Annotated in this window: 55 protein-coding genes and 1 pseudogene (2 of these 56 only partly in view); 22 read left to right on the plus strand and 34 right to left on the minus strand. The window is 64.6% G+C overall.

Going from position 1 to position 56,858, the window contains the following annotated elements:
• Positions 1-36, minus strand: the start of a protein-coding gene (gene lptF, locus ABCV34_RS08290) for an LPS export ABC transporter permease LptF (RefSeq protein WP_345795758.1). 1,086 nt of this gene lie to the left of the window's left edge; only the first 36 of its 1,122 coding nucleotides appear in the window; its start codon is at positions 34-36; the stop codon falls past the left edge of the window.
• A 61-nt stretch (positions 37-97) separates the two neighbouring features.
• Between lptF and ABCV34_RS08295 the strand changes: the two genes are divergently transcribed.
• From ABCV34_RS08295 to ABCV34_RS08305, 3 genes are all read left to right on the plus strand, one after another.
• Entirely contained in the window at positions 98-1,600 is a 1,503-nt protein-coding gene (locus ABCV34_RS08295) for a leucyl aminopeptidase (protein WP_345795759.1), read from the plus strand.
• A 1-nt stretch (position 1,601) separates the two neighbouring features.
• Entirely contained in the window at positions 1,602-2,045 is a 444-nt protein-coding gene (locus ABCV34_RS08300; protein ID WP_345795761.1) for a DNA polymerase III subunit chi, read from the plus strand.
• Positions 2,046-2,155: 110 nt separating this feature from the next.
• Entirely contained in the window at positions 2,156-2,857 is a 702-nt protein-coding gene (locus ABCV34_RS08305) for a Bax inhibitor-1 family protein (protein WP_345795762.1), read from the plus strand.
• An 8-nt stretch (positions 2,858-2,865) separates the two neighbouring features.
• On the opposite strand, the gene rarD is transcribed toward ABCV34_RS08305, so the two are convergent.
• The 18 genes and pseudogenes from rarD to ABCV34_RS08395 form a co-directional block, all read right to left on the minus strand.
• A complete protein-coding gene (gene rarD / locus ABCV34_RS08310) occupies positions 2,866-3,777 on the minus strand; it encodes an EamA family transporter RarD (RefSeq protein ID WP_345795763.1) in 912 nt (303 codons plus the stop codon).
• A gap of 21 nt (positions 3,778-3,798) precedes the next feature.
• Complete coding sequence (gene recO, locus ABCV34_RS08315) at positions 3,799-4,389, minus strand: DNA repair protein RecO (RefSeq protein WP_345795764.1); 591 nt, start codon at positions 4,387-4,389, stop codon at positions 3,799-3,801.
• Complete coding sequence (era, locus tag ABCV34_RS08320; protein WP_345795765.1) at positions 4,382-5,269, minus strand: GTPase Era; 888 nt, start codon at positions 5,267-5,269, stop codon at positions 4,382-4,384. The genes recO and era overlap by 8 nt, the downstream gene beginning before the upstream one ends.
• Positions 5,266-6,021 (minus strand): ribonuclease III, encoded by a 756-nt coding sequence (gene rnc, locus ABCV34_RS08325; protein WP_345798738.1) that lies wholly within the window; start codon positions 6,019-6,021, stop codon positions 5,266-5,268. The genes era and rnc overlap by 4 nt, the downstream gene beginning before the upstream one ends.
• Positions 6,021-6,908: a signal peptidase I gene (lepB, locus tag ABCV34_RS08330; RefSeq protein ID WP_345795766.1), complete on the minus strand. Its 888-nt coding sequence runs from the start codon at positions 6,906-6,908 to the stop codon at positions 6,021-6,023. Before lepB ends, rnc begins: the two co-directional genes overlap by 1 nt.
• Positions 6,909-6,917: 9 nt before the next feature.
• Entirely contained in the window at positions 6,918-8,711 is a 1,794-nt protein-coding gene (lepA, locus tag ABCV34_RS08335) for a translation elongation factor 4 (protein WP_345795767.1), read from the minus strand.
• Positions 8,712-8,845: 134 nt separating this feature from the next.
• Complete coding sequence (locus ABCV34_RS08340; RefSeq protein WP_345798739.1) at positions 8,846-10,291, minus strand: DegQ family serine endoprotease; 1,446 nt, start codon at positions 10,289-10,291, stop codon at positions 8,846-8,848.
• A 70-nt stretch (positions 10,292-10,361) separates the two neighbouring features.
• Positions 10,362-11,348 (minus strand): MucB/RseB C-terminal domain-containing protein, encoded by a 987-nt coding sequence (locus ABCV34_RS08345; protein WP_345795768.1) that lies wholly within the window; start codon positions 11,346-11,348, stop codon positions 10,362-10,364.
• A 20-nt stretch (positions 11,349-11,368) separates the two neighbouring features.
• A complete protein-coding gene (locus tag ABCV34_RS08350) occupies positions 11,369-11,875 on the minus strand; it encodes a sigma-E factor negative regulatory protein (RefSeq protein WP_345795769.1) in 507 nt (168 codons plus the stop codon).
• A 9-nt stretch (positions 11,876-11,884) separates the two neighbouring features.
• The gene (gene rpoE / locus ABCV34_RS08355) at positions 11,885-12,484 is read right to left on the minus strand and encodes an RNA polymerase sigma factor RpoE (protein ID WP_345795770.1); all 600 of its coding nucleotides are present in this window, start codon (positions 12,482-12,484) and stop codon (positions 11,885-11,887) included.
• A gap of 10 nt (positions 12,485-12,494) precedes the next feature.
• Positions 12,495-13,724, minus strand: a complete 1,230-nt coding sequence (gene fabF, locus ABCV34_RS08360) for a beta-ketoacyl-ACP synthase II (protein WP_345795771.1) — start codon at positions 13,722-13,724, stop codon at positions 12,495-12,497.
• Positions 13,725-13,863: 139 nt separating this feature from the next.
• Positions 13,864-14,103: an acyl carrier protein gene (gene acpP, locus ABCV34_RS08365; RefSeq protein ID WP_043680887.1), complete on the minus strand. Its 240-nt coding sequence runs from the start codon at positions 14,101-14,103 to the stop codon at positions 13,864-13,866.
• A 190-nt stretch (positions 14,104-14,293) separates the two neighbouring features.
• Positions 14,294-15,034, minus strand: coding sequence for a 3-oxoacyl-ACP reductase FabG (gene fabG, locus ABCV34_RS08370; RefSeq protein WP_345795772.1), 741 nt, complete (start codon positions 15,032-15,034; stop codon positions 14,294-14,296).
• Between the two features lies 1 nt (position 15,035).
• Positions 15,036-15,968, minus strand: a complete 933-nt coding sequence (fabD, locus tag ABCV34_RS08375; RefSeq protein WP_345795773.1) for an ACP S-malonyltransferase — start codon at positions 15,966-15,968, stop codon at positions 15,036-15,038.
• An 11-nt stretch (positions 15,969-15,979) separates the two neighbouring features.
• Positions 15,980-16,954: a beta-ketoacyl-ACP synthase III gene (locus tag ABCV34_RS08380; protein WP_345795774.1), complete on the minus strand. Its 975-nt coding sequence runs from the start codon at positions 16,952-16,954 to the stop codon at positions 15,980-15,982.
• A 98-nt stretch (positions 16,955-17,052) separates the two neighbouring features.
• Positions 17,053-18,033 (minus strand): annotated as a pseudogene (plsX, locus tag ABCV34_RS08385) (phosphate acyltransferase PlsX); the annotation flags it as partial.
• Positions 18,034-18,061: 28 nt separating this feature from the next.
• Positions 18,062-18,244, minus strand: a complete 183-nt coding sequence (rpmF, locus tag ABCV34_RS08390) for a 50S ribosomal protein L32 (RefSeq protein ID WP_066455527.1) — start codon at positions 18,242-18,244, stop codon at positions 18,062-18,064.
• Between the two features lie 63 nt (positions 18,245-18,307).
• On the minus strand, positions 18,308-18,814 hold the full coding sequence (locus tag ABCV34_RS08395) for a YceD family protein (RefSeq protein ID WP_345795775.1): 507 nt from the start codon (positions 18,812-18,814) through the stop codon (positions 18,308-18,310).
• Positions 18,815-18,964: 150 nt separating this feature from the next.
• Between ABCV34_RS08395 and ABCV34_RS08400 the strand changes: the two genes are divergently transcribed.
• Positions 18,965-19,549 carry a Maf family nucleotide pyrophosphatase gene (locus ABCV34_RS08400; RefSeq protein ID WP_345795776.1) on the plus strand — a complete coding sequence of 195 codons (585 nt, stop codon included), beginning with the start codon at positions 18,965-18,967 and terminating at the stop codon, positions 19,547-19,549.
• On the plus strand, positions 19,549-20,259 hold the full coding sequence (locus tag ABCV34_RS08405) for an SAM-dependent methyltransferase (protein WP_345798740.1): 711 nt from the start codon (positions 19,549-19,551) through the stop codon (positions 20,257-20,259). Before ABCV34_RS08400 ends, ABCV34_RS08405 begins: the two co-directional genes overlap by 1 nt.
• 8 nt (positions 20,260-20,267) lie before the next feature.
• Here ABCV34_RS08405 and ABCV34_RS08410 read toward each other — a convergent pair whose 3' ends face one another.
• Both ABCV34_RS08410 and ABCV34_RS08415 read right to left on the minus strand, forming a co-directional pair.
• The gene (locus tag ABCV34_RS08410; protein WP_345795777.1) at positions 20,268-20,957 is read right to left on the minus strand and encodes an HAD-IA family hydrolase; all 690 of its coding nucleotides are present in this window, start codon (positions 20,955-20,957) and stop codon (positions 20,268-20,270) included.
• A gap of 34 nt (positions 20,958-20,991) precedes the next feature.
• On the minus strand, positions 20,992-21,951 hold the full coding sequence (locus tag ABCV34_RS08415; protein ID WP_345795778.1) for an RluA family pseudouridine synthase: 960 nt from the start codon (positions 21,949-21,951) through the stop codon (positions 20,992-20,994).
• 479 nt (positions 21,952-22,430) lie between these two features.
• On the opposite strand from ABCV34_RS08415, the gene ABCV34_RS08420 reads away from it, so the two are divergent.
• On the plus strand, positions 22,431-25,304 hold the full coding sequence (locus ABCV34_RS08420; protein WP_345795779.1) for an Rne/Rng family ribonuclease: 2,874 nt from the start codon (positions 22,431-22,433) through the stop codon (positions 25,302-25,304).
• A 177-nt stretch (positions 25,305-25,481) separates the two neighbouring features.
• Here ABCV34_RS08420 and accD read toward each other — a convergent pair whose 3' ends face one another.
• The 4 genes from accD to ABCV34_RS08440 form a co-directional block, all read right to left on the minus strand.
• Positions 25,482-26,363 (minus strand): acetyl-CoA carboxylase, carboxyltransferase subunit beta, encoded by an 882-nt coding sequence (gene accD / locus ABCV34_RS08425; RefSeq protein ID WP_345795780.1) that lies wholly within the window; start codon positions 26,361-26,363, stop codon positions 25,482-25,484.
• Positions 26,364-26,365: 2 nt separating this feature from the next.
• The gene (trpA, locus tag ABCV34_RS08430; protein ID WP_345795781.1) at positions 26,366-27,193 is read right to left on the minus strand and encodes a tryptophan synthase subunit alpha; all 828 of its coding nucleotides are present in this window, start codon (positions 27,191-27,193) and stop codon (positions 26,366-26,368) included.
• A gap of 10 nt (positions 27,194-27,203) precedes the next feature.
• On the minus strand, positions 27,204-28,403 hold the full coding sequence (gene trpB / locus ABCV34_RS08435; RefSeq protein WP_345795782.1) for a tryptophan synthase subunit beta: 1,200 nt from the start codon (positions 28,401-28,403) through the stop codon (positions 27,204-27,206).
• Between the two features lie 142 nt (positions 28,404-28,545).
• Positions 28,546-30,744 (minus strand): bifunctional (p)ppGpp synthetase/guanosine-3',5'-bis(diphosphate) 3'-pyrophosphohydrolase, encoded by a 2,199-nt coding sequence (locus tag ABCV34_RS08440; RefSeq protein ID WP_345795783.1) that lies wholly within the window; start codon positions 30,742-30,744, stop codon positions 28,546-28,548.
• Positions 30,745-30,815: 71 nt separating this feature from the next.
• Between ABCV34_RS08440 and ABCV34_RS08445 the strand changes: the two genes are divergently transcribed.
• The 10 genes from ABCV34_RS08445 to ABCV34_RS08490 all read left to right on the plus strand — a co-directional run bounded on the left by ABCV34_RS08445 (position 30,816) and on the right by ABCV34_RS08490 (position 39,514).
• A complete protein-coding gene (locus ABCV34_RS08445; protein ID WP_345795784.1) occupies positions 30,816-31,319 on the plus strand; it encodes an NAD(P)H-dependent oxidoreductase in 504 nt (167 codons plus the stop codon).
• Between the two features lie 107 nt (positions 31,320-31,426).
• Positions 31,427-31,753 carry a ferredoxin FdxA gene (gene fdxA / locus ABCV34_RS08450; protein ID WP_345795785.1) on the plus strand — a complete coding sequence of 109 codons (327 nt, stop codon included), beginning with the start codon at positions 31,427-31,429 and terminating at the stop codon, positions 31,751-31,753.
• Between the two features lie 240 nt (positions 31,754-31,993).
• Positions 31,994-33,211 (plus strand): polyhydroxyalkanoate depolymerase, encoded by a 1,218-nt coding sequence (phaZ, locus tag ABCV34_RS08455; RefSeq protein ID WP_345795786.1) that lies wholly within the window; start codon positions 31,994-31,996, stop codon positions 33,209-33,211.
• Between the two features lie 48 nt (positions 33,212-33,259).
• Entirely contained in the window at positions 33,260-33,871 is a 612-nt protein-coding gene (locus tag ABCV34_RS08460) for an RnfABCDGE type electron transport complex subunit B (RefSeq protein ID WP_345795787.1), read from the plus strand.
• A complete protein-coding gene (nth, locus tag ABCV34_RS08465; RefSeq protein ID WP_345795788.1) occupies positions 33,868-34,509 on the plus strand; it encodes an endonuclease III in 642 nt (213 codons plus the stop codon). The genes ABCV34_RS08460 and nth overlap by 4 nt, the downstream gene beginning before the upstream one ends.
• A gap of 203 nt (positions 34,510-34,712) precedes the next feature.
• Entirely contained in the window at positions 34,713-35,495 is a 783-nt protein-coding gene (locus tag ABCV34_RS08470) for an ABC transporter ATP-binding protein (protein ID WP_345795789.1), read from the plus strand.
• Positions 35,496-35,562: 67 nt separating this feature from the next.
• The gene (locus tag ABCV34_RS08475; RefSeq protein ID WP_345795790.1) at positions 35,563-36,276 is read left to right on the plus strand and encodes an ABC transporter ATP-binding protein; all 714 of its coding nucleotides are present in this window, start codon (positions 35,563-35,565) and stop codon (positions 36,274-36,276) included.
• A 64-nt stretch (positions 36,277-36,340) separates the two neighbouring features.
• Positions 36,341-37,552 (plus strand): ABC transporter substrate-binding protein, encoded by a 1,212-nt coding sequence (locus ABCV34_RS08480; RefSeq protein ID WP_345795791.1) that lies wholly within the window; start codon positions 36,341-36,343, stop codon positions 37,550-37,552.
• A gap of 91 nt (positions 37,553-37,643) precedes the next feature.
• A complete protein-coding gene (locus tag ABCV34_RS08485) occupies positions 37,644-38,531 on the plus strand; it encodes a branched-chain amino acid ABC transporter permease (protein WP_345795792.1) in 888 nt (295 codons plus the stop codon).
• Positions 38,528-39,514 (plus strand): branched-chain amino acid ABC transporter permease, encoded by a 987-nt coding sequence (locus ABCV34_RS08490; protein ID WP_345795793.1) that lies wholly within the window; start codon positions 38,528-38,530, stop codon positions 39,512-39,514. Before ABCV34_RS08485 ends, ABCV34_RS08490 begins: the two co-directional genes overlap by 4 nt.
• A gap of 133 nt (positions 39,515-39,647) precedes the next feature.
• Here the strand turns inward: ABCV34_RS08490 and ABCV34_RS08495 are convergent, their stop codons facing one another.
• From ABCV34_RS08495 to ABCV34_RS08515, 5 genes are all read right to left on the minus strand, one after another.
• On the minus strand, positions 39,648-40,850 hold the full coding sequence (locus ABCV34_RS08495; RefSeq protein ID WP_345795794.1) for an ABC transporter substrate-binding protein: 1,203 nt from the start codon (positions 40,848-40,850) through the stop codon (positions 39,648-39,650).
• A gap of 197 nt (positions 40,851-41,047) precedes the next feature.
• The gene (locus ABCV34_RS08500) at positions 41,048-41,809 is read right to left on the minus strand and encodes an ABC transporter ATP-binding protein (RefSeq protein WP_345795795.1); all 762 of its coding nucleotides are present in this window, start codon (positions 41,807-41,809) and stop codon (positions 41,048-41,050) included.
• Entirely contained in the window at positions 41,806-43,641 is a 1,836-nt protein-coding gene (locus ABCV34_RS08505) for a branched-chain amino acid ABC transporter ATP-binding protein/permease (protein WP_345795796.1), read from the minus strand. Before ABCV34_RS08505 ends, ABCV34_RS08500 begins: the two co-directional genes overlap by 4 nt.
• Before the next feature lies 1 nt (position 43,642).
• Positions 43,643-44,680: a branched-chain amino acid ABC transporter permease gene (locus ABCV34_RS08510; RefSeq protein ID WP_345795797.1), complete on the minus strand. Its 1,038-nt coding sequence runs from the start codon at positions 44,678-44,680 to the stop codon at positions 43,643-43,645.
• 67 nt (positions 44,681-44,747) lie between these two features.
• Positions 44,748-45,917: an ABC transporter substrate-binding protein gene (locus ABCV34_RS08515; protein WP_345795798.1), complete on the minus strand. Its 1,170-nt coding sequence runs from the start codon at positions 45,915-45,917 to the stop codon at positions 44,748-44,750.
• 343 nt (positions 45,918-46,260) lie between these two features.
• On the opposite strand from ABCV34_RS08515, the gene msrB reads away from it, so the two are divergent.
• The 4 genes from msrB to ABCV34_RS08535 are packed head-to-tail and all read left to right on the plus strand — an operon-like array spanning position 46,261 to position 48,339.
• Entirely contained in the window at positions 46,261-46,656 is a 396-nt protein-coding gene (msrB, locus tag ABCV34_RS08520; RefSeq protein ID WP_345795799.1) for a peptide-methionine (R)-S-oxide reductase MsrB, read from the plus strand.
• Complete coding sequence (locus ABCV34_RS08525) at positions 46,653-47,243, plus strand: septation protein A (protein WP_345795800.1); 591 nt, start codon at positions 46,653-46,655, stop codon at positions 47,241-47,243. Before msrB ends, ABCV34_RS08525 begins: the two co-directional genes overlap by 4 nt.
• A complete protein-coding gene (locus ABCV34_RS08530) occupies positions 47,240-47,548 on the plus strand; it encodes a BolA family protein (protein WP_345795801.1) in 309 nt (102 codons plus the stop codon). Before ABCV34_RS08525 ends, ABCV34_RS08530 begins: the two co-directional genes overlap by 4 nt.
• Positions 47,545-48,339 carry a peptidylprolyl isomerase gene (locus ABCV34_RS08535; RefSeq protein ID WP_345795802.1) on the plus strand — a complete coding sequence of 265 codons (795 nt, stop codon included), beginning with the start codon at positions 47,545-47,547 and terminating at the stop codon, positions 48,337-48,339. The genes ABCV34_RS08530 and ABCV34_RS08535 overlap by 4 nt, the downstream gene beginning before the upstream one ends.
• A gap of 59 nt (positions 48,340-48,398) precedes the next feature.
• On the opposite strand, the gene ABCV34_RS08540 is transcribed toward ABCV34_RS08535, so the two are convergent.
• Positions 48,399-49,319, minus strand: coding sequence for a LysR substrate-binding domain-containing protein (locus tag ABCV34_RS08540; RefSeq protein ID WP_345795803.1), 921 nt, complete (start codon positions 49,317-49,319; stop codon positions 48,399-48,401).
• A gap of 105 nt (positions 49,320-49,424) precedes the next feature.
• On the opposite strand from ABCV34_RS08540, the gene ABCV34_RS08545 reads away from it, so the two are divergent.
• Both ABCV34_RS08545 and ABCV34_RS08550 read left to right on the plus strand, forming a co-directional pair.
• Complete coding sequence (locus ABCV34_RS08545; protein WP_345795804.1) at positions 49,425-49,880, plus strand: cupin domain-containing protein; 456 nt, start codon at positions 49,425-49,427, stop codon at positions 49,878-49,880.
• Positions 49,877-50,341, plus strand: coding sequence for a carboxymuconolactone decarboxylase family protein (locus ABCV34_RS08550; protein ID WP_345795805.1), 465 nt, complete (start codon positions 49,877-49,879; stop codon positions 50,339-50,341). Before ABCV34_RS08545 ends, ABCV34_RS08550 begins: the two co-directional genes overlap by 4 nt.
• Before the next feature lie 76 nt (positions 50,342-50,417).
• Here ABCV34_RS08550 and ligA read toward each other — a convergent pair whose 3' ends face one another.
• The 3 genes in view from ligA to smc are tightly spaced (at most 12 nt apart) and all read right to left on the minus strand, a layout consistent with a single transcriptional unit that may run on beyond the window.
• On the minus strand, positions 50,418-52,526 hold the full coding sequence (gene ligA / locus ABCV34_RS08555; RefSeq protein ID WP_345795806.1) for an NAD-dependent DNA ligase LigA: 2,109 nt from the start codon (positions 52,524-52,526) through the stop codon (positions 50,418-50,420).
• On the minus strand, positions 52,523-53,521 hold the full coding sequence (locus ABCV34_RS08560; RefSeq protein WP_345795807.1) for a cell division protein ZipA C-terminal FtsZ-binding domain-containing protein: 999 nt from the start codon (positions 53,519-53,521) through the stop codon (positions 52,523-52,525). Before ABCV34_RS08560 ends, ligA begins: the two co-directional genes overlap by 4 nt.
• Positions 53,522-53,533: 12 nt before the next feature.
• Positions 53,534-56,858: the 3' portion of a chromosome segregation protein SMC gene (smc, locus tag ABCV34_RS08565; protein WP_345795808.1), read on the minus strand. It continues 209 nt past the right edge of the window; only the last 3,325 of its 3,534 coding nucleotides appear in the window; its start codon lies beyond the right edge, outside the window; the stop codon is at positions 53,534-53,536.

Genomic DNA, 56,858 nt, shown 5'->3' on the forward strand with positions numbered 1-56,858 from the left:
GATCTCGGAAAAGACGGCGCGCTTGAACAATGACATGGGAAAATGCGGAATAATGGACCGTCTGCCCCAGGCTGGTACCGCACCCAAGGAAAAACGAATGGAATTTAGCACAACGACGACCGCCGTCCTGCATACCCTGAAAACTCAGGCCCTGGCGGTCGGCGTCTTTCAGGACGGCATCCTGAGCCCGGCGGCCGATGCCCTGGACCAGGCATCGGGCGGTGCCCTGCGCTCGGTCATCCAGTCGGAATTCGACGCAGCCCCCGGCAATTGCCTGACCCTGCATGCCCCCGCCGGCATCGCTGCCAGCCGGGTCATTCTACTCGGACTGGGCGCGCAGGACAGCCTCACATCGGCGATTCTGGCGCGCGCGCACGAAGCCCTGGCGGCCTATTGCGTGCGCGCCGGCGTCAGCACCGCCGTCTCGACGCTATGCGCCCTGGAATGCGCGGATGCCGACCTGACCGACCGTGCCCGCACGACAGCCCGTCTGGTCAGTGCCGCCATCTACCGTTACGACCAGACCTTCAGCAAGGCCAAGCCAGCCGTCAAACTGCGCAGCTTCGCGCTGCATCTGTCCCGTGCCCAGGTCGCCAAGGCCAGGACGGGCCTCGACCAAGGCGCCGCCATCGGCGCGGGCATGAATCTCGCCCGACTGCTGGGCGATCTGCCGCCCAACGTCTGCACCCCGACCTATCTGGGCAAGACAGCCAAGAGCCTGGCCAAGCAGTTCAAGACGCTGAAGGCCGAAGTCCTGGATCAGAAGAAGATCGAAGCGCTGAACATGGGGTCATTCCTGTCGGTGGCACGCGGCTCGGCCGAACCGCCCGCCTTCATCGTCCTGCGCCACACCCCCAGCCAGGCGGCCGCGCGCAAGGCAGCCCCCATCGTGCTGGTCGGCAAGGGCATTACCTTCGACGCCGGCGGCATTTCCCTGAAGCCCGGGCCGGGCATGGATGAAATGAAGTTCGACATGTGCGGCGCCGCCAGCGTGCTGGGCACGATGCGCACCGTCGCCGAACTCGACTTGCCGCGCGAAATTATCGGCATTGTGCCCAGCTGCGAGAATCTCCCCAGCGGCACCGCCAACAAACCGGGCGACATCGTCACCAGCATGTCGGGCCAGACCATCGAAATCCTGAACACGGACGCGGAAGGTCGCCTGATCCTGTGCGATGCACTGACCTACGCGGAACGCTTCAAACCGGCCGCCGTGATCGACGTCGCCACGCTGACCGGCGCCTGCGTCATCGCGCTGGGCCACGTCAACAGCGGGCTGTTCACCCGGGACGACACCCTCGCGGCCGATCTGCTGGCCGCGAGCCGGCAGGCCCAGGACCCGGCCTGGCGCATGCCCCTGGACGAGGCCTACCAGGATTTGCTCAAATCGAACTTCGCCGACATGGCCAATATCGGCGGCCGGCCGGCGGGTTCCGTCACCGCGGCCTGCTTCCTGTCCCGCTTCACCGGCAAATATCCCTGGGCGCACCTGGACATCGCCGGAACCGCCTGGCTGGAAGGCAAACAGAAGAGCGCCACCGGCCGCCCCGTCCCGCTGCTGGCGCAGTATCTGCTGGGACAATGCCTGGCGGAACACTGACATGTCCCGGGTGGATTTCGCCTACGGGGCCACGCACCGTCTGCGAGCAGCCTGCCGCACGGCGGCGCGCCACGTGCGAGCGGGGCACCGCCTGCTGGTCTATTGCACCGATCCGCGGCGGCTGCGGCGCTTCGACGGCCTGCTGTGGGACTTCGATCCGGTCAGCTTCATCCCGCATGCGTTGGTCGACGACCCGCTGGCCGACCAGGCGGACGTGGTGCTGATCCCGGATACCACCGCCCTGGCCGCCATCACCTCGACCGGCTGGCTGCTCAATCTGGATCTGGATTGCCCCCCTGGGGCGGAGCGCTTCGAGCGCATCCTGGAGATCGTATCAGGGCACGACGCCGATCTGCAGGCCGCGCGCACCCGCTGGGCAGCTTATCAGCAGGCCGGGCACGAAGTCCGGGGGCATCGGCTGACGCCGGGAACCCTGAAGCCCTGAACCGGTCCAACAGGTGTCGCGATGGACGATATCGTTCAGCTTATTGTAAGATTGTAGTATCCACGATCCCGCATTCACGGGTCGATTCGATAAAAGGCAGGAAAAATACCATGTCCGATTTTCGCCAAACACTACCCCGGTCCGGCACCTACGACGTGTCGGCCGTCGCACGCAACCGCGTGCTGCGCAACACCTACTGGCTGCTGGCCCTGTCCCTGATCCCCACCGTGCTGGGGGCGGCCGTCGGCCTGCATTCCGGCATCAACAGCATCATGGCGACCAGCCCCGGCGTCAGCACCGTGGTGTTCCTGGTCGGCGCCTTTGGCCTCATGTTCATGATCGAACGCAACAAGAACTCCTCGCTGGGTGTCGCCCTGCTGCTGGGTTTCACGTTCTTCATGGGCATCATGCTGTCGCGCATGCTGGGCTTCGTGCTAGGCATGGGCAACGGCACCCAGCTCATCATGCTGGCCTTCGGTGGCACTGCCGCCGTCTTTGGTACGATGGCGACCGTCGCCACGACCACGAAACGCGATTTCACCCACCTGCAGAAATTTCTGTTCGTGGGCGTGGTGCTGCTGCTGGTCGCCATGGTGGCGAACATCTTTCTGCAGATCCCGGCCCTGATGCTGACCCTGTCGGTGCTGGCCATCGGCATCTTTTCCGCCTTTCTGCTGGTCGACCTACAGCGCGTGGTTCAGGGTGGCGAAACCAACTACGTCACAGCCACGCTGGCGGTCTATCTGGATCTGTACAACATCTTCACCAATCTGCTGATGCTGCTGGGCATCTTGGGCGGCAACCGGGACTAGTGCCCCGTTCAGGCCCGCTCGCCGGGCCGCGACGCCGGATGGCGGGCCTCGGCCCGCCATTTTTGCAGGCCTTCGAAAGCCACCAGCGCGACCGCCAGCCAGATGGGGCCGTACGTCAGCCACTGCGCCGGGGTGACCGGCTCTCCCATCAACAGGAAGGCAACCCAGAACAACAGCACCGGCTCGGCATAGCTCAGCAGCCCGAACAGGGTCATGGGCAGTTGCCGGGCAGCCGCCAGATACATCGACAAGGAAACAGCGCTCAGCAGTCCCAGCAACGGCACCTGCAGCAGCAGGCGCGGATGCGCCATAAAAATGCGCGCGGCCTCGGTGGCCTGCGACTGCAGGATCAGGATCGCGGCCGGCAGCAGAAACAGCATATCGAACCACAGGCTGCTCAGGGCATCGACCCGCAGACGCCGGCGCAGCATGAAATACGGCGGGTAGCCCAGCGCCACCAGCAGCGTCGCCCACGACACCGTGCCCAGGCGCCACCATTCGTGCCCTACCCCGAGCAGTGCGAAACCCACCGCCCAGGACTGCCAGCGGCTGAGGCGTTCGCCATAAAGCACCCGGCCCGCCAGCACCATCACCAGCGGCAACAGGAAATAGCCCATCGAAACATCCAGCGCATAGCCATGCAGGGGAGCCCAGACGAACAGCCACAGCTGCACGCCCAGCAACGCGGAACACAGCAACATGGCGGCAAGGAACCGGCCATGCATGAATCGCCGCGTGGTTTCACGCAGATTGCCCCAGCCTCGCGCCCGCTGCACAACCAGCGCCATCATCGGCAGACCCATCAGGATCCGCCACGCGAAGACGATGTCGCCGTCAAACGGCTGCATCAGCGTCGCATAGAAGTACATGGCGGCAAACAGCGCCGAGGATGCGACAGACAGGACGATGCCTTGCTTCATGAGGGCCGGCGCGAGAAAGGTTCAGTACCGCTGCAGATCCAGCAGGACCTGACGGGTGCGCAGCGGGGTGTCCAGCAGCTGGTCCAGGCGTTCCCGCAACGCCTGTCTGAGGGCGGGTTCGGCTGCCGCGTCATCGAAATCGGGCGGTGGAACATCCAGCCCGTAACCCGCCTGCTCCAGCAACAGCCACTCGAAGCGGCGCAAAGCGGGCGCATGCGAACGGGCCTGCGGATCCACCAGCGCGTCCAACGCCCTTTCATAGGCATCGTAAACCCCTGGATGCGGGTCCTCCCGGGGCATCAGGCGCAGGATCAGTTCGTTCAGGTACCAGGCGGACATCATGGCGCGGCCAGTCAGCAGGCGTACGGGACCGGATTCCGCCCGCACGAGGGTATGGATTTCCGCCGCTCCCGACCAGGACAGCCAAAGCGGCTGGAAGGCAACAAGGACCGGGCGCAGAACCGAATAGGGCCGTTTTGCGCCCTTGGCCACCAGGGCCACGCTGCCCTGGTCGCGCGCGAAACACTGGACGATCAGGGATGTTTCCCGCCACGGGCTGGCGTGCAGGACGTAGGCGCGCGCATCCTGGATGCGCTGGCCCCGTCTACTCATACCCCAGTTCCCGGAGGGTGGCTTCGCGCGCCGACCAGCCCTTGCGGACCTTGATGTAGACGTCCAGGAAAACAGGTTTTTCCAGCAGCTTCACCATGTCCTGGCGCGCCTCGGTGGCGATCCGTTTCATGTGCTGGCCCCCCGCTCCCAGGAGGATGGGGCGATGGCTCTCGCGTTCGATGACGATGCAGGCGGCGATCCGCACACCGGCTTCGTTTTCTTCCCATTGCTCGATGACGACTGTGCAGCCATAGGGCAGCTCGTCGCCGACCAGACGGAAGATCTTTTCCCGGATCAGCTCGGACACCAGGAAGCGCACCGGGCGATCGGTCAGGGACTCCGCCTCAAAGAGGTGTTCGCCTTCGGGCAAATATTGGGCGATTTCCCCGATCAGGACATCGAGCTGCGTCCCGCGCGCGGCGCTGACCGGCACCACGGCCGCATAGGAAAATTCCTGCGTCAGACGTGTCACGTAGGCGAACAGGGCGTTTTTGTCCTTCAGCGTGTCGATCTTGTTGACCACCAGGACGACGGGGCGCTGCGTCGGCAGCAGCGGCACCACGGCGGCGTCGCCCGCCGACCATTTCCCGGCCTCGACGACGTGGACCACCACGTCGACCTCCGCCAGCGCCTGGGTGACGACCCGGTTCATCATGCGGTTCATGGCGCCGCCATGCCGCGTCTGAAAGCCGGGCGTATCGACGAAGACGAACTGGTCCGCATCGCGGGTCAGGACGCCGTGGATGCGATGACGGGTGGTCTGCGCCTTGCGCGAAACGATGGAGAGTTTGGCGCCGATCAGGGCGTTGCTGAGCGTCGACTTGCCGACGTTCGGCCGCCCCACGAGGGCTACGAAACCGCAACGGCTGGGTGTGCTCATTTTTTCTCCTGGGGGACTGCGACGGGCAGCGACAACTGGGCTGGCTTATGGTGACGCCGCGACGAGCGGCGCGCCGGACCCAGCGCCTCGATGGCCGCGATGACCTGTCGGGCCGCGGCCTGCTCGGCGGCCCGCCGGCTGCTGCCGGAAGCCTGGATGCGGATGTCGAGCTGCGCGGCCTCGCAGAGCACGTCGAAGGTCTGATCATGCGCGGCACCGTGGGTGGAGACGACTTCGTAGCGTGGCAGGCCCAGCCCCCGCCCCTGCATGATTTCCTGCAGCAGAGTTTTTGGATCCTTGCCGAAGGTGCGCACGTCGATCTGGGACAGGATCGGGCGATAGAGACGCTCGATCACGCGGCTGACCTGCGGATAACCACCATCCAGATACAGGGCGCCGAAGATGGCCTCCAGCGCGTCGGCCAGGATCGACGGCCGGCGGAATCCGCCGCTCTTGAGTTCGCCCTCGCCCAACCGCAGATAGGTGGACAGGGATAGTTTCTGGGCGATGTCGGCCAGGGCGGCCTGCTTGACCAGGTTGGCCCGCACACGCGACAAGTCGCCTTCGTCCATCTCGGCGTGCTCGGTGAACAGCAGCGTGGAGACGACGAAATTCAGCACCGAATCACCCAGGAATTCCAGCCGTTCGTTGTGCGGCATGCCGTGGCTGCGATGCGTCAGCGCCTGCTCCAGCAGGTGCTGATCCTGGTAATGGTAATCCAGGGCGGCTTGTAGCGTATCGAGCCCGGCCATCATTCAAACCCGCCGATCCGGCTGGGCGAACTGAAATTCATCCAGATGAAGAAAGCCCGCCCGACGATGTTGCGATCCGGCACGAAGCCCCAGTAGCGGCTGTCCAGGCTGTTGTCACGGTTGTCGCCCATCATGAAGTAGTGATTGGCCGGCACGGTGCAGCGCACCCCATCGCTCAGGTACGTGCAATCCTGGAAGTCGGGGAACCGCGTAATGGGCATGAAATCCTGGGACACGTTCGCGTTCAGCAGGACGCGGTGCGACACGTCACCCAACTGTTCGCGGTACTGGCCCACGTAGGCTGCCCGGTCGGGCTCGTAATAATCGCCATCGCGTTCCCGGGGCACCGGCTTGCCGTTGATGGACAGGGTCTTGCCGCGGTATTCGACCACGTCGCCCGGCACACCCACCACCCGCTTGATGTAATCCACGGTGGGGTCCACGGGGTAGCGGAACACGACCACATCACCGCGGTGCGGCGACCCGAGGTCGATGATCTTGCGATCGATCACGGGTAGACGGATGCCGTACTGGAACTTGTTCACCAGAATCAGATCGCCGTTTTCCAGGGTGGGCAGCATGGAGCCGGAGGGAATCCGGAAGGGTTCGACCACGAAAGACCGCAGCACGAACACGAACAGGATGACCGGAAAGAAGCTGACGCAGTATTCCACCCACCAGGGGGCGCGGTTGGCGCGTTCGTATGCCTGTTCGCATTCGGTGCGCAGGGCGTCGGGATCCAGGCCGGCCGCATTGTTGCGGCAGGCGTGCTCGGCCGCCTGCGCGCGCGCGCGCCGCCTCCCCCGCAGCAGGAAGCGGTCCAGCAACCAGACCAGCCCCGTGATGACCAGGGCAATAAACAGCAACAGCGCGAAATCCCAGCTCATCGGCAATCCTTATTTGTCCTCGACCTGCAGGACAGCCAGAAAGGCCTCCTGCGGGATTTCCACGTTGCCGACCTGTTTCATGCGTTTCTTGCCGGCCTTCTGTTTTTCAAGCAGTTTTTTCTTGCGTGTGATGTCGCCGCCATAACATTTGGCCAGTACGTTCTTGCGCATCGCCTTGACGTTCTCGCGGGCAACGACCTCGGCGCCGATGGCCGCCTGGATGGCGATATCGAACATCTGGCGCGGAATCAGCCCGCGCATGCGCGTCACCACGTCCCGGCCCCGATGCCGCGCATTGGCGCGGTGCACGATCATGGACAGGGCATCGACCTTGTCGCCGTTGATGAGCAGATCGACACGGACCACGTCGGCGACACGGTATTCCTTGAACTCGTAGTCCATGGACGCATAGCCGCGCGACACGGATTTCAGCCGGTCGAAGAAGTCCAGCACGATCTCCGCCAGCGGGATCTCGTAGCTGAGATGCACCTGACGGCCGTGGTAGCTCATGTTGAGCTGCACCCCGCGTTTCGATGTGCACAGCGACATCACGGGCCCGACGTATTCCTGCGGCATGAACAGCGTGACGTTCATGATCGGCTCACGGATTTCCTGGATATGGCCGACTTCCGGCATGCGGGCCGGACTGTCCACCATCAGCAGGGTGCCGTCCCGATGCAGAACCTCGTAGACCACCGACGGCGCGGTGGTGATGATGTCCATGTCGAATTCGCGCTCGAGCCGTTCCTGGACGATGTCCATGTGCAGCAGACCCAGGAACCCGCAGCGAAAGCCAAAACCCAGCGCCTGGGAGACTTCCGGTTCGAACATCAGGGACGAATCATTGAGCTTGAGTTTTTCCAGCGAATCGCGCAGCTGATCATATTCGCTGGACTCGACGGGATAGACACCGGCGAAGACCTGAGGCTTGACTTCTTTGAAGCCGGGCAGCGCCCCCGCGGCGGGTTTGTTGGCCAGCGTGACGGTGTCGCCGACCTTGGCGTGTTCGAGTTCCTTGATGCCGGCGATGACGAAGCCGACTTCTCCGGCGGACAGCACGTCGCGCGGCTGGGACTTGGGGGTGAAGACCCCCAGCTGTTCGCACAGGTGCGTGGCGCCGGTCGCCATCAGCAGGATTTTGTCCTTGGGCCGCAGCGTGCCATTGACGATGCGCACCAGCATCACCACGCCGACATAATTGTCGAACCAGGAATCGATGATCAGGGCCTGCAGAGGCGCCTGCGGGTCGCCCTGGGGGGGCGGCACGCGGGCGACGACGGCCTCGAGGATCTCGTCGATCCCCAGGCCGGTCTTGGCGCTGGCCTGGATGGCGTCGGTGGCGTCGATGCCGATGACGTCCTCGATCTCGGCCGCCGCCGCATCCGGGTCGGCGGAGGGCAGGTCCATCTTGTTCAGGACCGGCACGACCTCGACGCCGAGTTCGATCGCGGTGTAGCAGTTCGCCACCGTCTGGGCCTCGACGCCCTGGGTCGCATCGACCACCAGCAAGGCGCCTTCGCAAGCCGACAGGGAGCGGCTGACCTCGTAGGAGAAGTCCACGTGGCCCGGTGTGTCGATCAGGTTCAACGCGTAGACGCGGCCATCGGCCGCCACATACCGCAGCGCCGCCGTCTGCGCCTTGATGGTGATGCCCCGCTCGCGCTCGATGTCCATGGAATCGAGCACCTGGGCGGCCATTTCGCGATCCTGCAGCCCTCCACAGCGCTGGATCAGACGGTCGGCGAGGGTCGATTTGCCATGATCGATGTGCGCAATGATGGAAAAGTTGCGGATATGGTCCATAGACGGAAAGCAGGAATCGGGAGAATCGGAAGGCCCGGGGAACGAGAAATCCCCTGCCCGCAAGTCAAAGAGGGGACGCCGCAGGGCGCCCCCTCTCGTTCAGCTGGTATTTTAGCTTTTTCCCGCCGGGGGGATCACTGGAGCTTCACGATCACCCACTGGGACTGTTGATCCCGGCTGACCAGCAACACGACCGGGTGGGACTTGTCCAGACCCTTGACGACCTTTTCGTACTGCTGGGGGCTGGTGATGTCGGTCTCGTTGATCCGCAGGATGAGGTCGCCCGCCTCGATGCCGGAATCCGCCGCGGGGCTCTGGGACTGGACCACGACCACACCCTGATTCGTGCCGGAATCCGCCGGCAGCGCCTTGACGCTCAGGCCCAGGCGGTCGACCCCGGTCTGGGACGGCCGTTCCTGGTTTTGCGGGTTGGCGACCTTTTGATCGAGTTCGGCGACTTTGGCCTTCAGGTCAAGAGTCTTGCCCTTGCGCCAGACCTGGAGAGTGGCTTCAGTACCCGGCCGGGTCGCACCCACCAGACGCGGCAGATCGGTCATGTGTACGATCTTCTGGCCATTGAATCCCGTGATCACGTCACCGGCATGGACCCCGGCTTTGGCGGCCGGACCATCGGGTTCCACGCTGCTGACCAGCGCGCCGTGGGCGGTGCCCAGACCCAGCGCCTTGGCGACATCATCCTGGACTTCGGTGATCTGCACGCCAATGCGCCCACGGGTGACCTTGCCGTGCGCCTTGAGTTGATCGACCACACGCATGACCTCGTCGATCGGAATGGCCAAGGAGATCCCCATGAAACCGCCACTGCGTGAAATGATCTGGGAATTGATCCCCACGACCTGTCCCTGCAGATTGATCAGCGGGCCACCGGAATTGCCCGGATTGACCGCCACATCGGTCTGGATGAAGGGCAGATAATCACCCGTGTCGCGGTTGATGGCGCTGACGATGCCGGCCGTCACGGTCGAATCCAGACCAAAGGGCGAACCGATCGCCAGGACCCACTGGCCTTTCTTCAGTTTGTCGGAATCGCCGATGGGCAGGGGTTTGAGGTCCTTGGCATCGATCTTCAGCAGGGCGATGTCGGTACGCGCATCCGTCCCGATGACCTTGGCCTTGTATTCCTTGCCGCTGGTCATGGTGACGAAAATGCCGTTGGAATTGTCCACCACGTGATTGTTGGTCAGGACATAACCATCGCTGGAGAGGATGAAGCCGGAACCGATGCCGCGCGGCACCGTGCGTTCCTTGGGGGTCGGCTGATTGGGCTGGCCGTGGGGTTTCTGCTGCTGCGGGCCGAACCCCGGCGGCATGAAGTCGGGGCCGAAGAACCAGCGGAACAGATCGGAGGGATCGCCGTTACCCCCGGGCCCCACCGGAGAACGCCGTACCGGGACGGCCTCTGTCGTGCGGATGTTGACGACCGACCCTTCGGTTTCCGCCACCACCTGGGTGAAATCGGGCAATGCCACCTTGGGCGCGGGCGCGGTCGGTGTCTCGGCCCAGGCCACGCCCATGGGCAGCGTCGCCGCCAGCAGCAGGCCGGCAGCCGCACCCGCCATCATCCGCTTGACGCCGTCAGCACTCGGCAAATTGAAAGCCATGAAATTCTCCTTGGAGGAAGAGCGATGTTTAATGGGCGGCCTGCGGGACGTATTGCACGGCGTGGGCCAGATCACGAACGGTCCGGGCCGGAACCTCGCCGACGGCGGTCAGCCAATAGGATGCCAATCGCATCCGGTAAATATTGACTGCGCCCTGTCGCAGGTCTCCCTGTCTGATGGTTTGATCGCGTTTCGGATCAAAGGTTTCAATGAAGATCGAAATCGCCGACAAACCGTCGGACACGACCATCTGGTCCACGGCGTGATCGGGGCCGATCTGGCGGGATAATTCGGCGACCGGCCGGAAGCCGGCCGGCAGGGAAAAACGCCAGCCCCGGGCGTTCAGATCGATCGGCGTGCTGGTTTCAGTCAGCAAGCGCCAGTCACGCGTATCCCATTGGGAAGCCAGCGATCCGGGCTTGACATCGGCCCCCATCCGGATACTGCTGAATGCGACCTGATCCACCAGATGTCCGGCCGGGTCCAGGGTCTGGGATTTCAGCAACAGATGGGTCTTGAGATCGGTGCAGATCCGATAACTGTAGCGCAGGCGATCCCTGGCCTTCAGTTCGGATACCGAACAGTTCCGCCCCGCGATCCGATAGGTGCGGGACGAGGGCAGCCAGTCGTAATGCTGTACGATCGCCTGTTCGTTGCCCAACAGCAGGCCGGGGAAATGGTCGCTGCGCGCGGGCTGGATGACGACGATCTTGTGTTCCGGCTGCAGGCATTGCTCGACCCCGTTTTCGCGCATGCATTCCCGGGGGGCGCCGTCGAGCATCTCGAGGCGTTCATGTTCTCCGGTGCCGTCGACCACGTGGACCAGACGGGACGCCTGTAGAAGATGGCCCTGCTGGTAGACATAGATGCCGGAATAATCCAGTGAACGCGCGGCGGACTGAACCTGCTGCAGAAATGCCAGTGTGTCCTTGCCGGATGCGGCGGCCTGCGCGCCAGCCGACATCAGGACGCCCAGGCCGAGAATCAGCCCCAGGCCCCATCCAGTCGGCCGCACCGAGAGCCGCCACGACACCATCAGCGAGACCCCATGCCGTCGTACGACACCTGACGCACGGGGCCGGCGCCCGCCATGTCCTGATGGGCGGCCATGTAATCCGTCAGGGTCGGATCAGCGGAGTCGGTTTCGGCTGCCTGAGCCAATACCGGCGTCGTCGCCTGCGGTGCGCCAGGTCCGGACAGTAAAGGCCGGACGATCCAGACCACCGACGCGACAGCGGCTGCCACCGCCAGCCCGGACAAGCCAAGACGCCAGGCATGCCGCCTGGACAGCGGGGCCGGCGCCAGCACGGCGGGTTCCGCGTCCAGCGCCGCCGACACCCGCGCATAGAAGCGTTCGGACGGCTGGATGGCCAGATCCCGACTGCGCATGACATCGCCAATCAGGTGATAGGTATCCCAGACCTGGCGTCCATAAGGGGTATCCAGTTCTTCCGCGCGCAGATCGGCTTCGCCATCGACCCAGGCCGATACCGAAGATTCCCAAGAAGCCTCTGCCGCGAGCGGTTCGCGATCGGTATTCATGATGACTCCTTACCAGCGATGTGCCGGGTCCTGATCCATGATGGGCCGCAAGCGGCTGGCAATCGCTTCCCGTGCCCGAAAAATCCGGGACCGGACAGTCCCGATCGGACACTGCATGGTGCTGGCGATATCTTCATAACTCATCCCTTCGATCTCTCGCAACACAATCGCCGTTCGCAAATCGTCTGGCAAGGCCTCGATGGCCTCGTTGACAGTCTCTGCGATCTGACGGCTGGCCATCATCGATTCGGGTGTGCTGTGGTCACTTAGGCCATCAATCTGGTCAAAAGTTTCACCGTCTTCGCCTTCCAGGGGAGAGACGGTCGCCGGCCTACGGAAACTGGCCGATTGCCAGTTGCGCGCGGTATTGACGGCGATACGGTACAACCAGGTGTAGAACGCGCTATCGCCCCGGAATTGAGGCAATGCCCGATAGGCCTTGATGAAGGCCTCCTGGGCGACGTCCTCGATTTCGGCGGGATCGTGGATCATGCGCGAAAGCAGGCGCATGATCTTGCGCTGGTATTTGATGACCAGCAGATCGAAGGCATGCCGGTCGCCGCGCCGCACGCGCTCGACCAGCGCGAGGTCGACCTCGCGCTCGCTCATGCCGGTTCCCTTACAGGCGTCCCACGATCATCGACCCATTGGTGCCGCCGAACCCGAAGGAATTCGACAGCGCCACGTCGATCTTCAGATCGCGCGCCTGATTGGCACAATAATCCAGGTCGCATTCGGGATCCTGGTTGAACAGATTGATGGTCGGCGGAGAAACCTGACGCTGCACCGCCAGGGTCGTGAAGACAGCCTCGATCCCGCCGGCGGCACCCAGCAGGTGGCCGGTCATGGATTTGGTGGAATTGACGACCAGTTTGCGGGCATGGTCGCCAAACGCCAGTTTCAAGGCTTCAGTCTCGTTTTTGTCGCCCAGCGGGGTGGACGTGCCATGAGCATTGATGTAACTGATCTGGTCGGCATTCACACCGCTGTTGCGCAGCGCATGCAGGATCCCGCGACGCGGACCATCCTGATCCGGGCTGGTGATGTGATGCGCGTCGGAACTCATGCCGAACCCCAGAAATTCAGCGTAGATGCGGGCGCCACGGCGTTTCGCATGTTCGTATTCTTCCAGCACCAGCACACCGGCACCCTCGCCCAGGACGAAACCGTCCCGGTCCCGGTCCCAGGGGCGCGAAGCCGTGGTCGGATCATCATTGCGGGTGGACAGCGCGCGCATCGCGGCGAACCCGCCCATGCCCAGGGGCGAAACGGAGCTTTCCGCCCCGCCGGCCACCATGACGTCGGCATCGCCGTATTCGATCAGGCGGGCCGCGTCGCCAATGGAATGCAGGCCGGTCGTGCAGGCGGAGACCACGGCGTAGCTGGGGCCCTTGAGGCCCAGCATGATGGACAGCTGCCCCGAAATCAGGTTGATCAGCGAAGCCGGCACAAAAAACGGCGAGATACGCCGGGCACCCCGCTGCAGGTATTCGGTCTGGGTTTCCTCGATCCGGGGCAGGCCGCCGATACCCGAGCCGATGATGGTCCCGATGCGATCGGCGTTTTCGCCATCGATGTCCAGCCCCGAGTCGCGCCAGGCCTGAATACCGGCCGCCACACCATAATGGATGAAGGTATCCATCTGTTTGGCTTCTTTGACGCCGACGTAGGACGTCACATCGAACCCCCGCACTTCCCCGGCGATCTGGCTATTGAGAGCCGAGGCGTCGAACCGTGTCACCGTCCCGATGCCGGAGCGGCCATGGATGAGGTTTTCCCAGGCAGTCTCGACATCGTTGCCCACGGGCGACACAATGCCCAATCCGGTTATGACGACACGTCGTTTCACATACGGCTCCTGAAATAAAAAAGGCAGTTCATGGCAGATCACCAGGTCGGACACGCAGACTGGCCTGCCCGATGATCACCTGTCACGAACTGCCCGAGACCCAAACGCGGCAGGATGCCCACGTCGGGTCGGAATGAGATTACTGTTTGCTATGCGAGGTGATGTAATCGACCGCCTGCTGTACCGTCGTGATCTTCTCGGCTTCCTCGTCGGGGATTTCCGTTTCGAATTCGTCTTCCAGCGCCATCACGAGCTCGACCATGTCGAGCGAATCGGCACCGAGGTCGTCAAGGAACGAAGATTCGTTTTTGATCTCGGCTTCGTTGACGCCAAGTTGCTCAGCGACGATCTTCTTGACGCGCTGTTCGATGCTTTCCATGCATATCTCCAGTGAGAGAAAAATCCCGCGAATTATAGCCAAACGAGAACAGCTAGGCTGCGGGTTGTGATCAAAAAAAAGCAGCTCGGGCTATCCGATGGAATCCGTACCGGACGGTTGAAGCCCCGAGACCTGCCTACTAAGTTTGAACGGATTTTACCTTAGACGGCTGTGATCCGTTCCCGGTACTCTACATGTACATACCACCATTGACGTGCAGCGTCGTGCCTGTTACGTACCCGGCCTGGGGGCTGGCCAGATAAGATACGGCATGGGCGATTTCCGCCGCGGAGCCCAACCGGCCCAGCGGAATCCGCTCCAGGATCGCAGCCGTCTGGGTCTCGTTCAGGGCGCGGGTCATGTCGGTGTCGACAAAGCCCGGCGCCACGCAATTGACTGTGATCCCACGGCTGCCGAGTTCCTGCGCCAGCGCGCGCGACATGCCGGCCACACCGGCCTTCGCCGCCGCATAATTGGCCTGCCCGGGATTTCCGCTATAGCCGACCACCGAGGTGATATTGATGATGCGGCCCCAGCGGGCCTTCATCATGATTTTCGCGACCCCCCGTGACAGACGGAAGACAGCCGACAGATTCGTGCTCAGTACGGCGGCCCAGTCTTCGTCTTTCATGCGCAGGATAAGCCCGTCTCGGGTGATCCCAGCATTGTTGACCAGGACGTGCGGCCCGCCCTGCGCAGCCAGTTCCGCCAACAGCGCGTCGCAGGTGGCCGCATCGTCCACATTCAGCACCGCGCCGCGCCCGCCCATCGGAGCCAGCACTTCAGTGATCGCATCCGCGCCCGCTGCCGACGTCGCCGTGCCCACCACGGTGGCGCCCGCCGAGGCCAATTCCAGCGCGATGGCGCGGCCGATGCCGCGCGACGCGCCCGTCACCAGGGCAATCCTGCCCGTCAAAACCGGTTCTGACATATCAGCCTCCCAGTGCTTCCAGCGTCCGTTGCAGAGACGCCGGATCGGTCACGTTGAACGTGACCAGTTCCCGATCGATACGCTTGACCAGACCGGACAGGACCTTGCCGGGGCCACACTCGACGAGGTGTGTGACGCCCTGCCGTTTCATCGCCTGGATGGTTTCCACCCAACGCACCGGATGCCAGGCCTGACGCACCAATGCATCACGGATGGCTGCCGGGTCCGTCGGCTGGGCGACATCGACATTATTGATCAAAGGCACGACCGGGGCCCGCAGGTCGATGCCAGCCAGCGTGCGTTCAAGCACCTCGGCCGCCGGTTTGAGCAGCCGGGAATGGAACGGCGCCGAGACCGGCAGGGTCACGGCGCGCTTGGCCCCGGCGGCGCGCGCCAGTTCGCAGGCGCGCTCGACCGCGGCAACATGGCCAGCGATCACGACCTGTGCCGGCGCGTTGTAATTGACCGCCTCGACCACCTGGTCGCCAGCCGCCTGCTCACAGGCCCGACGCACGGCATCGTCATCCAGGCCCAGGATGGCCGCCATACCGCCTTCCCCCACCGGGACGGCCGACTGCATGGCCTGCGCACGCACCCGGACCGTGCGCACGGCGTCCGCCAGGTCCAGGGATCCGGCAGCCACCAGGGCGGAATATTCGCCCAGGCTGTGGCCCGCCACCAAGGCTGGTGCCGACCCGCCCGCCTGCAGCCAGGCGCGGTACATCGCCACCGAGCACAGCAACATGGCCGGCTGGGTGTTGGTGGTCAGATTCAGGGCTTCGGCGGGGCCCTGGCCGATCAGACCCGTCAGGTCCTCGTCCAGCGCCTGGTTGCCCTGCAGCAGCGTCGCCTGGACGCCGGCGTCCAGCGCCCAGGCATCCATCATGCCGACGGTCTGAGAACCCTGGCCGGGAAAAACGAAAGCGATCTTCATGGGTACGAGCCTCAGAGTCTCACCAGGACGGAGCCCCAGGTGAAGCCGCCGCCCACGCCCTGCAGCAGGACCAGTTGGCCCGGCTGCAGGCGCCCGTCGCGCCAAGCGACATCGAATGCCAGCGGCACGCTGGCCGCCGATGTATTCGCGTGCCGGTCCAGCGTGACGATGAGCTTGTCCTCGGGCAGGCCGAGCTTGCGGCTGATGAAATTCAGGATGCGGATGTTGGCCTGATGCGGCACCATCCAGTCCAGATCGGACACCGCGACGCCGGCTTCCTCGCAGACCTCGTGCGCCGAGCGGGTGAGGGAATTGACCGCCAGCTTGAAGACCGCCTGGCCATCCATGCGCAGAAAGGGATCGCCGGTGACCTGTCCACCCACCACATTACCGGCCGCGTGGAGGATATGCTGCTGACGGCCATCGGCGTTCAAACGCGCGGCGAGAATGCCGGGTTTGTCCGAGGCGCTGAGCACCATGGCGCCCGCGCCGTCGCCAAACAGCACGCAGGTGCGGCGGTCGTTCCAGTCGAGGATATTGGAAAAGACCTCGGCGCCAATAACCAGGGCATGGCGCGCGCTGCCGGCGCGGATCAGCGCATCGGCGATCGTCATGGCATACACGAATCCGCTACAGACGGCCTGCACGTCGAAGGCGGCCGCGCCGCCGACGCCCAGATTGGCCTGCACCAGGCAGGCCGTGCTGGGAAAGATGAAATCGGGCGTGGATGTGGCGACGATGATCAGGTCGATGTCGCTGGCCTGCAGACCGGCACTGTCCAGCGCGGCACGGGCCGCGGCCGTGGCCAGCGTGCTGGTCTTGGTGCCCGGCTCGGCGATGTGGCGCTGGCGGATGCCGGTGCGTTCCATGATCCAGGCGTCGGAGGTTTCGACACCTCGTGTGGCCAGATCGGCAGCCAGATCGTCGTTACTGACGATGCGAGGGGGCAGATAGCCGCCCGTTCCGGTGATCCTGGCGTAAGGCATATCGATTCCGAAAAAAGAGACTAGACCGCTTGCGGGGCGTCGCCCGTCCGCGACGACGGTATCCGGCTGCGCAGAACATCGAGCCGCTGGATGGTCCCCTGGAGCAGGTCATTGAGAACCGCCTCGCGGGCGCGCAGCAGCGCCTGTCCGAAGGCATAGGCATCGGCGGAGCCGTGGCTCTTGATCACGATGCCGCGCAAGCCCAGCAAGGCGGCGCCATTGTAGCGGCGATTGTCGACCCGGGCCCGGAAGCGCTGCAGGACCGGCATAGCCGCGAGGCCCGCGGTCATGGTGAACACATTGCGACGGAATTCCTCGCGCATCATGGTGCTGATCATGCGCGCCAGGCCCTCGACGGATTTCAGGACCACGTTGCCGACGAAACCGTCGCAGACCACGACATCCACCGTACCCCTGAAGATATCGTCGCCTTCCACGTTGCCATAGAAATTCAGGCCACTGGTGCGCAGGAGTTCGGCGGCTTGCTTGACGACCTCGTTGCCCTTGATGAGTTCTTCGCCAATGTTCAGCAGCCCCACGGATGGTTGAGTCGTGCGATCCACCGCAGAAACCAGCGCAGCCCCCATGAGGCCGAACTGCAACAGATGTTCCGCCGAGCAATCGACGTTGGCACCCAGATCCAGGACCGTGGTCGCCCCGCCCTTCTGATTGGGCAGTGCTGTGGCGATGGCGGGCCGATCGATGCCGTCGAGCGTCTTCAGGACATAGCGAGAGATCGCCATCCAGGCACCGGTGTTGCCGGCTGACAGCGCCGCATCGGCGCGGCCATCCTTCACGGTCTGCACGGCCACCCGCATGGAGGAGTCCTTCTTGCGGCGCAAGGCGACTTCCACGGGGTCGTGCATGGTGACGACCTCGGATGCGTGCAGGATCTCGAACTGCCCGACGGGCGCGGCGTTCTGCTGCAGCGTCTGGCGGATCAGGGATTCATCGCCCACCAGCAGGCAGCGGGTATCGGGATGAGCCTGGACGAACGCCATCGCCGCCGGCACGGTGACCGGCAGGCCATGGTCGCCGCCCATGCAATCGATGGCGACGGTAATATTGCGATCGGGCATTGGGCGCGACTGAAACCGTGGCGCCGGATTACTCGTCGTTCTTGGTCTTCAGGACCTTGCGGCCACGATACACGCCGTTGGGGCTGATGTGGTGACGCAGATGCAGTTCACCCGTGGTCGGTTCGATCGCCGTGGCCGGGGCCACCAGAAAATCGTGCGAACGATGCATGCCGCGCTTGGACGGACTCTTTTTGTTTTGCTGAACAGCCATGATGACTCCTGTGATCGGGGCCGCTCATTGTAAAGTAAGCAAACCCGCATGTTGAATGAAAATTCAGTGTTTCCTGAGCTGTTCCAGTACGGCGAACGGCGAAGGTTTGGCCTGCCCCGGCCGAGGCGAACCATCGGATGCGTCCGGACAGACGTCATGCCGGGGCGCATAAGGCAGAACCAGAATCAGTTCGTCCTCGATGAGCGCCGGCACATCCAGGTGCCTGTCGGCCACCACGTATTCCGGACCGGGATCATCATCCTCGGTTTCCAGCGCGTCCATGGCTTCCAGCTGAGCCGTATCCCTGACCAACCCCAGGGTGTTGTCCACCCGCAGAGCCAGTTGAAAAGGCCTCATGCAGCGCTGGCAGATCACGCGGACATTGCCCTGCGCCCGCACGTCAAGCCACATCAGGCCAGACACGGCATCCTGCCGCCCTGCCAGGCACCAGGAAAACCCGGCATCCTGCGGCTCTGGCAGATCCTGGCACAAACGCGTGAATTCGCGAGCCACCACCGTGCCTTCCAGCACCTGGCCGGCGCGCGCAAATTCCAAAGCGTCGATGACCATGAGATCTGTTTTCCAGGGAAACTCTAGATTCTACTGAGCAATGGCGGGTGAAGTCAATTTGACCGTCCGCAGAAACCTGCCGACGATCACCTGGATCGCCCGAACAGGCGCGCAGTACACTTCCGATTCCCGTCCATTCCCGTCTTCACGATGCTCATTCTGGCCTCCAGCTCTCCCTATCGGCGCGAACTGCTGCAACGGCTGCGGCTGCCCTTCGAATCCCGATCACCGGACATCGACGAACGTCCGCATGCGGGCGAAACCCCACTGGACCTGGCGTTGCGGCTGGCACGGGAAAAGGCGGCGCGCATCGCGGCCGGGCAGCCCGGCGCCCTCGTGATCGGATCGGATCAGGTCGCCGTCTTCGCAGGCCAGTCCATCGGCAAACCCGGATCGCACGAGGCCGCGACCGCGCAGCTGCGCCAGTTCAGCGGGCAGACCGTCATCTTCCAGACGGCGGTCTGCGTCACGGACGGCCGACACCAACTGCTGGAATGCGTCCCGACGGAATGCGAATTCCTGCCACTGACCGCCGCGCAGATCGAACACTATCTGCACGCCGAACGCCCTTACGACACCGCGGGCAGCGCCAAGGCGGAAGCCCTGGGCATCGCCCTGATGGCCCGCATGCGCAGCGATGACCCCACCGCGCTGATCGGCTTGCCGCTCATCACTGTCTGCCGCATGCTGCGCGCCTTCGGCCTGGACCCCCTGCAACCCACACCCCTGCCCTGATCATGACCACTTTGCACCTTATCCCCGTCGGCCTGGGGCACTCGGCACCCGAGCACTGGCTGCCGCAGGCGGCCCGCGAGATCACCGTGCGGCTACGCTATTTCATTGCGGAAAACGCCAAGTCCGCCCGCGCCTTTCTCAAGCTCGTGGGGACCACCATTCCGCTGCAGGACATCACCATCCACACCCTGAAACCCGACAGCACCGCCGCGGAAATCCGCAGCTGGCTGGACGCGATACCGTCGGATCAGGACGTCGGCCTGGTATCCGAGGCGGGCTGTCCAGCGGTCGCCGACCCCGGCGCCCTGGTGGTTGCCCAAGCCCACGCCAAGGGCCTGCGGGTGGCGCCCTGGACGGGGCCGTCCTCGATCATGCTGGGACTCATGGCCAGCGGCCTGCAGGGCCAGCGCTTTGCATTCCACGGCTATGCGCCAGTCAAGGCTCACGAGCGCGATGCGCAGTTGCGCGCCTGGGAATCGGCTTCACACAAGCAGCAACAGACGCAGATCCTGATTGAAACACCCTATCGCAACGCGGCCCTGTTCGAAGCCCTGCTGGCGACGCTGCGCGAGACGACGCGGTTGTGCATCGCCAGCTCGCTGACCTGCGAGGATGAATCGATTCATACCCGCACGATCGCGCAATGGCGCAAGGCGGGGGCGCCGGACTTCGACAAGAAACCGACGCTGTTCCTGTTTCTGGCAAGCTGACGACGACGTCAACCCACACGTGCCCGGATCCACGCCTGCATGTCCGGCACCGTGTTGACGAGCGCCGTCGGCTGGGCGGATTCCAGCAGCGACGCCCGATGCGCCCCATAGGACACCGCCAGACTATCCACCTGAGCCGCGCGGGCCATCAGCACATCGTGCGTCGTGTCGCCCACCATCAGGACCGATTCCGGCGCCAGCGCCAGTTCGAACAGCAACTGCTCCAGCATGTCCGGATCCGGCTTGCCACGGGCCTCGTCGGCAGTGCGCGTCGCCTGAAAAATGCCCTGCAGCCCAAGCAACTGGATCGACCGGTCCAGCCCCAGGCGAGTCTTCCCGGTCGCCACCCCCAGAACCACGCCTTGCGCATGCAGATCGCGCAGCAACACCGCCTGCCCATCGAAAAGGGTCATATCCGACTGCAATCGCATGAAGTGGGATTTGTAGCGTTCGACGAAATGTTCCGCCTGGTCGCCCGTCAGGTCCGGCACCAGTTTGTACAAAGCCGCCTGCAGCGACAGCCCGATCACCCAGCCCGCCTCTTCGCGCGACGGTTCGCGCAGGCCCAGGTCGCGGCAGGCACCCAGCAAGGCACCGACGATATGATGGGTCGAATCCAGCAAGGTCCCGTCCCAGTCGAAGATGACAGCGCGATACCGCCCCGCCCGGGACAGACGGTCGGTGCGTTCCGGGCTCATGGGTTCAATCATTGTTTCCACAGGGCTTTCCATATCAGCGACTTCGTTGCTCGAGCCGGTCCAGCAATTCCTGACAGGCGGCGGGTAGCGGCGATTCCAGCACGAGCGGATCCCCGGTGACCGGATGGGGGATTTCCAGCCTGTGCGCATGCAGGAACATCCGCCGAAAGCCCTGCGCGAACAGATCGGCACGGATTTCGTCGCGGCCGTATTTTTCGTCGCCGGCAATGGGATGGCCCTGGGATGCCAGGTGTACCCGGATCTGATGGGTGCGCCCGGTGCGCAGTTCGGCCCCCACCAGGGAATAAGCGCCGCCATAGCGATGCCGCAGAGTCACGATGGTGTGCGCCGGTTTTCCCAGAGGATCCACGCGGACCCGGCGCTCGCCATCCGGCGTCAGGTATTTCAGGAGCGGCAGGCGAATGTGCTGGCGATCGTTCACCCAGTCGCCGACCACCAGGGCCAGATACTGTTTGCGTCCCTCGCTGCGCCGCATCATGTCATGCAATGCCACCAGCGCCTTGCGGCTACGCGCCACCATCAGCACACCGGATGTTTCCCGGTCCAGACGATGGGCGAGTTCGAGCAGACGCTCTTCGGGGCGCGCCGACCGAAGCTGCTCGATGACCCCGAACGAAATGCCGCTGCCGCCATGGACGGCCACACCCGCCGGCTTGTCGAGGACGAGCAGATGGGCGTCCTCGTAGAGAACTGGAAAGGTGGCGGCGGGCACCGGCGGCCGGGCAGCCGGGTCTGGCATCCGCAAGGGCGGTATCCGCACGCAATCGCCGGGCTCGAGGCGGGTTTCGGCACGGCAGCGCCCCTTGTTGACCCGCACCTGGCCGTCCCGGATGGCCTTGTAGAGATGGCTTTTGGGCACGCCTTTGGTCAGGCGCAGCAAAAAATTGTCCAGTCGCTGACCAGCCGATTCCGCGTCCACCACGACCTGGCGAACGGAGGGTCTGTCATCCGGTGAAACAACAATTTTGCGCATAGGGAAAAGCGTCATATAATCGCAACAGCCTATGAAGGCCGAAAACCGTCCTACGTAGAGACGCAATGGATGCATCTCCGTCGGGCCCCGCAGGGACTCTATTGTACTGCCTGGATTTCGGCCTCCGGGTCCTGGGTCGCCGGTACTGTCCTGGTTCTCTCTTCCGCTCCATCATGTTGAACAGAAGAATCGACAGCCTGCCGCGTGCGACGCTGCAGATTTCTGCTCGCTCTTCCGCACCGAACGCCGCCATTCGCGCGTTCGCCGTTCACAGCAACTTTTTGTCAACCACAATCGTGCCCTTGACCTCCCTGCTGACAGAACCTCGCGCTCACCAGCGCGCCGTGCCACTCACCCCGGAGACTGGCGCGGCCTGATTTCGTCCGCAGCCACCTCCCCGCAGACTGCCGCATTGCACACCGAGTGACCCGTGGTCGTGCGCCGAACCCGGCGCGCCATGACAACGGAGAAACCCACTCATGAAACGCATGCTATTCAATGCGACGCACCAAGAAGAACTACGCGTCGCCATTGTCGATGGCCAGAAATTGATCGATCTGGATATCGAAACCGCCGGGCGCGAACAGCGCAAAGGCAACATCTACAAAGGCGTCATCACCCGCATCGAACCCGGTCTGGAAGCCTGCTTCGTCAGCTATGGCGAAGAACGGCACGGCTTTCTGCCCTTCAAGGAAGTCGCCCGCAGCTACTTCAAAGACGGCGTGGATGTGCGCACGGCGCGCATCCAGGACGCACTGACCGAAGGTCAGGAACTCATCATCCAGGTCGAAAAAGAAGAACGCGGCAACAAGGGCGCCGCCCTGACCACGTTCATCTCGCTGGCTGGACGCTACCTGGTTCTGATGCCGAACAATCCGCGCGGGGGCGGCGTCTCGCGCCGCGTCGAAGGCGAGGACCGCCAGGAACTGCGCGACACCATGGATCAGCTGGAAATCCCCTCCGGCATGAGCATGATCGCCCGCACGGCAGGCATCGGCCGCAGCGTGGAAGAACTGCAATGGGACCTGAACTACCTGATGCAGCTCTGGACCGCCATTGACGGCGCCGCCAAGGAAAACAAGGCACCGATCCTGATCTACCTGGAATCCAGCCTGGTGATCCGCGCCATCCGCGATTATTTTTCGCCCGAGATCGGCGAGATCCTGATCGATACCGACGACATCCACGATCAGGCCACCGCATTCATGAGTGTGGTGATGCCCGACAACGTCAACCGCGTGAAGCGCTACCGCGACGACGTCCCCCTGTTTTCCCGCTTCCAGATCGAACACCAGATCGAGACGGCCTATTCCCGCACGGTTACGCTGCCCTCGGGTGGCGCCATCGTGATCGACCATACCGAAGCGCTGGTCGCCGTGGACGTGAACTCCGCACGTTCGACACGCGGCGCCGACATCGAGGAAACCGCTCTGCGCACCAACGTCGAAGCGGCCGACGAAGTCGCCCGCCAGTTGCGCCTGCGCGACCTGGGCGGCCTGATCGTGATCGATTTTATCGACATGGAAGAAACCAAGAACCAGCGCGCCGTCGAAACACGCCTGCGCGATGCGCTGCATTTCGACCGCGCACGCGTGCAGATGGGCAAGATCTCGCGCTTCGGCCTGATGGAACTGTCCCGCCAACGCCTGCGCCCCGCCCTGAACGAAGGCTCGCATGTCACCTGCCCGCGCTGCACCGGCACCGGCGTGATCCGCGACGCCGAATCCAGCGCCCTTCACGTCCTGCGCCTGCTGCAGGAAGAAGCCATGAAGGAAGGCACGGCCGCCCTGCACGCCCAGGTACCCGTCGATGTGGCGACGTTCCTGCTGAATGAAAAGCGCCGCGACATCAGCCAGATCGAGTCGCGCCTGAAGGTCAATCTGGTGCTGATTCCCAACAAATCGCTGGAAACGCCACACCATCACATCGAACGCCTGCGCCACGACGACCCGCGCCTGGACGAGAACAAGACCAGCTTCGAACTGGTCCAGGAGCCGGAAGAAAAACTGATCTGGCAACCGAACAAGGCCCAGGAAACCAAGGCCCGTCCGGAAGCCCTGGTCAAGGGCATCCAGCCGGCCGAGCCCGCGCCGCCCCACGTCGAACGGCCCACCAAGGCCACCGTGCCAGAGGCCAGCCCTGTGGCTACGCCCGCCACCGGCACCTCGGGCGGCCTGATCAAGCGCATCCTGGGTTGGCTGACCGGCACCGCCCCATCCACAGTCCAGACGCAGGAAACGCCGGCAGCGCAGGCCACCCCGGCCCGCCACGAGGACGGACGCCGCCGCAACGGTGCCGGCCGCAACGGTCGTCGCCCGGATCAGCGCTCCGGTGGCCGAACCGAGCGTCCTGCGCGAGCGGAAAAATCCGAACAGCCGGAACGCGGCGAGCGCCAGGAACGGCCGGCTGACAGCCGTGGCGGTTCGCGACGCGAGCGCCCGGCCGAAGAACGCGCCGCGCAACAGACGGCGAAACCCGTGGTCGGCGACGAAGCCCCGCAGGACACGACGGAACCGCGCCGCAACCGCAACCGGCGTGGTCGTGGCCGCGCGCATGGCGAAGACACGCAGGATCAGGCCGGCATCGAAGCCGTCGCCCTGACGGCGGCCGCTTCGGAAGCCCTGCCGGTGTCCGAGCCAACCCCCGCCCCGCAAGCGCCCCGGGTCGCCCTGGAACCGATCGATGACGATCTGCTGGAAGACACCACCGTTGCCGGTCCGGCCGTGGACGTGGACACCGACGGCAGCCTGGATACACCCGATCCGGAACGCAAGCGCCGCCGCCGTCGTGGTCGCCGTGGTCGCCGTGGCACCGAGGCTGGCGAATCCCTGTCGGCCGAAGGCCAGGACATGACGTCGGAACAGGACGCGGACATCGAGACGCATGAAACACCGCGCTTCGATCCCGAGGCCCTCGACGCACAGGCACAGGCCCTGGCACACGCCGAGGAAACCCCTCAAGCACGCGAACAGTCGGACCAGCCAGCACCGACGGTGACGATCCACGAGCAGGCTCCCGCCCCGGCACTGCAGGCGGAACTCCCACCCGAAGAGGTCAAGGCCGAAGCTTTGCCCGAGACAGCCGAAGAACCCGCGCCAGCCGCCCAGGCGACCGCCGCCGCGTCCCACACCCCGGCACCCGCGGTGACCGTACAGGATCGGGGCACTCACCCTATCGTCCTGCCACCCATCGACGAATCGCTGCAGGCCGCTGGCATGCAGATGGTGGAAACGCGGGCCAGCTCGGCGTCGTCCTACACGCCGCCGGCCACGCCCAAGCCCCTGGGGCGCGCGCGCAAGACGGTCACCAAAGAGCAGGATGAACCCCTACAACAGGTGGAAACCACGCACTGAGTCGCGGTGGAAAGGCCACCCTCCCCGGGGGGTGGCCTACCGGCCCTACCGTCGCCAGTCCTTGGGTCCACATCCAGGCAGCGATACGACAGCCACCAAAAAAATCCCGGATCAGTTTATCGACTGATCCGGGATTTTTTTGCCGCTGGGCCGGGCCAACGGGGAAATCCGCGAGTCTCAGGCCGCCTTGGCGACGACCTCGATCGGCTGGCGCGTGAACAGCGCCAGCAGGTGGGCCAGTTCGGCCCGCATTTCGCGCCGGTCGATCACCATGTCGATGGCGCCCTTGGACAGCAGGAACTCGGACCGCTGGAAACCTTCGGGCAGCTTCTCGCGCACGGTCTGTTCGATCACACGCGGACCCGCGAAGCCGATCAGGGCATTCGGTTCGGCGATGACCACGTCGCCCATGAAGGCGAAGGAGGCGGAAACCCCGCCCATGGTCGGGTCGGTCAGGACGCTGACGAACGGCAGCCCCGCTTCGGACAACTGATGCAGCATGGCCGTGGTTTTCGCCATCTGCATCAGGGAAAACAGGGATTCCTGCATGCGCGCGCCGCCGGATGCCGAGACGCAGATGAACGGCATGCGGCGATCGATGGCTTCCTGGACACCTCGGGCGAAGCGCTCGCCCACGACCGAGCCCATCGAGCCGCCCATGAAGGCGAATTCGAAGCAGGCCAGCACGGCTGGCACCGACAGCACCGTTCCACTCATGACCACCATCGCTTCGGATTCCCCGGTCTGCTTGATCGCTTCGCTGAGCCGTTCCGGGTATTTACGCGAATCCTTGAACTTCAGCGGATCTATCGGGCGGGTCTGGCTGCCGATCTCGGTGCGGCCTTCCCGGTCCAGCAAGGCATCGATCCGGGCGCGGGCCCCGATGCGCATGTGATGGCTGCATTTCGGGCAGACGTTCAGCGTCGCCAGCAGGTCTTCCTTGTAGAGGACGGATTCACACGAGGGGCATTTGACCCACAACCCCTCGGGCACGCGTTTGGACGCGGAATCGCTCTGGCGATTGATGCGCGGAGGCAGGATTTTTTCGAACCAGCTCATGTTCAACCTTTCTGAATGTGGTCGAGGGCCTGGCGGACTTCAGCCAGCCATGCGGCGGCCGCGTCGATAGCCGCCTGCGGGCCATCCCGGCGCGAGGCCTCTTCGATGATTTGAATGAGTTTGCTGCCGATGACCACGGCATCGGTATGCGGTGCCAGTCGTGCCGCGCTAGCGGCATCACGGATGCCGAAGCCTACACCCACCGGAATCGACACGTGGCGCCGGATCGTGGTCAGATGCCGGGCCACGTCATCCGTATCCAGGTACCCGGCGCCGGTCACGCCTTTCAGGGACACGTAGTACACATAGCCCCGCGCCAGCCTGGCGACCTGGTCCATCCGGGATTCAGTGGACGTGGGTGCCAGCAGATAGATCGGATCGACCCCCGCCGCAGTCAGCGCGGCCGCGAAATCGGCGGATTCCTCTGGGGTGTAATCCACCACCAGAACGCCATCCACGCCGGCCTGGGCGGCCCGTTGCACGAAGGCGTCGCGCCCCATGCATTCGATCGGATTGGCGTAGCCCATCAGAACGACCGGGGTATTCGCATCCTGACGGCGGAATTCGACGACGAGTTCCAGTACGCGCGTCAGGCTGACGCCAGCCGCGATGGCGCGTTCACCGGCCTGCTGGATCACGGGACCATCGGCCATGGGGTCGGAGAATGGCACGCCGAGTTCAATGACATCGGCGCCGGCCGTCACCAGCGCGTGCATGAGCGCAGGAGTGGAGCCGGCGAGCGGGTCGCCCGCCGTGACGTAGGGGATCAATGCGGTGCGCCCGGACAGCGCGCCAAAACAGTTTGCCAAGCGAAGATTCGATGCGGTCAAGGCGCAACTCCTAAAGCGTGATGCCGCTTAATTTGGCTACGGTATCCATGTCCTTGTCGCCGCGACCCGACAGATTGACCAGGATGATCTGGTCACGCGCCAGGGTGGGCGCAAGTTTGGTCGCATAGGCGATTGCATGGGCGGATTCCAGCGCCGGCATGATGCCTTCGATGCGGCAGCAGTCGTGGAACGCGGCCAGAGCCTCGCGATCGGTGATGCCGACATACTGGGCCCGGCCGGAATCCTTCAGCCAGGCGTGTTCCGGCCCGACGCCGGGATAATCCAGGCCGGCGGAAATCGAATGGGTTTCAGTGATCTGGCCGTTGGCATCCTGCAGCAGATAGGTGCGGTTGCCGTGCAGCACCCCGACCACGCCCCGGTTCAGGGACGCGGCATGATGCCCGCTGTCCAGGCCTTCGCCGGCGGCTTCGACGCCAACCAGGCGCACGGATTCGTGTTCGATGTACGGATGGAAAATGCCGATGGCGTTCGATCCCCCGCCCACAGCGGCCACGATGTAATCGGGCTGCCTGCCGGCATCGCGCGGCATCTGTTCCAGGCATTCACGCCCGATGATGGTCTGGAAATCGCGCACCATCAGTGGATACGGATGCGGGCCGGCGACCGTGCCGATGATGTAGAAGGTGTTTTCGACGTTGGTCACCCAATCGCGCATGGCCTCGTTGAGGGCGTCCTTCAGGGTGCGCGAGCCAGATTCCACCGGGACCACCGTGGCGCCCAGCAGCTTCATGCGGTAGACATTCGACGCCTGACGGCGCACGTCCTCGCTGCCCATGTACACCACGCACTCCAGGCCATAGCGGGCAGCCACGGTGGCGCTCGCCACCCCGTGCTGTCCGGCACCGGTTTCGGCGATGACGCGCGGCTTGCCCATGCGGCGCGCCAGCAGCGCCTGGCCAATGCAGTTGTTGACCTTGTGGGCGCCAGTGTGATTCAGATCTTCGCGCTTGAACCAGATCTGCGCGCCGCCAAGACGTTCGGACCAGCGCCGCGCGTGATACACGGGGCTGGGGCGGCCGACGAAGTGTTCCAGTTCGTCGGCGAATTCGCGCAAGAATTCCGGGTCGTCGCGATAGTGTTCATAGGTCTCGCGCAGGGCATCCAGCGCGTGCACCAGGGTTTCGGCCACGAACGAACCGCCAAACTGGCCGAAATGCCCGTGGACATCCGGCAAATGATAGGGTTTCAAATCCAGACTCGCTTCAAAGGTGCCCGATCGGGGCGGTCAGACCACACCGGTCAGCCAAAAGATCATTTTAGCAGCGCGGACAGACGACACACGTCGCCCGTCCCGTCGCCGTTGTATCCCCGGCGGGGAATCCGCCACCCTGTCACTGGCGGCTGGCCTGGACCCCCGACAGCTCGTTGACCGCGTCCAGCGCCTGGCGGATCTGGGCGCCGTCCCGCACCTCGATGGTGAACACCATGTGAGCCAGCGACCGGCGGCTGTGCGTGGTGACCCGCACCACCCGCAGGCGCAGGCGCGCAAAGACTTCGGACAGATCACGCAGCAGATTGGGCCGATCCTGGGCATGGATGCTGAGATCGACCGGATACAGCGCCTGCCCCGTATCCCCCCAGGCCACCTGGATGCAGCGTTCAGGGTGGCGCTGCGCCAACACGGCCCAGGATGCGCAGTCACTGCGGTGGATGGAAACCCCCCGGCCCCGGGTGACGAAACCCTCGATGGCGTCCGGCGGCGCCGGACGGCAGCAACGCGCCAGTTGTGTCAGCAAGGAATCGACCCCCACCACCAGCACCCCGCTTTTGCCCGTGCGCGCCACGCTGCCGGCATCACTGGCATACACGCGAGCGGCATCGGCGGGCGCCTGGGCTGGTTCGGGCTCGCGAAACACCTGGTCGATCTGCCGCAGGCTGAATTCTTCTTTTGCGGCGGCCACGTACAGATCGTCGGCCCGGGCGAACCCCAGTTGCTGGGCCAGGTGTTCCTGATTGACGGCCGTCCGGCCCAGCCGCTGCAGCTCTTTTTCGACCAGCGTCTGCCCCTGGGCGATGCGCTGCTGCAGTTCCACCGCGTTGAACCAGGCCCGGACCTTGGACCGGGCACGCGGGCTGGCCAGGTAGTTCAGCTGGGGATTGAGCCAGTCACGCGACGGCCCGCCGGATTTCGCGGCGATGATCTCCACCGTCTGGCCTGTCCGCAGCGGTGTGGACAGCGGCACCATCTGCCCATCCACCCGCGCCCCCCGGCAGCGATGACCCAGATCGGTATGCAGCAGATAGGCGAAATCGACCGGCGTGGCACCTTCCGGCAACTCCAGCACCCGGGCCTGCGGGGTCATCACGTAGATGTGCCGATCGCCGTGCGGAATTTCGGGTGCCGGCGCGGCGCCGCCGTCTTCCTTCCAGGCCAGCAACTGGCGCATCCAGGAGATCTTCTGATCGTAGTCACCGGAGGCCGAAACCTGTCCGCCCCGGGCACCGGCTTCCTTGTAGCGCCAGTGCGCCGCCATACCGAACTCGGCGAACTGGTGCATGTCCTGGGTGCGGATCTGCACCTCGAAGGCCCGCCCCTGGGCATCGGCCACGACCGTGTGCAGCGACCGGTAGCCATTGGGCTTGGGCCGGGCAATATAGTCGTCGAACTCGTCGGGCACCGGCGTCCACAGGGCATGGACCAGGGCCAGCACCGCATAGCAGGTCCGTTCATCGGCCACGATGACACGCAGAGCCCGCAGATCGAACAGTTGCTGGAATTCCAGATGCTTGATCCGCATCTTGTTCCAGATGCTGTAGATGTGTTTGGGCCGGCCGCTGATGTCGGCCTGGATGTGCGATTCGTCCAGGGCCGCCTGCAACCGGGCCACGACGTCCTCGATGAAGGCTTCGCGCTCGGCGCGTTTTTCCTCGAGCTGGAGGGCGATGGCCTTGTAGGTGTCGGGCTCCAGGAAACGAAAGGAGAGGTCCTCCATTTCCCATTTGAGCTGCCAGATACCCAGCCGATTGGCCAGCGGAGTGTACAGCGCCATGGTTTCACGGGCGAATGCGGGGGGACAGGGCGTCCGTGTGGCCGCATGCCATCGCAGCGACTGCAGGCGCGACGCCAGGCGCAGCAGGACAATGCGCAGGTCGGCGGCCATCGCCAGCAGCATCTTGCGCTGCATTTCCTTCTGGTCGGCGCCGGAGTCGCCTCCGGCGCGTCCCGCCATGGCCCCCAGATGCAGCAATGCCCGCACGCCCTGCACCAGGGTCGTGATTTCCGGCCCGAAAGCCTTGCGCAGGGGATCGGAGCGCGCCACATCGCCCGCCGGCACCGGCTGCACCGCCAGCAGCGCCGCCGCCCGCGTGGCGGCATCCGACCCCAGATCCCGCAGGATCAGCGCGACTGCCGCGCAATGGGAATCCAGCGGTTCGCCCGTGCTGGCCCGTACCTGGCGCAGCGGTTCCCGCACCCAGTCGACCGCCTGCCGCAGCAATGCGCCGCCGGCGGCGTCCAGCCCCCGTGAGGCGGCCTGGAACCATTCCGGGTTGAAGGGATCGGTAAGAACCGTTTGCGAGGGAACGCTCATGACGACTGAAAATGGCTCGGTGCACACCACCCCTCTATACTACTTGAGTCATTCCCCTTGCGTGCGCACCCATGGCCCAACGCCTGCTGATCATCTGGCATTCACGCACAGGCGCCGCCCGGCAGATGGCGGATGCCGCCGCCGTGGGCGCACGCGCCGTGGCCGACGAACTCCAGGCCGGCGGCCGGTTCGATCTGCGGGTCAGCCCGGCGGCCGAGGTACAGCCGGCCGATCTGCTGGCCGCCGACGGCTACCTGTTCGCCACCCCCGAGAACCTGGCCGCCCTGAGCGGCGCCATGAAGGAATGCCTGGATCGCAACTACTACGCCGTCCTGGATCGGCTCAATGGCCGCCCTTACGGCCTGATCATCACCGCCGGCTCGGACGGCGACGGCGCCAGGCGTCAGCTGGAGCGTATCTGCACCGGCTGGCGCCTGAACCTGATTGCACCTGCCTTGATCGTGCCGATGCACGCCCAGACTCCCGAAGCCATCCTGGCCCCCAAGACCGTCCCGGCCGAATGGCTCGATCGCGGCGCTGAACTGGGCGGCACCCTGGCGGCCCTGTTGCTGTGATCGCCTCCACCCCTGACCGCATATCGGGCTCTCCGGGTTCTCCCTGCCAAATTCGGTAAAATCCCGGGAGGCCCTTTTCAGGTCCCTGTTTGCCTGCCGGAGCACCCATGACCCACGTCGTCACCGAAAACTGTATCAAATGTAAATTTACCGACTGCGTCGATGTTTGTCCGGTGGACTGTTTCCGCGAAGGGCCCAACTTCCTGGTGATCGATCCCGAAGAATGCATCGACTGCGCCGTCTGCGTGCCCGAATGTCCCGCCAACGCCATCTTCGCCGAAGAAGACGTGCCGCAGGACCAGGTCGATTTCATCCCGCTGAATGCGGAACTGTCCCCCGAATTCAAGCCCATCAACCGCTCGATCGCCGCCCTGGACGGCGCCGACGACTGGAACGGCGTGGCCGACAAGCTCAAATACCTCGAACGCGCCTGATCGCCACCGAACCGGACAACATCCGACACGAAGCACCACCCACACGCCCAAAACGGATTGGCTTACGTGAATCGCGTCGGCCTGTCCGTTGTCTGCAAAAGCCCACATTTCGATCCCCGGAATCACAAATTCCGGGTATTTACCGTAGCGCATAGTAACGATTACCGGTAACTTAAACCTGCAGACCCCATAGTCCGGCGCACGATCTGCGCCGGGGCAGACCGACCGGAACGCACCACCATGCTGTACGACCTCCATGAGCTGCAACGCTCCCTCCTCGCTCCGTTTACCGCCTTCACGGAAACGGGATCCCAACTCTTTTCCAATCCTTACAGTCCGCTGGCCTACACGCCGCTGTCCCGCCAGTTCGCGGCCGCCTACGAACTGGCCCACCGCGTGGGCAAGGACTACCAGAAACCCGCCTGGAACCTGCCATTCACCACGATCGATGGGCGTGAAACCGCCGTCCACGAAGACATCGCGCTGGCCCAGCCATTCTGCCACCTGGTGCACTTCCGCCGCGAAACCACCCGGCAGGACCCCCGTGTCCTGTTGGTGGCCCCCCTGTCGGGCCACCATGCCACCCTGCTGCGCGACACGGTCCGTGCGCTGCTGCCCAGCCACGACGTCTACGTCACCGACTGGATCGACGCACGCATGGTCCCGATCGCCGATGGCACCTTCGGCCTGGACGACTACGTCCACTATATCCAGGCGTTTCTGGTTCACTTGGGCCCGGACACCCATGTGATTTCCGTCTGCCAGCCCACCGTGCCGGTCCTGGCCGCGGTTTCCCTGCTGGCCAGTACCGATGCGCCCTGTCAGCCACGCACCATGATCATGATGGGCGGTCCCATCGACACGCGCCGGTCCCCCACTCAGGTCAACCGGCTGGCGACGACGAAACCCTACGCCTGGTTCGAGGACAACCTGATCCACCGCGTCCCGCCCCGTTATGTGGGCGCCGGGCGGCTGGTCTACCCCGGGTTCCTGCAGCACGCCGGCTTCGTTGCCATGAACCCGGATCGTCACGTGAAATCCCATTACGATTTCTACCTGGACCTGCTGCGCGGCGACGACAGCGACGCGCAAGCCCACCGCCGCTTCTACGACGAATACAATGCCGTGCTGGACATGCCGGCGCAGTTCTACCTGGACACAATCCGCACCGTGTTTCAGGAATTCCGCCTGCCGCGCGGTACCTGGACAATCGACGGCCAGCTCGTCGAACCCACCGCGATCCGCAAGACCGCCCTGCTGACGATCGAGGGCGAACTGGACGACATTTCAGGCGAAGGCCAGACCCACGCGGCGCACGATCTGTGCGCCAGCCTGCCCGATGGCATGCGCGAAGCGCACACCGCCGCCGGTTGCGGTCATTACGGCATTTTCTCAGGGCGCCGCTGGCGCGCGCAGATCTGTCCTAAAATCTCCTCGTTCATCCGCGCGCACGCCTGAACCGCCCTGTCAGGGCCGCCGGGGCTCGCGCCCCGGCCTTCCTTTGCCATGTCTTCACTGATCGACGCCCTCGATGCCCTGTTGCCGCAAACGCAGTGCACACAATGCGGCTATGACGGCTGCCGCCCCTATGCGCAAGCCATGGCGCAGGGGCTGGCCGACACCAATCGCTGTCCCCCGGGCGGGCCACGAACGATCGAAGCACTGTCGCATCTGCTGGACCGCCCCGCGCATCCCCTTGACCCGGACTGCGGGACCCACCAGCCTTTTCGCGTTGCCCTCATCGACGAGGAACACTGCATCGGCTGCACCCTGTGCATTCAGGCCTGTCCGGTCGACGCCATCCTGGGCGCCAATCAGAGCATGCATACGGTGATCGCGGACGACTGCACCGGCTGCGAACGCTGCGTGACCCCCTGCCCCGTGGACTGCATCACGATGGTCCCCGCCGGACGTGACTGGACCCCCGAAGACGCCGGCGCGGCCCGGCAGCGCTACCAGGCCCGCAACACCCGGCTGCTGGGCCGGCACGCCGAGTCGGCGGGCCCCGCCGCCCGCACGCTGGCCAACAAGCCGGCGCTGGCCACCCCATCCGACGATCACGACAAACAGGATCGCATCGCCCAGGCTCTGGCCCGCGCGCGCGCACGGCGATCATGAAGCGCGCCGCCGTCGAAGAATGCTTCCGCCGCCTGCGCGAGGCCAACCCGGAACCCAGGACCGAGCTGGAATATGGCAGTACCTTCCAGTTGCTGATCGCCGTCATGCTCTCGGCCCAGGCCACCGACCGCTCGGTCAACCTGGCAACCCGCAAGTTCTTCCCCGAACACGGCACACCCGAAGGCCTGCTCGCACTCGAAGAGGCCGGACTGTCGGATGCCATCCGCACCATCGGCCTGTACAAGACCAAGGCGCGCAACGTCATCCGCACCTGCGAGCTGCTGCTGGAACGCCACGGCGGCCAGGTTCCGGACCGCCGCGAAGACCTGGAAGCCCTGCCCGGCGTCGGCCGCAAGACCGCCAATGTCATCCTGAACACCGCCTTTCGCCAGCCCACCATGGCGGTCGATACCCACATCTTTCGCGTAGCCAACCGCACGGGCATCGCCCCCGGCAAGACCGTCCTGGCCGTCGAACAGGCGCTGTTGCGGCGCGTTCCCAAAGACTATCTGCTGGATGCGCACCACTGGCTGATTCTTCATGGCCGCTACGTCTGCGTGGCGCGCAAGCCAAAATGCCCGCAATGCATCCTGAGCGATCTGTGCGAATACCCGGACAAGACCCGCCCGGGGGACTGACGGACGACCCATTTCAGGGCCGGCGCCCGCATCAGACCCGGTTGTCGCCGACCGCGATGCGGTCACAGCATGACGCAACGCAACAAACAGCGAAACCGGCCCGACAACCCTGTAAAACCCCTATGGAGGCAAGGACCAAACCGACCGATACTTGAAGCATTCCGCCACACGGCGTTGCACTGCGAAAGGGAACTCTGGGCAATATGGGCACGGACCAATCCATCATCCTCGAAACTCGCCAGCTAACCAAGGCCTTCCTTGGATTTGTCGCCGTCGACGCCGTCGATCTGAAGGTCCAGCGCGGCCACATCCACGCGCTCATCGGCCCCAACGGCGCGGGCAAGACCACCTGCTTCAATCTGCTCACCAAATTCCTGACGCCCACCCGCGGCCAGATCCTCTTCGACGGCCAGGAAATCACGGGCGACCGTCCCGCCGAGATCGCCCGCAAAGGCATCATCCGGTCGTTCCAGATCTCCGCCGTCTTCCCGCAGCTCTCCGTGCTCGACAACGTGCGCATCGCGCTGCAGCGCAACACCGGCACCTCCTTTCATTTCTGGCGCAGCGACAATACCCTCAATCACCTGAACGCCCGCGCCATGGAACTGCTCGACGAGGTCGGCCTGGCCGACTTCGCCGACGAAATCACCGTCAATCTGCCCTACGGACGCAAGCGCGCCCTCGAAATCGCCACCACGTTGGCCATGGAACCCAGCCTGATGCTGCTGGACGAACCCACCCAGGGCATGGGCCACGAGGACGTCGATCGCGTCACCCAGCTCATCCAGCAGGTCGGCGCCGGACGCACCATCCTCATGGTCGAACACAACATGAAGGTCGTCTCCTCCATCGCCGACCGCATCACCGTGCTGGCTCGCGGCGCGGTCCTGGCCGAAGGCGACTACACCACCGTTTCCAACAACCCCGCCGTCATGGAAGCCTACATGGGTACGACCCAGGGCGAACTCGAAGGAGCACACGCATGAGCACGCCGGGCCGCCCCAAGTGCGAATTCCCTCTGGGGGAAACGGCACGCAGCGCCAAGGGGGCATCATGAGCGCACCCGCACTCGAAATCTCCAACCTGCAGGCCTGGTACGGTGAATCCCATGTCCTGCATGGCGTCAACATGCGCGTCGATCCCGGCCAGGTGGTCACGCTGCTGGGGCGCAATGGCGCCGGGCGCACCACCACGCTGCGCGCGCTATTGGGCCTGACCAGCCGGCGCACCGGCTCGGTGCGCATCCACGGCACCGAATCCATCCATCTGCCCACCTACCGCATCGCCCACCTGGGCATCGGCTACTGCCCGGAAGAACGCGGCATCTTCGCGTCGCTATCCTGCGAGGAAAACCTGCTGCTGCCCCCCACCGTGGGCAACACGCTGGGCGGGGGCATGTCGCTCGCCGAAATCTACGACATGTTCCCCAATCTGCTGGAACGTCGCCATTCGCCCGGCACGCGCCTGTCGGGTGGCGAACAGCAGATGCTGGCCGTCGCGCGCATCCTGCGCACGGGCGCCAATCTGCTGCTGCTCGACGAAATCTCCGAGGGCCTCGCCCCGGTCATCGTCCAGGCGCTGGCCCGCATGATCACCACCCTCAAATCCAAGGGCTACACCATCGTCATGGTGGAACAAAATTTCCGCTTCGCCGCTCCGCTGGCCGACCATTTCTATGTCATGGAACATGGCCAGATCGTCGAGGAATTCCCTGCGGCACAACTGCAGGAAAAGCAGACAACACTCGACAGCCTGCTGGGCGTCTGACGACGCCATATCCTCTTCCTTCACCCTACCTGCCGGCTCAGCCGGCCACCTCAGGAGATTTCCCATGAAACTGCGTACCCTATCCGCTGCACTGGCCGTTGCGGGCCTGGGATTTGGCCTTTCCGCTCAGGCTGCCGGGATATCCGACAATGTCATCCGCATTGGTTTCATCACCGACATGTCGGGTGTGTACGGCGACGTCGACGGCCAGGCAGGCGCCGACGCGATCCGCATGGCGATCGCCGACATGGGCGGGGAAATCAACGGGAAAAAGATCGAGCTGCTGACGGCCGACCACCAGAACAAGGCCGACATTGCCTCGGCCCGCGCCCGCGACTGGTTCGACACCCAACACCTGGACATGCTGGTTGGGGGCACCAACTCCGCGACGGCGCTGGCCATGGCCGGCGTGGCAGCCGAAAAGAAAAAGCCCTTCATCGCGATCGGCCCGGGCTCTTCGCTGCTGACCAATGACAAGTGCACACCCTACACGGTGCACTACGCTTACAACACGACGGCCCTGGCCCACGGCACCGGTTCGGCCGTGGTGCGCGAAGGCGGCAAGACCTGGTTTTTCCTGACCGCCGACTACGCTTTCGGCCATTCGCTGGAACAGGATACGGCCAAAGTCGTGAAGGCCGACGGCGGCAAGGTCCTGGGCGAAGTACGCGCGCCGCTGTCCACCACCGATTTCTCGTCCTTCCTGCTGCAGGCCCAGAGCTCCGGCGCCCAGGTGCTGGGGCTGGCCAACGCGGGGGGCGACTTCATCAATTCGGTCAAGGCCGCGAAGGAATTCGGCATCACCAAGACCATGAAACTCGCTGGTCTGCTGGTGTTCATCAACGACATCCACTCGCTGGGGCTGGACAACACGGCGGGCCTGTACCTGACCACGCCCTGGTACTGGAACCAGACCGACGCCTCCCGCGCCTGGGCCAAGCGCTTCTTTGACAAGCACAACCGGGCACCGTCGTTCCTGCAGGCGGGCGACTACTCCGCCGCCCGCACCTACCTGGAAGCCGTCAAGGCCACGGGCAGCGACGACGGCGACACCGTCATGCAATACCTGAAATCCCACAAAATCAACGACATGTTCGTCAAAAACGGCTATATCCGGAAGGACGGCCTGATGATGCACGACATGTACCTGGCCCAGGTCAAGCGCCCCGACCAGTCCAAGGCACCTTGGGATTACTACAACATCATCCGCGACCTGCCGGCCGAATCGGTCTACGGTCCGGAATCTCAGTCCACCTGCCCCCTGCTCAAGAGCTAATCACGACGCCTGACAGGCCAGGCCTCGCCGCATAGCGGCGGGGCCTGGCCTGTCAGCCAGCGCTCCCGTCATCCGCCTTTGCCGCAGCCCTATGACAGAACTTTTCGGTGTACCCATCCAGGCCCTGCTCGGCCAGCTCTTGCTGGGTCTGGTCAACGGCTCCTTTTACGCCGTCCTCTCCCTGGGGCTGGCCATCATCTTCGGCCTGCTCAACATCATCAATTTCACTCACGGCGCGCTCTACATGCTGGGCGCCTTCGTCGCCTGGCTGGGCCTGCAGTACCTGGGGTTGAACTACTGGGTGATGCTCGTCATCTCGCCCATCGTCGTCGGGCTCTTCGGCATCCTGCTCGAACGCCTGCTGCTGCGCCACCTGTACAAGCTCGACCCCCTGTACGGGCTGCTGCTCACCTTCGGCCTGGCCCTCATCATCGAAGGGGTCTTTCGCAGCGCCTACGGGGTATCGGGCCAGCCCTACTCCACGCCCGCCCTGCTGCAAGGCGGCGTGAACCTGGGCTTCATGTACCTGCCGATCTACCGCGCCTGGGTCGTGGTCGCCTCGGTGCTCGTCTGCCTGATCACCTGGTTCCTGATCGAGAAAACCCACCTGGGCGCGCTGCTGCGCGCCGGCACCGAGAACGCCAAACTGGTCGAGGCCTTCGGCGTCAACGTCCCGCTCATGATCTCGCTCACCTTCGGGGCCGGGGTCGCGCTGGCCGCCTTCGCCGGCGTGCTGGCGGCCCCCATCCTGCAGGTGTCCCCGCTCATGGGCTCGAACCTCATCATCGTGGTGTTCGCCGTGGTCGTCATCGGCGGCATGGGCTCGATCATGGGCTCGATCGTCACCGGCCTGGGGCTGGGCGTCATCGAAGGCTTCACCAAGGTCTTCTGGCCGGAAGCCTCCACCACCGTGGTGTTCATCATCATGGTGATCGTGCTGCTGCTGCGCCCGGCGGGGCTTTTCGGGAAGGAATCATGAATCGTCAACTGCTTGGCTACCTGATCGCCATCGTCGTGATCGCGGTGCTCCCCGAACTGGGCGCCTATCCGATCTTCATCATGAAGGTCATGTGCTATGCGCTGTTTGCCTGCGCCTTCAACCTGCTGCTGGGCTACACCGGCCTGCTGTCCTTCGGCCATGCCGCCTTTCTGGGGCTGGCCGGCTACACCTGCGGCCAGGCGCTTGCCGTCTGGGGCTGGCCGACAGCCAGCGGCCTGGTGTTCGGCACCGCCTGCGCCGCCCTGCTGGGCCTGATCTTCGGCATCCTCTCCATCCGGCGCAGCGGCATCTATTTCGCCATGATCACCCTGGCGCTGTCGCAGATGCTGTTCTTCTACTTCCTGCAGGCCCCCTTCACCGGCGGCGAGGACGGGCTGCAGGGCATCCCGCGCGGCAGCATCCTGGGGCTGGACCTGAACCGCGACATCAATCTGTACTACGTCGTCATGGCCATCTTCGTGCTGGGCTACGCCCTGATCTGGCGCACGGTGCACTCCCCCTTCGGGCAGGCCCTCAAGGCCATCCGCGAGAACGAACCCCGCATGATCTCGCTGGGCTACCACGTCGATCGCTTCAAGCTGCTGGCCTTCGTGCTCTCGGCGACCCTGTCCGGCCTGGCCGGCGCCACCAAATCGGTGGTCTTCGTCTCGGCCACGCTCTCGGACGCCACCTGGCAGATGTCGGGCATGGTCATCCTGATGACGCTCATCGGCGGCATGGGCACGCTCACCGGCCCGGTGCTGGGCGCCATCATCGTCGTGGCCCTGGAAAACAAGGTCGGCGACATCGGCCGCTTCCTGATGCAGGAAACCGGCATCGCGTGGTTCCGCGTGCTGGGCGAATCGGTGACGATCGTCATCGGCCTGATCTTCGTCATCTGCGTGCTGACCTTCCGCCGCGGCATCGTCGGCGAATGGCTGCACCGCCTGCAGACCAGACGCGCCACCAAAGCCGCCAGCTGACCCGGCGCCCGCGCCAGGACAGCATGAAAAATCCCGGCTCTGAAAAGAGCCGGGATTTTTTCTGGGCAGAATTCCCGCCAGGTCAGGCCAATGCCGCCAAGATCCCATCCGGGTTCCTGGCGGCAAGGTTTGCTCAGCCCTTCTTGACCAGCGGGCAGGTGCTCTCGGACAGCGGCACGGACACCAGACTGGCGGGCAACGTGCGCAGGATCTTGTAATAATCCCATGGCCCCTTGGACTCCTTGGGCGTCTTGACCTCGACCAGATACATGTCGTGGGCCATCCAACCGTCCTTGCGGACTACACCGTTGTGCGCAAAGAAGTCGTTGACGGGCAGCTCGCGCATTTTTTCCGCCACCGCCTTGCCATCGGTCGTGCCGGCTGCCTTGACCGCCTGCAGGTAGTGCAACGTCGAGGAATACACGCTGGCCTGGACCATGCCGGGCTCGCGATTGGTCAGCTTCATGAAGCGCGCGGAGAATTTCCGGCTGGCATCGTCGCGATTCCAGTAGAACGGTGTGGTCGCCACCAGGCCTTGGGCCTTTTCCAGCCCGAGAGCGTGCACGTCGCTGATCACGATACCCAGGGCAACCAGTTTCTGCCCGCCCTTGGTCAGGCCGAATTCCGCCGCCTGTTTGATGCTGTTGCTGGTATCGGCCCCCGCGTTGGCCAGCGCCACCGCCTGCGCCTTGGAGGACTGGGCCTGCAGCAGGAAGGACGCAAAATCGGACGTGCCTACCGGGTGGAAGACCTCGCCGACGACCTTGCCGCCGTTCTTGTCGACGACCTTGGTCAGGTCGGCCGCCAACTGCTTGCCGTAGGCATAGTCGGCGCCCAGGATGAACCAGGTCTTGGCGCCTTCCTTGACCAGGCCGGTGGCGGTGCCGACCGACGAGGCATAGGTGTCGAAGGCCCAATGGAATCCGGTGGGGGAACACGCCTTGCCCGTCAGGGCCGCCGAGAACGGCCCGGACGCGATGGTGATCTTGCCCTTTTCCTGGGCCAGGCCTTGAACGGCCAGCGCCACCGCCGAATTGGTCAGGTCGCCGATCATCTCGACGTGGTCCACGTCGAACCATTTACGTGCGATCGAAGTCCCCACGTCCGTCTTGTTCTGGTGGTCGGCCGACAGGACCTCGATCTTGCGGCCCAACACCTGACCGCCAAAATCCTGGACCGCCATCTTCGCTGCCGTGACCGACGTCACCCCGCCAAAATCCGAGTAGAGGCCTGATTGATCGTTGAGGACCCCGATCCGCAGGGGTTCGGCCGCGCCCGCGAACTGGGGCAACGCGGCGGAAAGCGCCATGCACAGCAACAACCGCTTCGTCTTCATAGACTGTCTCCGTGGGTTATCGATCTGTAAGGCCCCACAGAAAACAGGTCCGGACAAGCACCCTAGGGGGTCTTTCCATCCGAGGTTATCGTCGCCGGCTTGAAGGTGTCAATGCGAATGAACCCGCCGGAGCAGAGAAATGGCATCCCACTTCGCGGCCGGCATGCCGCTCGGACTTGCCTGGCACAGAAGAGTCATCAATGACTCTTCTGTGTCCCCGCAAGCCCTAAATAGCTTTCGATGACTCGGGGGTGGCCGGCGAGCATCCGCGCTTCGCCTTGCAGGACGACTGCTCCGGTTTCCAGCACGTAGCCGGCATCGGCCACGTGCAGGGCGGCGCGGGCGTTCTGTTCGACCAGCAGGATCGACACGCCGGCGTTGCGCAACTGAGCAATGGTCTGGAAGATTTCCCGGACGACCCGGGGTGCCAGGCCCAGGCTGGGTTCATCCAGCATGAGCAGCGACGGCCGCGCCATCAGGGCACGCCCCACAGCCAGCATCTGGCGTTCCCCGCCCGACAGGGTGCCGGCCGCCTGGTCCGCCCTTTCGCGCAAACGGGGGAACAGGGTGTAGACCTCGTCCAGCGTATCCTGCCAGCCACGCACGCCCGCCCGATACAGCCGGAAGCCACCCAGCAGCAGGTTGTCGTGCACCGACATGCTGGCAAAGAGTTCCCGACGTTCCGGCACCAGCGTCAGGCCCAACCCCACCCGGCGCTCGATATCCCAGTCCTGGATCGCCTGTCCCTGGAACAGGATCTTGCCGTGGCTATGCCCGCGCTGCGGCAGGGCCCCCATCAGGGCATTGAGCAGGGTGGACTTGCCGGCCCCGTTCGCGCCGATCACGGTGACGATCTGGCCTCGGCCCACCGTCAGATCCAGCGGATCCAGGGCTGCGACCTTGCCGTATTGCGCGGACAGTCCTTGAACGGACAGCAGTGTCTCGGGAGCGCCCATCATGCATTCACCCTGTGGCCGGCGGCCGGCACGATTTCCCAGTCATCGTCCTGACCGCCCAGATAAGCCTCCACCACCGCCGGATTGGTCCGTATGTCGGCCGGGATGCCTTCCGCCAGCTGCGTGCCAAAATCCATGACCAGCAGATGGTCGGTCAGCTTCATGACGAAATCCATGTCGTGTTCCACCAACAGCAGGCTCATGCCATCGTGCCGCAACTGATCCAGGACCGCGGCCAGCGCCTGCTTTTCCTGATAGCGCAGGCCGGCGGCCGGTTCATCGAGCAACAGCAGGATCGGGTCCCCGCACAGCGCTCGCGCGATCTCCACGATGCGCTGGCGGCCCAGCGGCAGGCTGCCCGCGGGCTGCTCCATGACGTCGCCCAGGCCGACGCGTTCGAGCTGGCGCGCGGCTTCCTTCAGCAACGAGGCTTCGCTGACGCGATCCAGCCGCAGCGCCGCGGCGGCCACACCGGCCCGGCTGCGCAGGTGGGCCCCCAAGGCCACATTGTCCAGCACGCTCATGTCCGGCAATAGCTGCACATGCTGGAAGCTGCGCACCAGACCCCGGCGAGCGATGTCGTGCGCTGGCCGGCCGTCGATACGGTCTCCCATGAAGCGCACCTGGCCGCCGCTGAGCGGCAGCACGCCACTGATCAGATTGAAGGTCGTGCTCTTGCCCGCGCCATTGGGGCCGATCAGCCCCATGATTTCGCCGGCGCGCAGGCGGAAACTGATGTCGTTGACCGCCACCAGGCCGCCGAATTCCTTGCGGACCCGATCGACCTCGAGCACGGTCTCACCCGCCTGGGGCGGGCGCCGCCGCGGCAGATCGGCCGCATCGGCGTACCAGGCCGCTGCGCGCCGGGCGGGTTCCCCGCCCAGCCCCAGCCACCGCCCGATGCGTGCCAGGACGGGCCACAGCCCGCCGCGCGCAAACTGCAGCACCAGGATCATCAGCACGCCGAAGGCCAGCAGTTCCAGATTGACGCCCGTCCCGACGAGCTTGGGCAGTACGTTCTGCAGCTGATCTTTGATGATGAGGATGGTGGCGGCACCCGCGACCGCACCCCACACGCTGCCGGATCCGCCCACCACCGCCATGAACAGGTATTCGATGCCGTAGCCCAGACCGAACGGGCTGGGGCTGACGGCCCGCTGCATATGCGCGTACAACCAGCCCGATACGCTGCCCAGCAAAGCGGCATAGACGAAGATGACGACCTTGTAGTGCGCCAGATCGACCCCGAAGGATTCGGCCATGGAGCCGCTGCGCAGCGCCCGGATCGCGCGGCCGGCCCGCGAATCGAGCAGGTTGCGCGTCGCCCACAGGGCCAGCAGCAGGACCAGCCAGATCAACACGTACATGGATTCGCTGGCGCTCAGGGACCAGCTGCCAAGATACAGCGGCGGGATGCCGGCGATGCCGTCGTAGCGCCCCAGAAAATCCAGATTGCCATACAGGTAATACAGCGCCAGGCACCAGGCCAGCGTGCACAAGGGCAGATAATGGCCTGACAGGCGCAAGGTGATCGCGCCCAGCGCGTAGGCGACCAAGCAGGTGAGCAGCAGGCCGGCCAGAAGCCCCAGCCAGGGCGAGACCCCGATCGCGGTCGTCAGCCAGGCGGTGGTATAGGCCCCCAGCCCCACGAAGGCCGATTGCCCGAAGGACGTCAGCCCCCCGACGCCGGTCAGCAGGACCAGCCCCAGCACCACCAGGCCATAGAGCCCGATGTAGTTCATCTGCGTGATCCAGAACGGCGGCACCCCTGGAATCCACGGCAACAGCGCCAGCGCGACCAGGCCCAGGGTCTGGATCAGACGAGTCCGCGTCACGTCAGTCCTCCTCGTCCAGCTGGACACTGCCCAACGAACGCCACAGCAGGACCGGAATGATCAGGGTGAACACGATGGCTTCCTTGAAAGGGCTGGCCCAGAATGAGGAAAAGGCTTCCAGGACGCCCACGAACAGCGCGCCGGCCGCGGCGGCCGGATAGCTGATGAGCCCTCCGAAAATGGCGGCCACGAACCCCTTCAGACCGATCAGGAAGCCCGTGTCGTAATAGATGGTGGTGATGGCGGCGATCAGCATGCCCGACAGCGCGCCGATGGCGGCCGCCAGGGTGAAGGTCAGTCCGCCGGCCACCCGCGTGCTGATCCCGACCAGGCGGGCGCCCCGGCGGTTGACCGCCGTCGCCCGCAATGCACGGCCATACAGGGTCCGGCCAAAGAACAACCACAAGGCGGCAATCAAGACCACACAGGTCCCCAGCACGGCAAAGGTCTGAGCCGTCCAGGCCACGGGACCGATTTGCACGGTGCCCTCGACCAGCGCAGGCGTGCGCCAGCCCTCGGCACCGAAGAACAGCAGGCCCAGCCCCGTCAGGGCGAAATGCACCGCCACGGAAATGATCAGCAAAACCAGCACGCTGGCCTGTTCCACCGGCTGGTAGACCAGCCGGTAAATCATCGGCCCCAGGGGGATCACCAGCGCCAGCGCGAACAGCACACGCAACGCCAGCGGCACCCCTGGCGCCGCGGCCATTGGCGCAAGGGCCAGCAGCGCCAGCGGCAGGATCAGCGCCCAGGCCAGGGTGCGGCCGTAGCCCCGCCACTGGTGCGTGCGCCAGGCCGACACCGCCTCGACCAGGCACGTCAGGACACCCAGCAGAAGCAGCAGATACGCGGTCCCGGGCACACGGCCGTTGGCGAGGAAGGCCAACGACAGCGCGCCGAAGGTGACGAACTCGCCTTGCGGAATGAAGATCACGCGGGTGACCAGGAACACCAGCACCAGCGCCAGTCCCAACAGGGCGTAGATCGCCCCATTGAGGATGCCATCCTGCAGCAGGATCAGGGCAATCGTCAGATCCATGCCCCACCTGCCCTACCGGGATTGCGCGGGGCGCCGCCCGCGTGGATGTGTCGATATGGCCGCATGCTTACAGATCCGGTTGATAGGTCCACTTGCCATTGACGACCTGGACCATCACGCGACCTCGCTTGTCCAGACCGGCGTGGTCCGTGGGGCTCATGTTGAAGATCCCCTGGGAGGCGGGCAGCTCGTGGACCTGTTCCAGGGCATCCCGCAGGGCGGCCCGGAATTCCGGCGTGCCGGGCTTCGCACCGGTCTTCAGCGCACGGGGAATGGCGTCGTTGATCAGCTGACCCGCATCCCACATGTGGCCACCGAAGGTGTTGGTCGTGCCCGGGCCATATTTCGCCTCGTAGGCATGGACGTACGCCAGAGCGCTCTTTTTGGCCGGGTTGCTGTCGGGCAGCTGTTCGGCGACCAGCAGCGGGCCGGCCGGCAGGATCATGCCATTGCAGGCCTTGCCGCACACCCGCAGCACGTCGCTGTTGGCCGCACCGTGGGTCTGATAGATCTTGCCTTTGTAGCCACGCTCGACCAGTTCGCGCTGCGGCAGAGCCACCGGCGTACCCGAAGCCGCGATCAGAATGCCGTCCGGACGGGCGGCCAGCAACTTCAACACCTGGCCCGTCACGCTGGTGTCCGGGCGGGCAAACCGTTCGGCCGCGACGACCTTGATGCCCTTGGCTTCGGCTGCCGCCTTCATTTCCTGCAGCCAGCCGTCGCCGTAGGCGTCGCTGAAGCCGATGAAGCCCAGGGTCTTGACCTTTTGTTTGACCATGGCGTCAGCCAGGGCGCTGGCCATCAGCGCGTCGTTCTGCGGCGTCTTGAAGACCCATTTGCGCGGGCCATCCACCGGCTCGACCAGTTTCGCGTTGGCCGCGACACTGATCATGGGCGTCTTCGTTTCGGCTGCCACATCCGACATGGCCAGCGAAGCCGGCGTCACCGACGTACCCAGCACGACGTCGACATGATCGTCGGCCGTGAACTTGCGGATGTTCTTGACGGCCTGAGTCGTATCCGTGGCGTCGTCCAGCACGATGTACTGCACCTTCTGGCCGCCGATTTCCGTCGGCAACAAGGCCACGGTATCGCGCTCGGGAATGCCCAACGAAGCCGCCGGCCCGGTGGCGGAAACTGTCACACCGACCTTGATCTGGGCCGATACCGTCAGCGGCAGGGCAGCCAGCAGGGCGGCGGCACCCAGGGTCAGCCGAAAGGAACGCGCAAATGTCATGTTTGTCTCCGAGTGGTTTGGTTTTCAAGCCGGGATGCCGGTGGCGTGGCAGGACAAAACCGCGCCATCAAGCAATCCTTGATTACAAATCAGGCCGTTTTCAGCATGAATCATGAACGGGCGTCATATTATCGCAGGCAGACGCAATTTGCTGCTGAATTCCCGTACGCGGCAAACGCCGCCCCTACGGGATCGCGTGCACCGCCGCCGGATCCCCGGCGAAGTGGGTCGCTTCGTCCGGGGCGCATCAAAGTGCAACGCGGGATGACGAAGACGGGACATCAGATAAAAAGTCGTTTAAGATAAGTAGGTTATCGAAATCGAGACTGGATGCTGGTTTCCTGTGGACAAGGTCACGCGCACTGACGCCCAATGGCGTGCGCAGCTTACCCCGGACGAATTCGCCGTCACGCGGCTGAAACACACCGAACGCCCCTTTACCGGCCGCTACTGGGATTCCACCCAGACCGGCACCTATGTTTGCGTGTGTTGCGGCACCCCCCTGTTCGCCTCGGACACCAAATTCGAGGCCGGTTGCGGCTGGCCCAGCTACTTCGAACCGATCCGCCCCGACGGCGTGCGCGAAGAACGCGACGTCAGCCATGGCATGATCCGCACGGAAATCCTGTGCGCCACCTGCGATGCGCATCTGGGACACGTCTTCAATGACGGCCCGGCCCCGACGGGCCTGCGCTACTGCATCAATTCCCTCTCCCTCAAATTCATCCCGGCCGAATGAAAAAACTTCTTTTCGACCTTTTCCCCCTCATCCTGTTTTTTCTGGCTTTCCGTTTTGCCGACATCTACGTCGCCACGGGCGTGGCCATGGCCGCCGCGATCACACAGATCCTCTGGCTGCGGTTGACCGGCCGCGCCATCGAAGGCACGCACTGGATCAACCTGACGGTAATCGTCGTCTTCGGCGGGGCAACCCTGCTGTTCCATGACGATACCTTCATCAAATGGAAGCCCACCGTCCTGTACTGGCTGTTCGCGGTGATCCTGCTGGGCTCGCGCGTGCTCATGGGGCGCAATCTCATGCGCCGTCTGATGGGCGAAAAGATCGCCCTGCCCGAACGTGCCTGGAGCCGCCTGAACGACAGCTGGGCGGGCTTCTTCATCGCCTCCGGGGCGCTGAACCTGTACGTCGCGTTTTCCGGGCGCTTCACGGAATCCCAGTGGGTGAACTTCAAGGTCTTCGGCCTGATGATCCTGCTGCTGCTCTTCGTCGTCGTACAGTCAGTCTGGCTGGGCCGGCACATCCAGGCCGACCCCGCCAATGAGCCCGCGCCCACTTCACCAGCGGACGACGCGGACCCCTCATGACCAATGCCACCCCCGCGTCCCCGCTGCCGTCGGCCGACTTGCGCGAACTGCTCGCACAGCGCCTGCGGCACCTGGAGCCGGCCACACTGGATCTGGTCGACGAATCCCATCTGCACGCCGGCCATGCAGGCGCCCAAGGCGGCGCACGGCACTTTCGCGTGCGCATCATGTCGAAACAATTCGAGGGACTGGGAACCCTTGCGCGTCATCGCCTTGTGTATGATTGCGTGCGAGATCTGATGCCCCATCCGATTCACGCATTGGCCATCGAGGCCATCACTCCCCAAACTGAAGGACTTTCATGAAACGTATCGCTGCTGTGGCCCTGGCTTGCTCGTTGGCCTTGCCGGTCTACGCCAAGGACATCGCCACTGTCAACGGCCAGGGGATCTCCCAGGCCAAATTCGACCAGTTCGTCAGCCTGCTGATCAGCCAGGGCGCCCAGGATACGCCGCAGTTGCGCGACCAGGTCAAACAGGAAATGATCAACCGTCTGGTGGCGGTCCAGGCCGCCGAGAAGGCCGGCCTGCAAAAGGACCCGGCCGTCCAGCAGGAAACCGAACTGGCCACGCAGAGCATCCTGGTGCGCGCGCTGATGGCGAAGTACCTGAAGGATCACCCCGTCACCGACGCGAATCTGAAGAAGGAATACGACACGATCAAGGCCGAACAGGCCGATCGCAAGGAATACAAGCTGCGCCACATCCTGGTCAAGGACGAGGACGCAGCCAAAGCCCTGATCAAGTCGATCAAGGCAAAGAAAATCAGCTTTGACGCCGCAGCGAAGAAAGACTCCATCGACACCGGCAGCGGCAAGAACGGCGGCGAACTGGGCTGGGGCCCGACCACCAACTACGTGCCGGAATTCGCCAAGGCCGTGGAAAGCATGAAGAAGGGCGACACCAGCACCGAACCCGTGAAGACACAATTCGGCTGGCACATCATCCAGGTCGAAGATGTCCGCCCCGTTGCCTTCCCGTCCTTCGACGAAGCGAAGCCGCAGCTGGAAGAAATGATGCGCCAACAGGCCCTGGGCGACTACCAGAAGAGCCTGATGAAGGACGCCAAGGTCGTGGACAACAGCGCCACGAAGTAAGCGCCCATTCCTTTGCAAGCCAATGGCCTCCGATGGGAGGCCATTTTTGTTTTCAACGATTACCCGGACTGGCTCCACAAAGGGTCGCTGGCCATAAGCTCGGCCACCCAGTCGGTCAGCACCCGCACTTTGGCCGACAGGCGCCGCGTGTAAGGATAGACTACCGAGACCGGCATGCTTGCCATATTCCAGTCCTTCAGAATTTCGACAAGCTCGCCCGCACGAAGGTGATGGTTGATTTCCGCCCGGGCCAGGAAGGCGACACCGAGACCCGCAACGGCGGCGGCAGTGGCGACACTGCCATTGTCGAAATACATGAATGGGGTCTGGTCGAGTGTAAAGCTTTCCTTTCCACGGGTCAGCGTGGGCACGAACTGCTTCCCCGTCCCCGGAAACCTGAAGCCCAGATATCGGTGTTGCGCCAAACAGGAGGGATGATCGATCGCGGCCGCACTTGCCAGATAGGAAGGCGCGGCGCAGGCGCAGAACTGCATCTGCCCCACGGCCCGGGACACCAGGGCGAGATCGGCCAGAGCCCCCCCCCGGATGGCGCAGTCGATACCCTCTTCCACTAAATCCACGACGCGCTCACTACAGCCGATATCGAGCCGAATTTCGGGAAATCTTGCCGTGAAGTCCGGGAGTGCGGGGATGACCAGATGGATGCCCACGGGAGTCGGCATTTCGACCGAGACGCGGCCCCGGACGACATTATGGCTCTGCGACACCGAGGCCTCGAGTTCGTCCACCTCGTCGATCAGGGCACGGGCGCGCGCATAGTATGCCGTGCCCTCGGCCGTGGGCGAAACTTTACGGGTGCTGCGATGCAGGAGCTTGATCCCCAACAGCTTCTCCAGTGACAGGACCTGGCCTGACACTGTCGTGGTGGCCAAGCCCAATGATTCCGCCGCCTTGCTGAAACCGCCGACTTCCACGATCCGGCAAAAGGCGCGCATTGCTTCGAGGCGATCCAGAGCCATGATTATCCGATTTTTCGTACAAAGAAAACGATTTTAGCTACTTTACCTCGAAACAAAGGCGTAATAAAGTGGGATCACTCCATCCACAAACAGGCACCCACACTCATGGCTCAGCTCATCAATCGCTCCATCGTCGCGGCGTTCTGCTCTTTGGCGATGCTCACCTGGCCTGCCGTCTCATCGGCACACGAGGCAGGCGAGAAAGTCATCACCAATTTCGAGCAGGCGATACCCAATATTCCGGGGAAATCCCTGATCGCGGTCGAAGTGGACTACGCGCCGGGCGCGTCTTCTGTGCCGCATCATCACGCCAAATCGGCCTTTATCTACGCCTATGTCGTATCGGGCGCCATTGAATCCAAGGTCGATGACGGCAAGACCCGCGTCTACACAGCCGGCCAGAGCTGGTCGGAAGCCCCGGGAGCAAGCCACCTGATCAGCCGCAACGCGAGCAAAACCAAACCGGCCAAGCTGCTGGCGGTCTTTGTCGTGGACACGGACGACCACGCCCTGACCACCCCCACGAAATCATCCACACAATCGGCAAAGGCTCTGAAATGACTCAACGAATCGACTACAGCCAGGTTGCGCCGGACGGCGTGAAAGCCCTTGGCGGGGTATACAGCTACGTGCGGCACAGCGGCTTGCCGGCCGACCTGATCGAACTGGTTTTTCTTCGCGTTTCGCAGATCAACAACTGCGCATTCTGTCTGGACATGCATACCCGGGACTTGCTGAAAAAAGGCATGAAAATCGACAAAATCGCCCTGGTCCAGGCATGGCACGAAGCCGGAAATCTGTTCAGCGCCCGGGAACGCGCCGCCCTCGCCTGGGCGGAAACCGTCACCCGGGTTTCCGTCACCGGCGTTCCCGATGCGGACTACCAGGCGGCAAGAGCGGTGTTCGACGAAAAAGAACTCGTCGACCTGACGATCACCGTGGGCTTGATGAACGTCTACAACCGCATGGCGATCAGTTTCCGGAACCCACCGCAGGCGGTTCTTGAAAATAGTCGGCTGTAACGGCCTTCCACGCGGCTGGCATACCACTCAGGTTCGGCGGGCGTAAAACAGTCCGGGGGATGCCTGACGTCCTGTGTTATCCAAGCAGCGCCAGCAGGCCGGCTTCGTCCAGCACCGGCACGCCCAGTGCCTGGGCCTTCGCCAGCTTGCTGCCGGATTCCTCGCCTGCGACCACCCAGGCGGTCTTGCCCGAGACGGAGCCGCTGACCTTGCCGCCCGCGGCCAGGATCCTGCGCGTGGCCTCGTCTCGCGTCAGGGTAGGCAATGTCCCGGTCAGCACCAGCGTCTTGCCGGCCAACGGCCGCTCACCGACCGGCGCGGCATCGGCCTGCGGTTCGACCCCCGCCGCATGCAGGGCGGCCACCACCTCGCGGTTGTGAGTCTCGGCAAAGAATCGCCGGATGGATGCCGCCACCACGGGGCCGACGTCGGGCACCTGCGCCAGATCTTCTTCGGTGGCGTCCATGATCGCCGGCAGGGACCCAAAATGGCGCGCCACGTCCCGCGCCGTGGTTTCCCCGACGTGCCGGATGCCCAGGGCATACAGCAGCCGGGACAATGCCGGGCGGCGGCTCTCGTTGATTTCACGCACCAGGTTTTGGGCCGATTTCAGGCCCATGCGGGGATAGGTGGACAGTTCCAGCTCGGTCAGGCCATACAGATCGGCCAGCGTGCGCACGCGCCCGGCATCGACGAGCTGCTCGATCAGCTTGTCGCCCAGCCCGTCGATGTCCAGGGCCTTGCGGCTGGCGGCATGCCACAGCGTCTGCTTGCGCTGCGCCGGACAGAACAAGCCGCCGGTGCAGCGCGTGATGGCCTCGCCTTCGGGGCGTTCGACCGCCGAACCACAGACTGGGCAGACCGGGCAGACCGCCAGCAGATCGAAGGGCAAGGCGCCAGCCGGCCGCAGATCCAGCACCGGCGCCACGACTTCCGGAATCACATCCCCGGCGCGGCGCACGATGACGGTGTCGCCAATGCGGATGTCCTTGCGGCGGATCTCGTCCTCGTTGTGCAGCGTGGCGTTCGTGACCGTCACGCCGCCCACGAAGACCGGCTGCAGGCGGGCGACCGGGGTCAACGCCCCGGTGCGCCCCACCTGCACGTCGATACCGACCAGACGCGTGGTTTCTTCCTGAGCCGGGAATTTGTGCGCAATGGCAAAGCGTGGCGCACGCGCCACGAACCCCAGCACGTCCTGCGCCCGAAGATCGTCGACCTTGTAGACCACACCGTCGATGTCATAGGGCAGGTCGGCGCGTGCGGCACCGACTGCCGCATAGAAACGCAGCAGCTCCGCCGCCCCCCGGCACAGAGTCCGTCCCGGACTGACTGCAAAGCCGAACTCCGCCAGCCAGTCGAGCATGGCGGCGTGGGTGGCATGCGGCCGCACATCCGTGCCGGCGGCGTCCTGGATCTGGCCCCAACCGTAGGCATAGAAACGCAACGGCCGGGTCGCCGTGACCCGGGGATCCAGCTGGCGCAGGCTGCCTGCGGCGGCGTTGCGCGGATTGACGAAGGGTTTCTCGCCCCGGGCCGTCTGGGCCTCGTTCAGACGGGCGAAATCGGCACGGGCCATCAGGACTTCGCCGCGCACTTCCAGCACGGCGGGGGCTTCCCCCCGCAGGCGCAGCGGCACGGATCGCAAGGTACGGATGTTGGCAGTGATGTCCTCGCCTTCGGAACCATCACCACGCGTCGCGGCCTGAGCCAGCATCCCCTGTTCGTAGCGCAGACTGACCGCCAGCCCATCGAACTTGTATTCGGCCATGTAGGCCACGGCAGAACCCGTGCGGCCGCCATCGGCGCCGGCGGACAGTGTGTCCCGCGGATCGGCCGCGTCAGCGTGGACAGCCCCCAGCAAACCGGATTCGGCCAGCGTGGTTGCGATACGCTCGTCGAAGGCTAGGATGTCTTCCTCGTCGAAGGCGTTGCCCAGGGACAGCATGCGCACGGCGTGACGCACGGGCGTGAAGTGGCTGACCGGCGCCGCGCCGACCCGCTGCGTGGGTGAATCCGGGGTGATCCAGTCGGGGTGGCCCTGCTCGATCGACTGCAGCTCCGCCATCAGGCGGTCATATTGCGCATCGGAGATCGACGGCGCGTCCTGAACGTAGTAACGCTGGTTGTGGGCCTCGATCTCGGCACGCAGTTGCAGCAGGCGCCGATGCAGGGAATCGGTCACGAGAACACCCGGGCCGTGCGTTCCGTGCCGGCCAGAAAGCCGGCCTGATCCAGCTGGTCATACAGGGCGCTGATCTGCCGGTCGATCGCGGGCACCGATCCGTCCTGAAACGTGCGGCCCTGATCGTCCAGCACGTGCGCATCCAGGCGCTGAGCCAGATCCCGGCCCACCGCGACCATGCGGCTGAAGGCCTGATCGTCGGGAATGCTATTGGGTACATCCAGCAGCAGGTCCACCCGGTGCGGGGGTTCCCCGGCCTGTTGATCCACCAGCAACACGAAACGCGGCAGACCATTTTCGGCCATCCAGGCCCATTGTCCGCGGGACTGCACGAAACCGACACCCGACGCCGCCTCGGTGATCGCCGGGACGGCGCGAGGCTGGGCCAGCTGCAGGATCAACCCGACCTGGGCATCCATGGCGGCGCAGCAGGCATCCAGATCGGCCGCTTTTTTCAGCACCACATCCTGGTCCGGGGCCTCGATCTGGCCGTCGAAGCGTTCCGCCAGATTCTGCGCCAGGGTCCACAGATTCGACCATTCGATCGCCGTCAGAGGGCCGCTGCGGTTGGCCAGCACCACGGCCAGCTGCAGCGACACATAGGCTTCGTCCGCCAGCACCTGGGTGCGATGCCCTCCCCCTTCCCGTTCCGCAAAGACGCGCACCGGCTTTTTCCCGACCTGCGAGATGGACTGCAGCGCCTCGGCCAGCGCCTCGCCCGGGACTGGATGGGCCAGCACAATGTCGATGACGGCCTCGCAGGCCGGATCGACTTCGGGGCTGTCATCCGCCGCCGCCACCGGCACCCGCTCGGACTCCCAGAGCCCCGGCTCGTGCCGCACGGGATTTTCCTGCATGAGCACATCGTGTTCGGACACTGGCTGGGTCGGCCGCATGCTGCGGCGCGCTCGCCAGTCCTGCCAGCCGTTGTACAGCAGGACGACGATGATCAGCGCCGCACCAATCGAAATCAGCAAAATCTGCAAGTCGCTCATAGAAAACCCCGTTCAAGCCGCCTCGGCGACCCATTGCAAAGCCGAATCCATATCCACCGCCACAATCCTGGATACCCCTTGTTCCTGCATCGTCACCCCGACCAGTTGACGGGCCATTCGCATGGCGATTTTATTATGTGAAATGAACAGGAACTGCGTCTGATCGCTCATGCCCCGCACCAGATTGGCATACCGCTCGGTGTTGGCGTCGTCCAGCGGCGCGTCCACCTCGTCGAGCAGACAGAACGGCGCCGGATTGAGTTTAAACAAAGCGAACACCAATGCCGTCGCCGTCAGCGCCTTTTCGCCCCCCGACAGCAGATGGATCGTGCTGTTGCGCTTGCCCGGCGGCTGCGCCATCACCTGTACACCCGCATCGAGAATTTCATCGCCCGTCATGGACAGACGGGCCTCACCGCCGCCGAAGAGCTGCGGAAACAGCGCGCCGAAATGCCCGTTGACCGTCTCGAAGGTCTGCGACAGGAGATCCCGCGTTTCCCGGTCGATCTTGCGGATGGCGTTTTCAAGGGTGTCGATAGCCGACGTGAGATCGTCACGCTGGCTATCCAGGAATCCCTTGCGATCGCGCGCGGCAGTCAGTTCTTCCAGCGCGGCGAGATTGACCGCGCCCAGCGATTCGATACGCCGCGAGATACGCTGGACTTCGGACTGCAGCCATTCCAGCCGCTGCCACTGCGCAGGCTGTTCGGCCAGATGCCGCCTCAAGGCCGCGCGATCGACCTGACGCGCGTCGAGCTGCTCGGCGAACTGTTCGACCGACAGACGCGAGGCCTGTTCCTTGAGTTGCAGTTCCGTGATGCGGGCGCGCAAGGGATCCAGCCCCCGTTCCAGCGCGAGGCGGCCCTCGTCGGCCTCGCGCAGCGCCGCCGCCAGTTGATCCTGCCGCAGGCGCGCCTGGCGCAGGGATTCCTCGGATGCGGCCCGGGCTTCCAGCGCCTGCTGGAGGCCCGCCTGGGCCATGGATTCGTCGAGATCGAAGAGTTCCCCCTGCAGGGACTCGAGCTCGCTGCCGGCGCGGCGCATCTGTTCGCCGGCCAGCTGCAGCGTCCGATGCAATTCATCGAGCCGGTTGCGCAGCGCCCGTACCGCATAGTCGGCCTCCTGGGCAGCTCGTTCGTGGTCGCGCCCCTGCTGGCGCGCCCGTTCGGCCTGGTCGGCCAGGGTCTCGACGTCCATGTCCAGCCCGGCCAGCGCTTCCTGCTGTTCAGCCAGTACCGCGTCGAGGGATTCGAAGCGCGCCTCGGCTTCCTCGCGCCGCGTCGCCAGCAGCGCCTGCTGGGCCGCGAGTTCCTGCAGATCACGGCCCAGGCGGCGGGCCTGATCGTCGGACTGCGCCATCTGCTGGCTGAGCTGATGATGCCGCATCCGGGCCTCGTGCTGCACCCGCATGCATTCGGCAATCCGCGGACGGGCCGACTGCAGTGCCTGAGCCAGCGTGCGGCAGGCTGCATCAGCGCGCGCATGCGCATCCAGCGCCGCATCGGCGATCAGCTGCGCCGCCTTGATTTCGAGCACCAGATCGTCGATCTGCCGCTGTCGGGCCAGGAGCCCGGCCTGCTCGGAATCCGCCGCATAGAAACGCACGCTGCAGGCATCCACCCGATGACCCGCCGGCAGCACCCAGACGCCACCGGCCGGCAGATCCGCACGACGGGCCAGCGCCCGCCCGAGGTCGTCCGCGATGAACACGTCCGTCAGCCAGGTCGCCAGCAGCGGCTGCAATTGCGGATCGTCCGCACGCACCCGATCCAGAAGGCGCGCCGCGCCCGTGGGGACGACCGAGGCGACAGGTGCCCGCACAGGTGCCTGATAGAACGCCAATCGCGCAGGCGGCGCATCCTGGGCGAACGCGCCGACATGATCCAGGGACCGCAATCCCAGCGCGTTCATGCGTTCGTGCAAAATGGCTTCCAGGGCGGTTTCCCAGCCGGCATCCACCTGGATGCGCTGCCACAGCCGGCCCAGACCGCCGAGTTCCTGGCGCTGCAGCCAGGGTTCCAGCGTGTCTTCGGACTGGATCTTTTCCTGCAGGGCGATCAACGCCTGACGGCGTGCATCCAGCCGTTCGAGATCAAGCCGGGCCGCGTGACCGGCCTGCTGCGTGCGCTGCAATTCGGATTCCAGTTCCGGCTGCTGCGCTTCCAGATCTCCGAGCCGGGCCTGCGCTTCTTCGAGGCGCGCGTCGGCGACGGCGCATTCACCGGCCCAGCGCTGCAATTCAGCTGGGTCCGGAGTACCCAGCGCCTGGCGCTCGGACTCCAGGCGCTGGCGGCGATCATCCAGGCTGCGCCACTGGTGGTCGGCATCGCGCTGCGACTGCGCGGCCAGCGCCAGATCCTGTTCGGTGCGCGACAGGGCGCGCCGCCGGTCTTCACGCTGGAGGTTCAACGCGCGCAACCGCGCATCGAGTTCGGGCAGCCCGTCCTGGGCGGACTGTGCCTGGATGGAGAGTTCCTCGGCGCGCGCGAGCGCCTCGTCGATCTGAATCTGAACGTCTTCGATCGCGCCCTGGCTGTGAGTCTGCTGATCGCTCCATTCCTGGACTTGAGATTGCAGTTGGGTACGCCGCGCCTGCAACCGGTGGCGGGACTCCACGACGTGGCGGATCTCGGCCTCCAGGCGGCTGACCTGGGCACCCGCCTCGTAGAGCCTGCCTTGCGCCTGATGGACCTCGTCGTTGGCGGAAAAATGCCCCTCACGCTGCGATTCCAGTTCGGATTCCAGCGACCGCAGACGCGCCACGGCGGCTTCCAGTTCGGCCTGCGCCTGTTCGGTTTCGACGGCCAGCGTCTGGCGACTTTCCCGGGCGGCCTGTTCGCGCAGCAGCCACAACACTTGCTGCTTCAGGTCGCCGTCTTCCTGCAGGGCCCGGTAATCGGCCGCCACCCGGGCCTGGGATTCCAGCTTTTCCAGCTGCGTGGCCAGTTCGCGCAGGATGTCATCCAGACGAACGAGATTTTCGCGCGTGTCCTGCAGCCGGTTCTCGGTCTCGCGGCGGCGTTCCTTGTAGCGCGACACGCCGGCGGCTTCTTCCAAATAGACGCGCAGTTCTTCGGGACGGGCCTCGATCAGGCGGTTGATCATGCCCTGGCCGATGATGGCGTAGCCGCGCGTGCCCAGGCCGGTTCCCAGGAAGATGTCGTGAATGTCACGCCGGCGCACTGGCTGATTGTTGACGAAATAGCTGCTGGCGCCGTCGCGCGTCAGCACGCGGCGCACGGCGATCTCGGCGTACGTGGACCATTGCCCGGCGGCCCGGCCCTGACTGTTGTCGAATACCAGTTCGACCGAAGCCCTGGCGGCGGGCTTGCGCTGG

The organism is Castellaniella sp. MT123 (assembly GCF_039614765.1).
In the GTDB taxonomy this organism is placed as follows: Bacteria; Pseudomonadota; Gammaproteobacteria; order Burkholderiales; family Burkholderiaceae_B; genus Castellaniella.

Coding starts and splice junctions, on each gene's coding strand:
- ABCV34_RS08500 (WP_345795795.1), bottom strand. CDS start 41,809: ATGATGGGCGCTCCCGAGACACTGCTGTCCGTTCAAGGACTGTCCGCG.
- fdxA (WP_345795785.1), top strand. CDS start 31,427: ATGACCCACGTCGTCACCGAAAACTGTATCAAATGTAAATTTACCGAC.
- rpmF (WP_066455527.1), bottom strand. CDS start 18,244: ATGGCTGTTCAGCAAAACAAAAAGAGTCCGTCCAAGCGCGGCATGCAT.
- ABCV34_RS08410 (WP_345795777.1), bottom strand. CDS start 20,957: ATGAGCCCGGAACGCACCGACCGTCTGTCCCGGGCGGGGCGGTATCGC.
- rpoE (WP_345795770.1), bottom strand. CDS start 12,484: ATGAGCGAGCGCGAGGTCGACCTCGCGCTGGTCGAGCGCGTGCGGCGC.
- ABCV34_RS08295 (WP_345795759.1), top strand. CDS start 98: ATGGAATTTAGCACAACGACGACCGCCGTCCTGCATACCCTGAAAACT.
- ABCV34_RS08340 (WP_345798739.1), bottom strand. CDS start 10,291: ATGGCGGGTGCGGCTGCCGGCCTGCTGCTGGCGGCGACGCTGCCCATG.
- era (WP_345795765.1), bottom strand. CDS start 5,269: ATGAGCACACCCAGCCGTTGCGGTTTCGTAGCCCTCGTGGGGCGGCCG.
- ABCV34_RS08545 (WP_345795804.1), top strand. CDS start 49,425: ATGGCTCAGCTCATCAATCGCTCCATCGTCGCGGCGTTCTGCTCTTTG.
- ABCV34_RS08480 (WP_345795791.1), top strand. CDS start 36,341: ATGAAACTGCGTACCCTATCCGCTGCACTGGCCGTTGCGGGCCTGGGA.
- ABCV34_RS08485 (WP_345795792.1), top strand. CDS start 37,644: ATGACAGAACTTTTCGGTGTACCCATCCAGGCCCTGCTCGGCCAGCTC.
- fabG (WP_345795772.1), bottom strand. CDS start 15,034: ATGTCAGAACCGGTTTTGACGGGCAGGATTGCCCTGGTGACGGGCGCG.
- rnc (WP_345798738.1), bottom strand. CDS start 6,021: ATGGCCGGGCTCGATACGCTACAAGCCGCCCTGGATTACCATTACCAG.
- phaZ (WP_345795786.1), top strand. CDS start 31,994: ATGCTGTACGACCTCCATGAGCTGCAACGCTCCCTCCTCGCTCCGTTT.
- ABCV34_RS08525 (WP_345795800.1), top strand. CDS start 46,653: ATGAAAAAACTTCTTTTCGACCTTTTCCCCCTCATCCTGTTTTTTCTG.
- lepB (WP_345795766.1), bottom strand. CDS start 6,908: ATGAGCTGGGATTTCGCGCTGTTGCTGTTTATTGCCCTGGTCATCACG.
- ABCV34_RS08305 (WP_345795762.1), top strand. CDS start 2,156: ATGTCCGATTTTCGCCAAACACTACCCCGGTCCGGCACCTACGACGTG.
- ABCV34_RS08470 (WP_345795789.1), top strand. CDS start 34,713: ATGGGCACGGACCAATCCATCATCCTCGAAACTCGCCAGCTAACCAAG.
- ABCV34_RS08530 (WP_345795801.1), top strand. CDS start 47,240: ATGACCAATGCCACCCCCGCGTCCCCGCTGCCGTCGGCCGACTTGCGC.
- ABCV34_RS08350 (WP_345795769.1), bottom strand. CDS start 11,875: ATGAATACCGATCGCGAACCGCTCGCGGCAGAGGCTTCTTGGGAATCT.
- ABCV34_RS08395 (WP_345795775.1), bottom strand. CDS start 18,814: ATGGTCATCGACGCTTTGGAATTTGCGCGCGCCGGCCAGGTGCTGGAA.
- ABCV34_RS08445 (WP_345795784.1), top strand. CDS start 30,816: ATGGCCCAACGCCTGCTGATCATCTGGCATTCACGCACAGGCGCCGCC.
- ABCV34_RS08475 (WP_345795790.1), top strand. CDS start 35,563: ATGAGCGCACCCGCACTCGAAATCTCCAACCTGCAGGCCTGGTACGGT.
- rarD (WP_345795763.1), bottom strand. CDS start 3,777: ATGAAGCAAGGCATCGTCCTGTCTGTCGCATCCTCGGCGCTGTTTGCC.
- ABCV34_RS08540 (WP_345795803.1), bottom strand. CDS start 49,319: ATGGCTCTGGATCGCCTCGAAGCAATGCGCGCCTTTTGCCGGATCGTG.
- lepA (WP_345795767.1), bottom strand. CDS start 8,711: ATGGACCATATCCGCAACTTTTCCATCATTGCGCACATCGATCATGGC.
- fabD (WP_345795773.1), bottom strand. CDS start 15,968: ATGAAGATCGCTTTCGTTTTTCCCGGCCAGGGTTCTCAGACCGTCGGC.
- ABCV34_RS08460 (WP_345795787.1), top strand. CDS start 33,260: ATGTCTTCACTGATCGACGCCCTCGATGCCCTGTTGCCGCAAACGCAG.
- nth (WP_345795788.1), top strand. CDS start 33,868: ATGAAGCGCGCCGCCGTCGAAGAATGCTTCCGCCGCCTGCGCGAGGCC.
- ABCV34_RS08535 (WP_345795802.1), top strand. CDS start 47,545: ATGAAACGTATCGCTGCTGTGGCCCTGGCTTGCTCGTTGGCCTTGCCG.
- ABCV34_RS08550 (WP_345795805.1), top strand. CDS start 49,877: ATGACTCAACGAATCGACTACAGCCAGGTTGCGCCGGACGGCGTGAAA.
- accD (WP_345795780.1), bottom strand. CDS start 26,363: ATGAGCTGGTTCGAAAAAATCCTGCCTCCGCGCATCAATCGCCAGAGC.
- ABCV34_RS08380 (WP_345795774.1), bottom strand. CDS start 16,954: ATGCCTTACGCCAGGATCACCGGAACGGGCGGCTATCTGCCCCCTCGC.
- ABCV34_RS08510 (WP_345795797.1), bottom strand. CDS start 44,680: ATGGATCTGACGATTGCCCTGATCCTGCTGCAGGATGGCATCCTCAAT.
- ABCV34_RS08415 (WP_345795778.1), bottom strand. CDS start 21,951: ATGCGCAAAATTGTTGTTTCACCGGATGACAGACCCTCCGTTCGCCAG.
- ABCV34_RS08490 (WP_345795793.1), top strand. CDS start 38,528: ATGAATCGTCAACTGCTTGGCTACCTGATCGCCATCGTCGTGATCGCG.
- ABCV34_RS08515 (WP_345795798.1), bottom strand. CDS start 45,917: ATGACATTTGCGCGTTCCTTTCGGCTGACCCTGGGTGCCGCCGCCCTG.
- ABCV34_RS08495 (WP_345795794.1), bottom strand. CDS start 40,850: ATGAAGACGAAGCGGTTGTTGCTGTGCATGGCGCTTTCCGCCGCGTTG.
- ABCV34_RS08440 (WP_345795783.1), bottom strand. CDS start 30,744: ATGAGCGTTCCCTCGCAAACGGTTCTTACCGATCCCTTCAACCCGGAA.
- ABCV34_RS08300 (WP_345795761.1), top strand. CDS start 1,602: ATGTCCCGGGTGGATTTCGCCTACGGGGCCACGCACCGTCTGCGAGCA.
- ABCV34_RS08420 (WP_345795779.1), top strand. CDS start 22,431: ATGAAACGCATGCTATTCAATGCGACGCACCAAGAAGAACTACGCGTC.
- ABCV34_RS08400 (WP_345795776.1), top strand. CDS start 18,965: ATGCTCATTCTGGCCTCCAGCTCTCCCTATCGGCGCGAACTGCTGCAA.
- ABCV34_RS08560 (WP_345795807.1), bottom strand. CDS start 53,521: ATGAGCGACTTGCAGATTTTGCTGATTTCGATTGGTGCGGCGCTGATC.
- recO (WP_345795764.1), bottom strand. CDS start 4,389: ATGAGTAGACGGGGCCAGCGCATCCAGGATGCGCGCGCCTACGTCCTG.
- acpP (WP_043680887.1), bottom strand. CDS start 14,103: ATGGAAAGCATCGAACAGCGCGTCAAGAAGATCGTCGCTGAGCAACTT.